Genomic DNA, 57671 nt, shown 5'->3' with positions numbered 1-57671 from the left:
ATGACCTGTTTGGCTGTCTGCGCTGCGATACGGCAAAATTCCACCGAGTCGATACGTTCTTCCACAAAATCACCTACCTGAACATCAGGATTGTCCATTTGTGCAACTTCCAACAGAACTTGCGACTCAGGAAATTCTACATCACCATCGACTTCGTCATTCGGCGCCACAACCTCCCAGCGCCGGAATGTTTCATAATCACCTGTCTGCCGATCAATTTTAACCCGAACTTTAATCTTGTTTTCATGCCGTTTGACTGTCGCCGCTTCCAGTGCTGACTCCAGCGCCTGAAAAATAATCTCTTTATCAATATCCTTTTCGTTAGCAAAAACATCTGCCACAAGTAATATTTCTTTATTTGCCACTTAAAAACTCCTTATTTAATCGAGAATTCCGGCACTAATCGGGCCTTACTCATCGCTTTTAATGGAATGGAATACTGTTGATCTCCGTCATCCACAACAATGACGCCATCATCTTCAACCTGAACAATTTGTCCGGTAATTTTTCTACGTTGATTTATCGGTGAAAATAAGGTTACCGTAATGGGTTGTCCTATAAACTGCCGAAACTGCTCTAATTTAAAAAAAGGCCGATCCGCGCCCGGTGATGAAACTTCCAGGTTATATTCAGATTTTATGGGATCTTCAACATCCAATACACCACTGACCTGATGACTGACTTTTGAACAGTCATCAACTGTGATGCCGTTTTCGCTGTCGATATAAATCCTGAGCACACTGTTTTTAGGATGTGAATTAAATTCAATCCCAACGCACTCATAGCCCAGACCTTCAATAACCGGCTCAAGTAGTTTCAAAATATGTTCAGGAGCCTGTTTCATCACTATTCACCATCTAACGCACAAAAAAAAAGAGCCTAAAGGCTCTTCCATAAACAAAACAACCGCGACACCTTTTCCTTTCATCAGAAAATAAAAAACCCCACCAGGGGGCTTAAGGCATCGACGAAAACCCTTTTCAGGTTACCGCTTCTATCCGCATATTATAATCTTTTCATAAAACCAAGGTCAAGATAAACATCTTTTTTCTTTTTAAACACTTCACCAATAAACTCATCATATTAGTCATTCGTTTTTATCGCGGGCAATACAAAAAAGAATGCTTAGGTGGCGAGTTCATGCATGGAGAGTATACTTGTAAAATCTCACCTTAATTTAGTACTTTGATAGCATGATAATACCACGAATTGCACTCACATCGGGCGAGCCGGCCGGCATAGGCCCTGACCTTTGCATTCAGCTTGCTCAACACAAGCAAAACTGTGAAATAGTCATTTTCGCCGACCCCGAAATGCTCACTCGGCGCGCCGAATATTTAGGCCTCGATATTGCCATTAAAATTTTCGACCCTGACAGACCCGCTCAACAGCACCCCGAAAAAACCTTATTAATACAACCTATAACGCTTTCCACAGCAGCCGTTCCTGGTCAATTAAACAAAGCTAACAGCTCTTATGTGCTAAAGATGATTGAGCAAGCCACCCTCGGCTGTTTACACAACCACTTTGATGCCATGGTCACGGCCCCGGTTCAAAAAAGCATCATCAATGATGCCGGAATCGCATTCAGCGGTCATACCGAATACATCGCCCAACTTACCGGCGGCCACCCCGTCATGATGCTGGCCACAGCGGGCTTGCGCGTCGCCTTGGTCACAACTCACCTGCCCTTGTCCCAAGTCAGCCAGGCAATTACCGCTGACACATTGAACCAAGTTATCAAAATTCTGGATCGTGACTTACGCCATTATTTCAATCTCGACAATCCTCATATTTTGATTTGTGGACTAAATCCCCATGCCGGCGAAAATGGTCACCTGGGCCGAGAAGAAATTGAAATTATCGAACCTGTCATTCACGCACTCCGCGCTCAACATTTGAATTTACATGGCCCATTACCGGCCGACACGCTGTTTACACCTAACAATCTGGAGCAAGCCGATGCCGTGCTAGCCATGTATCACGACCAAGGCCTGCCCGTACTTAAATTCAAGGGCTTTGGCCAAGCGGTTAATATTACACTGGGGCTACCCATTATTCGTACCTCGGTCGATCATGGCACGGCACTGGATCTAGCCGGAACAGGCAATGCATCGACCAGTAGCCTAGAATACGCCCTTGAAATCGCCCAACTTATGTCAGAAAACAACCATCGGAACCGTCATGCATAAAGCCCGTAAACGTTTTGGTCAAAATTTTTTAACCGATGATGCAATCATCAGCAACCTGCTGGGCCACTTGCAAATCAGTGAAAATCAACATTGGGTTGAAATCGGGCCGGGGCTAGGCGCACTGACCGCGCCTTTGTTGGCCGAAAACATTCAACTGGATGTTGTCGAACTAGATCGTGATTTAGTCGAATTATTACAAAAACGCTTTGGCCACAACCCCAGACTGAGCATTCACAGCGCTGACGCATTAAAATTTGATTTTGCACAGCTTGCCAAAAATGATGAAAAACTGCGTATCATCGGTAATTTACCCTACAACATTTCTACGCCACTGCTATTCCATCTGCTTGACTATGCCGCAGTTATCGAGGATATGCATTTCATGCTGCAAAAGGAAGTAGTCAATCGTATTTGTGCCACGCCGGGCAGCAAAAAATATGGTCGCCTCAGTGTGATGCTGCAATATTACTGCACAGCTGAATTTTTGTTTGACGCCCCGCCCGAATGCTTTCAACCTGCACCCAAAGTCATGTCGGCTATCGTTAAATTAACGCCGCACGAGACACTACCTGACCACGCACTGAGTCACAATCTCAATCAAATCGTGACTCAAGCCTTTTCGCAGCGACGTAAAACTTTGCGCAACGCCTTGAGTAAACTACTGACGGAACAGGAAATACGAGCAGCGGACATCGCCCCGGATTTACGCGCGGAATCGCTATCTCAGGACGACTTCATACGCTTGGCGAATGTACTGAGTACAAAAGAAAAGCAAGTCACAGAATAGGATACAAAAGAGAGTCTGCATGGATGCACTCACATCACTAGCCACAGATCACGTTCACTAATGAAAAATAATCCAAGTAAACGGCGGATACTTTTCTTCAGACAAAAAAATACCCTGCAACAACCTTAAATCAGGCAGGCAGGCAGGGTAATAATAGATGGCGTCCCCAGGGGGGTTCGAACCCATAAGCGCCAACTTAAGCCCCCAACCACTTGATTAAACACGACTTACGCCCAGCTCTCTGCATTGTCGAATCATTCCCAAAATCGGTTCAGGTAGACTCTGCAACGAACGTTTTCTCGGGCGTTCGCTAACGCTTTTCAAATAATCACGCTGAAAGCGTTCTTGCTTCGGAAAACAGGCGTTCAATCCTGATTTAATGTCCTCAGCAATCGTTTTATACAAACGCCAGGGTGTCAATGCACGCGGCCCATCCATTTTCGTCAAGGCCTTGGTAAAACACCGCTGCGCGATCTTTTCCGTAACCACCGCATACAGAAGTTTGCCCTGTAAATACAATTCGGCCAATTGACTGTCTTTACGGGCACGTAATTGATTGATCGCCAACAGGCTTTTCAGCCGTTTGATCACCAATTCCACCTGCCAGCGTACACGATAGAGCGCGGCAGCCGTTTCGGTGCTGAGCAACTCGACCGGCACGGACGTTAAAATTAAGACCCATTCACTGAGATAGAGCGTTTTTTCCTGGGCTGTACGTCCTTTGTTCTGCGCTCTGAGTTTCGCTTTACGCCGGGCTTGCGCCGCTTTTTCGGCAGGTAACGGAACCGCATGTACCGTGCAGGCGATTCGTTTAGTATCATGGCACAAATAAACCGGAATAGCCCCCGCTTGTTTCCCGAGACGTTGTAATTTCGTTTCCCAGTCAATTTTTATCAGCTTGCCGTGGTCGTCAAGCGCATATAAATTCATGCTGTGCGCGTTATAGCGCAGCACAATATCGCCACCTCGGTCAATAAAAGGCACCAACGACTTCGGTTGATTGTAGCCACGATCAATCAACACGACATCGCCCGATTCCAGCACATAATGGTCAAGGCTTTCGCCAATCTTGTCCGTACTGACTTCAACCTGGCGCAATGTCAGTGAAATCAAATCTATCGCGATATGTAGCCGATACGTGGTTTCTGTCGCACCGGGTTCCTGCACGGTCGAGCCATCAATAATAACGAAGCTTAATGAACCACTGTCAACCACCTGATGCAACCCAAATACGCCCGATAGCAAGGATTTTACCCAAGGAACGCAGGCCGCCAGTCTTTTTACCGCCGTATCACTCAGGTAGCCCTGTAAGTGAGCCACCTCGCCGGCGCAACTCCGCAAGGAGAAATCCAGACCACAGTAGAGCATCACCAACTGTAACAGTTGTAAGGGCGAACGGATCTTGCGCGCACGCGTGAAGGCTTTAAATTCATAGGCTTGTTGTTGATAATCTTCTGGAAGTTCTTGCACAAATTGTTCAAAACGAGTATCTATGTGAGGTGGCTGCTTTTTCATAGGGTTTTCACTTTTGTCGGCAAAAGACTCTATGTGGTGGCCACACCTTTATTTTTCAACACGTAATCAATGATTTAATGGCTTAAGTTGGCGCTTATGGGGTTCGAACCCCCGTTACCGCCGTGAAAGGGCGGTGTCCTAGGCCTCTAGACGATGGGGACTAAGACTTTTTAAAACAACCTTCAAACTAAAGCATTGCCGTTATTTTGCAATACTCAAAACCAAACATAAAATGGCGTCCCCAGGGGGGTTCGAACCCCCGTTACCGCCGTGAAAGGGCGGTGTCCTAGGCCTCTAGACGATGGGGACTAAGACTTTTCAACTGCAAAATGGTGGAGCCAGGCGGGATCGAACCGCCGACCTCAACACTGCCAGTGTTGCGCTCTCCCAATTGAGCTATGGCCCCTCAGTTGAGTCCGGGTATTATACTTAGTTTTTTCCTCTTGTCTAGGATTTATTTTTATCTTGAATAAATTTTATCGCTTTTTCCATTCTATTTAGGGTTTTGTCTCGACCTAACAGTGACAGCGTCACATCAATCGAAGGCGACACGGCTGTCCCGCACACGGCAACCCGCAAGGGCTGAGCGACTTTACCTAGCTTTAAATCCAACTCTTCGGCAGTATCTAGAACAATTTGATGTAATTTTTCGCCATCCCATTCAGATATAGCAGAAAATTTTGCCAGTAAATGGCGCAAAACCTCATCTGAACCGGCTTTAAAATTCTTTTTCGCCGCCTTTTCATCGTAGTTTTCAAATTCCTGGTAAAAATAGCGACTGGCCTCGGCCATCTCCACCAATGTTTTACAACGCTCCCGCTGCGCTTTCACCACTTCGGTCAACTCCGGGCCTTGTGCTGGATCTATGCCTCGCTCCCCCATATGCCAGCTTAAATGATGCGCTACATGCGCTGGATCACTATTCATGATGTACTGATGATTCAACCATAATAATTTTTCATTGTTAAAGGTTGAAGCCGAAACATTGACGTTTTCAAGCTCAAACAATGCAATCATCTCATCGACAGTAAAAATTTCCTGGTCGCCATGTGACCACCCCAGCCGCACCAGATAATTCAGCAAAGCATCCGGCAAAAAACCCTCTTCCCGGTACTGCATAACACTAACCGCCCCATGGCGCTTCGACAATCTGGCGCCATCTGCCCCCAAAATCATCGGAACATGCGCATATTTCGGCGGCTCAACACCTAATGCCCGCAGTATGTTGATTTGTCGCGGCGTATTATTGATATGGTCGTCGCCGCGAATCACCACATTGATCCCCATATCCATATCATCTACAACAACGGTCAAATTATACGTCGGCGAGCCATCCGAACGGGCGATAATCAGATCATCCAGTTCCTTGTTGGCGACAACAATCTTACCCTTGATCAAATCATCTATGATAACTTCACCTTGTGCCGGATTTTTAAACCGGATTACCGCCTCACCTTCTTTTCTGGTATGACTCGCATCGCGGCATTTGCCGTTATAACGCGGCTTTTCTTTATTAGCGACTTGTTGCTCACGCAAAGCATCCAATTCGTCCTTGCTGCAATAACAATAATAGGCATCCCCTTGATCCAACAATTGCTGAATAATCTCTTTATATCGTTCAAAGCGATGGGTTTGATAAAAAGGGCCTTCATCATATTCCAGACCCAACCAAGCCATACCTTCTAGAATGGCGTTAACCGACTCTTGGGTTGAGCGTTCAAGGTCAGTATCTTCAATCCTTAATACAAATTTTCCGCCATGCTTACGCGCATAAAGCCATGAAAACAAGGCAGTTCTGGCGCCGCCAACATGTAAATAGCCCGTTGGGCTGGGTGCAAAACGTGTTTTTATAGTCATTGATATTATTTCTTCATTAAAAATCTTTTAGCATACTCTCTGGGAATAGACCGAGCCGCATTCAAACGCATCGCTTGATAACTAAACTGTACACTCCCTTTTGCCGCCTTATTCAGTCCTAAAATAGCCTGGGAAGTCTGATGTCCATGAGCAGCGGCTTTTTTATACCATTGTGTTGCTTTATTGCGGTCAGCCATGACACCTAGCCCACGATCATACAAAGCGCCCATCAATACTTCGGCATCAACCAACCCTTGTTTAGCCGCTTTTTCAATCCATCCGGCGGCTTTTTCATTATTTTGTTCAAACCCCTGCCAACCCAATAGATACATAGCGCCTAGTTTTGCTTGAGCCATTGCATCGCCTTGTTTAGCATGCTGTTCCAGTTCAGCTATAGATACTGCAAACACATTGACCGCCCATAAGCATAGGGCCAACACGAGCAGTTTTTTTATCCATGTCATCATAAATATCTCCCATTCATTGTGTATTCAGATAAAGCCATTTATCATTTTACGTTATCTATTGCATCTACACTATTCAATTATAAATTAAACCGCTAGACTATTAAGCGTTAGAAAAACATCATAAACATGGAGATTCTTTTATGAAAAGAACAACATTATTATCGGCCCTCATAACCAGTGCCGTTTTAACAGGCTGCGCCACTCAGTCTACCAGTAGCCTCGCACCATTCCAGGCTCAAGACCTGAATACGAAAGTCAAAAGTGGTTATCTCGTCCAAAAAACAAACACTTTTTTTGTGATTAACGACTCATCGTCCTCAATGAGCAGTATTTATGAAGCGGCGCCATTTGTGGGGGAAACAAAATTTGATGTCGAAAAAGAACTATTACATCGATTAAATCAAACGATTCCTGATGTGGCCTTGGCATCTGGCCTGAGAAGCTTTGGTTTTGGTCCGTGCTTGGATTGGTCGTTTACAAAACTCAACCAACCTGTTCAAAATTATTCAAAATCAGGTTTTGAAAGTACTATTGCTACATTGACCTGTTCAAGTGGTGGCTCGCCCATGGCAAATGCTTTAAATGCCGCTAAAAATGACCTAAAAAATGCTGAAGGCAATATTGCCTTAATCATTTTCAGTGATGGCGTCGAAACGACAACATCCCCTATCCCATCAGCACAAACATTAAAAGAACAATACGGTGACAAACTTTGCATCTATACCGTTTGGGTTGGCAATAAAGCCGATGAAGCTGGTAAAGTAACATTGAATGATCTCAGTACTGTGGGTCAGTGCGGATTTTCTGTCAACGGACAAAACATTGCAACAGAAGCTGGCATGGCGAACTTTGTCGAAAATGTATTCTTCAAAGGTGGCCACCCTATTATCCGTGAAAAAGACAGTGATGGTGACGGTGTCGTTGATTCAAAAGATCAATGTCCAGATACGCCTAAAGGGGCTATCGTTGATAAACATGGCTGCTGGACGTTCCGCGGTGTTTTGTTTGACGTTGATAGCGCTAAAATCAAATCGGTTTATCACGATATGATCACTAATGCGGTTAGAGTCTTAAAACTGAACCCTGAATTAACTTTAGAAATCCAGGGACATACTGACAGCACAGGCTCAGAAGCTTACAACCTGAAACTATCCCAGCGTCGGGCTGAAGCGGTTAAAGCTGAATTAGTCCGTCATGGGATAGCACCTGAGCGTTTAACCACCGTCGGTTATGGCGAAAGCAAACCTGTTGCGCCAAATGATACGGCAGAAGGCCGCTCCTTAAACCGTCGAGTCACTTACAAAAGAACAGATCGCTAAGAATCGTTCATTTTAAATAAAAAAGGGAGCCTCGTTTGCTCCCTTTTTTATGCTTAGCTCTATGCCAAGTATTTTACCCAGCACCTTATAATGCCTCACCATTTATGGCGAGGATAAAAATGTGCAATAAAAATTTCTTACACAAAGCCTTGTTCTTCAGGACAAGGTGCTGGGTTTACAGAATACAACGCCTTGCCTTATCCTATACAAGTCTTATTTTAGGCATAGTTATATCGATGTAAACGCTAAAATCCCCCCTCACGCTATTTTTTAACCGCCTTTAGGATCGCTAACCTGCATAATGTTTAAATTTTTTACCACAATTATCGTTCTCTTTTTCAGCTTACCCAGCTTTGCGGCTGAAAAGCCCACTTTCCACTTGGGCGTTTTGGCATTTGGCACAGCCAACTGGGAATTAACGACCCTAGAAAATGCCGGATTAACCCAAAATGCGCCGTATCAATTACATATCACGCCATTGGCGACCCCCCAATCAGGCAAAATTGCCTTGCAATCCAATACCGTGGACATGATTGTCGCCGACTGGGTTTGGGTATCCAGGCTTCGTAGCCAAGGCTATGATTATACGTTTTACCCCTATTCTGAAACATCGGGCGGACTGATTGTTCCCAAACAGAGTTCTATCCAAAAAATCTCTGATTTGGCTGGCTCAAAACTCGGTATCGCTGGAGGTGAGCTAGATAAAAACTGGTTATTACTGCAAGCGTTGGCGCAAACACAATCTGTAGACCTTAATCAAACCGTACAAAAAGTCTTCGGCGCCCCCCCCATACTCAATCAACAATTAGTACAAAACCGCCTGGATGCCGTATTGACCTATTGGCATTTTGCCGCCCGCCTCCAGGCTAAAGGCTATCACCAGGTTTTAAATGGACAGCAAATCTTAGCAGAACTCGGTATAAAACAAGGCCTGCCCATGCTCGGCTATGTATTTAACCGGCAATGGGCTCACAAACATCAATCGGCACTCAAGCAATTTTTCAACGATGTTGCTAAAGCCCGCCAATTATTGTGTAAGGATGAGCGTGCGTGGCAAGCGATTCTGCCATTAATAAAAAGCGAAAACAAAGCTGAGCAAACTCTGCTTCGCAGGCGTTACTGCGCAGGCCAGGTGACGGACTGGTCACCTAAAAAACGTGCCGCTGCTGAAACGATTTACCGATTATTGAAAAAATTAAGTCATAATAAATTAACGGGCTCATCAGAACAGATTCAAGCGGATACATTTTGGTATCTGACCGATAAATGAAATCATTTTTCACTCGTGCGCGCATGCTATCGCTGATTTCGACTGGCGTGTTTTTTTTATCTTGGCAGGGTCTGGCCATGTGGCTAAACAGCCCGGTATTGCCGGATGTCATTCATGTCGCTCAAGTCCTTTGGCAAGCCATCATTTCTGGCGAATTGCCCCATCATTTGGGTATCACATTGATGCGTTTAGGCCTTAGTTTCAGTATTGCCATGCTGCTCGGCTGCGCATTTGGCATTGCCTTAGGACGCAATCAGGCTCTGAATGCTTTTTTTGACCAATGGCTGGTTATTTTTTTAAACATCCCTGCCCTGGTCACGATTATTCTTTGTTATGTCTGGTTCGGTCTAGTGGAGACAGCGGCTATTACTGCCGTAGTCATTAATAAACTACCTAATGTTATCGTTACCATCCGCGAAGGCACCCGCGCATTGGATAAAGATTTACTGGAAATGGCGCAAAGCTTCCGCTTCAGTAAATTAAAAACATTACGCCATGTCATCTGGCCACAGCTACATCCTTATGTGATGGCGGCAACCCGATCGGGTATCGCGCTGATCTGGAAAATTATCCTGGTAGTCGAATTATTGGGCCGCAGCGACGGCATGGGTTATCAACTGCATATTTTCTTTCAGCTCTTCGATGTCGCCAGCATTTTGGCCTACACCATCGCCTTTGTGGCAGTGATTCAGTTAATTGAACTGTTACTGTTAAAGCCGCTGGATAGAAAAGCACTGAGGTGGCGCCGATGAATGATTTTCTGATTCAGATTCACAACAAAACCTACCCCGATAAGCAGCACCCGGAACGCGCTCACCAAGCCATCTATAATCTAGAATTTAATGTTGCCCAACACGAATTCGTATGCCTGGTCGGGCCTTCAGGTTGCGGTAAAACCACATTATTGAATATTATCGCCGGCCTGGACACACAATTTGACGGCCAAATCGTATTACCCGGCACGAAACCTGCCAAAATCGGTTATGTCTTTCAAAACCCGCGCCTATTGCCCTGGCATACAGTACGTGAAAATATTGAACTCGCCTGTCATGAGGGAATTGACGCCAGGATATTGGATGACTTATTGGAAACTATGCAACTGACCCGGGTACAACAGAGCTACCCTGAACACCTGTCACTGGGCATGAGTCGCCGCGTCGCTATCATTCGCGCCTTCGCCATCAACCCGGATATTTTACTGATGGACGAGCCATTCGTATCACTCGATGCACCGACCGCCCGCCAGGTTCGGCAATTATTGATGCAACTTTGGCGGCAACGCCCACATACCGTTTTATTTGTCACCCACGATCTGCGCGAAGCGATCGCCCTGGCCGATCGCATCATATTTTTATCCAACCCACCGATGCATGTTGTGCGTGACATCCCAATTCCATTATCGGCCAAACAGCGTCTGCAAGAATCGCCAATCGAGCAATTTCGACAAACGCTGTTAAGCCAGTATCCCGATATCGCCCGCTTGCTTTAACCTATGCGTATCGTCAAAAAACCAGCTCAAACCGAAGAAATCATTAAAAAATCCCGTTTTATCAGCTTGCTTTTGCCGTGCGACTCAGAACAACAGGCCAAGCAGCTGCTTATCCATTACAACCAGCAATATCCCGATGCCAGCCATCTGGTTTACGCCTATCGTATTCAATCCAATAAAGGCTTGATCTGCCGATTCTACGATGCCGGTGAACCATCCGGCACGGCTGGAAAACCTATTTTTCAACACTTAGAAGGCAAACAGCTGATTAATGTATTACTCATCGTCATACGTTACTTTGGTGGCATCAAACTCGGCGCCGGCGGCCTCACTCGCGCCTATGGCAATAGTGCAAAAAAGGTTATCGAGCAAGCTGAAATTGTGGACTTTATCGTCATGAATGAAATATGCTTCACGCTGGACTACAAACAACTCCAAAACCTTGAATATCAGCTGAAAAAACTGAATGGCCAAATTATCGAGCAACAATTTGGCGAAAACATCAGCGTGCGAATCCGCCTTCCCGAAGATAACGTACCGGCACTAAAAGCGCTTTTTGGTAAAGATCCTAGGTGACAAGCTATTCGCATTGAAATCACAGTTTCAAGGTAACTCGCACGGTAATCATTTAGTGGGCGTAAGGTATTGAGTTTTTCAGGCTTGTGCAACATGGATGTATCTACGCGTCCTGAAATATCAATACCCTACGCCCGGTGTTTCTAAAGGCGTGAGTAGTTACGTTTCAAGGATACAATGACTTTACTGCCGCGTTTGAGTACGCCAGTTATTCACAATACCCTCGACATCCAGTTCCTCCGCGCCTTCGCGCCAACTAGTGTAATAATCCACATCGTTACTTTTCGGCGGCGGATCAGGACGATAAATCTGCACGCGGGTCGGTAACGGCGCCGCCTCTCCCAGCACCAGCGCCTCGCCCCGTCCTAATGACGTTAAAATATCGGTTAAGTCCCCTTCGGCTTCTGGCACCAGGCCACGTATATATTGCTGATCATCCGGGTTCGTTGTCCGTAAACAGATAAATGTACTGCATTGCGATAACATGGTTTCCGAAAGTTCGGTCGGCCGCTGACTGATCACGCCAATCGACACACCGTATTTACGCCCTTCTTTAGCAATCCGTTCCATCATGCGCTTGGTACCATCGAACTGCCCCCCTTTTTCGCGTGGAATATAAGCATGGGCTTCTTCACAAATCAGGGTAATTGGAAATTCCCGCCGCCGCGGATTCCAGTAATTAAACTCATAGGCCAAACGCCCGACCTGGGCCGAAACCGCCGGCCTGACATCGGTTGGCACTGAACTCAAATCGACCACGGTAATATTGGCCTTTTTCTGTCCTAAACCAATAAATTCACGCAGCAAATCGGCCATACTATCCGACGTATTACGCTTTTTAGGTTTAAGCAAAAAATCATAGCGCACATCGTTAAACCGGCTTTGCATTCTGACCAAAAACTCGTCAAACTGACCAAATAAGGCGCCTTTGGTCTTACCAAAGTCTTTCCGCTCTTCATTGGCATTTTTAAATTGCATATACATCTCGGCCAACGAAAAATAAATTGGCGTATCAATAGACACACCCGTTAAGCCGATTTTTTTCGCTTCCTTACGTTTAAGTTGCTGTAATATTTCGCGCATAAAGGCCATTTGCATGGATGCGCCCCGATCCTGTTTATCGATAAATAAATCGACCAGTTCGGCATAGGTCATCATCCAGTACGGCATCTCCAATTCCAATGCATCGACATAGTTGACCGTATCATCCGCAAAGGCCGATTGAATGCTTCCATCATCCCGTTTCCAGCAATATTCACCATGCAAATCCAACATAATCATATGGCATTTAGGCATCGCCTTAATCGTATGCTGAATCAAACTGGTGACGGTCCAGGATTTCCCCGATCCCGACTGCCCTATAATGGCAAAATGGCGACCAAACAAAGCCCTAGGGTCGAGACTAAGATGATAATCTTTATGCGCGGCAAGTTGACCGATATAAAACTGATAATCCCTGAATGCTGAAAAAATGGCGTTGATTTCATTTAACCCCACCGCGTAAACTTTCGCACCAGGTGTCGGGTAATGCCTAACCCCTCGGATAAACTGCTCATTCTGTAATTCACCTACTGGAATCAATGAAATAAACCGATCGGATAAGCGCTCGCCCTGCGTATTGAAGCGGTCTTTTTCCCACATTTTAAAAACTAGCGCCAATACGCCAATATCTGACTGTCGAATGACAACATAGGAGCCGATATGCCCAACCAGAATTTCTTCATCGCCGACTTGAATCACCGGCAACTCTGTTGAATAGTCCTCTGCAATTCGGGCATCCATCCCATCACCACGGACTTCTGTTAAATAAGCAATTAAAATACCATTATCGTGTTCTGTCATTTTTTCTGCCTCACTTTAAACGCATGCGCGTAAGTTTAGTCAAGAAAAATGACTTGGGTGCGCTTAAATCGGAATTTTTACACGCTTAGCACGTGTAATTTTGAACTATCAGTGATTCATTATTTACTGATGTTAGACAGCGGCACTTCAATCTTATTCCCATAATCTTCCATTCACCATTGCCGAGAAAGAAAAAGCCATCTCTGGCCTCTTTTTCTTATCGACACAAAGCGCACAGAGTTATCCCCTGGTTCCCGCTCTTGCGTGGGAATGAGGGAATCACAATTGCACCTTGATACTGACTGCTATTTATCGTACTCACGCAGGTAAAGAGGACACGATAAAAGAGATCACAGAGTTATCATTTGTATCGTTTAATGCCCTTGAGGTTTGGATTCATGACGTTATCAACGACTCTGTTGAAATATCTGTTGTTTATCCTTGCTGCACGGTTTCATTCTCTGTGTTCTCTGTGTTCTCTGTGTCTATATGGGTTCCTAAGCAGGAGTGTGGGAATGAGGGAAGAGTTACTGCGTAACATCAGTTATTTATTGAGAACAAGACGAAAAAACGTCTCTTCAGAATCAAACATCCGCGCTACTCAATCCATTCATACAGCTCGGTTAATTCCGGGTTACACTTATGGCAACTGCTACCACAGGACGAACTAACCGGAATTTGCCGTATCTTGCCTTTTTTTGCCCATTTACTCAACATTCCGCGCATAGCTTCTGCATCCACATCAAAATGCATCACTAGCTCATTCAAAGTACAACGTTTTTTATCCCGCACATAATTTCTAATTTCGGACAATATCATAGCGCCCTCCTCGTTGAAATCGGCCGTACAGCCATAATCCAGCGATCACCGATGCAAACGCCAGCAAACACGCGACTATCCAGAATAAAGCATGTTCAGGATGTCGCGTGTAGGTCATGGCCTGATAAAAAACAGTCGCCGTGATATAGGCAATACCGGTCGTCCAACAGACGACAAAAAATGCCCACCCGGCACTCGTTTCCCGGTAAATTGCCGCTGTTGCCGCCACACAGGGCGCATAAAGCAAAATAAACAATAAATAAGCAAATGCACCTATTTTGCCGTCAAAATTTGCTCGCATGGCTTGATAAGCAATATTCTCACCCTGCAGCGTCGCGCCCACTGCCGCATCTGTCTCAATATTTATCCCCAAAGGATCTAGCACTCGATCGGCAATCTCAGCTAAGTTGGTCGGAATCGTTTTAACCGCACCCAACAATGCAGCACTCAAGTCAAATATATCCTCCTCGGTATTATCGACCTGCGCCACCATTTGCGTATACAAAGCGGACAAGGTACCAACAACGGCTTCTTTCGCCATCACACCGGTAAAAATACCCACGGTCGCCGGCCAGTTTTGCGCTTGAATCCCCATCGGTTCAAACACCGGCGTCAAGCTCAGACCAATCTCACTTAATACCGATTTGGAGGTATTTTGTTTATCAAAACTGCCGTCAATACCCCAGGCATTCAAAAAATTCAAGACCAGAACCATCGGCACAATCACCGACCCTGCTTTAACGATAAAAGCATGTAACCGATCCCAGGTTTTCAGATAAATACCCTGCCAAGTGGGTAAATGATAGGTTGGCAGTTCCATGATAAATGGCGTTACATCGCCTTTAAACAGCGTGTGCCGCATAATCAAACCTGTCAAGACAGCGACAGCAATGCCAATCAGATACAATCCAAAAACAAGATTTTGCCCACCCACTGGAAAAAAAGCCGCGGCAAACAAAGCATACACGGGTAACCGCGCACCACAGGACATAAACGGATTCATCAGGTTAGTCAGAATACGGTCACGTGGATTTTCCAGTGTGCGTGTTGCCATAATAGCCGGCACATTACAACCAAACCCGACAATCATCGGTACAAAGGATTTTCCTGGAAGTCCCAGCATCCGCATAAATCGATCCATCACAAATGCGGCCCGCGCCATATAGCCGGTATCTTCTAAAAAAGATAAAAACACAAACAAAAACCCAACAATCGGAATAAACGTGGCCACTACTTGCACCCCACCGCCCGCACCGTCGGCTAGCAACACAATCAACCACTCGGGCACTGCCCACTGCTGCAATAAAACCCTGAAGCCATCCACAAACAAGGCGCCGGCTAACTGATCGAAAAAATCAACAAAGGCATTACCGACATTGATCGTGAACATGAACATCAAATACATCACAAACAAAAAGATCGGAATCCCCAGAAACCGGTTGAGCACGATACGATCAATTCTATCGGTCAAATCCTGTGAGGCCTGATGAATACGTTTGACACAATCCTGTGTCACGTCATGAACAAAGCTATAACGTGCATCCGCCGTCAATATATCGATTTCTTCATCCGTTTTTTTCTCAATCTCCGCAGTTAAGCGAGCGACTTCTTCATGCAACGCTTGCCCGGCAATTCTCAACGCCAGTGTGTCGTTTTCTAACAAACGCAACGCTAACCAGCGCAAATCATACTTTTCAGAATCGACTGTTTTTGCTAATTTTTCTTGTAACTCGCTTGCCGCTTGTTCGATCTCGTCAGGATAGCGAATCTGAATCGTGGGCACAGGCGCCGTCAAACAGGATTGATTGATCACATGCTTTAAGGTATCTAAGCCTTCACCCGAAGCCGCACTGATGGGAACAACCGGGCAACCCAACTTTTTTTCTAACTTTTTATGATCAATATCAATCCCTTTCTTTTTGATCATATCCATCATATTCAGGGCAACAATCATCGGCACCCGCATTTCAATCAATTGCGAAGTCAAATACAGATTACGCTCAATATTTGTTGCATCGACGATATTGACAACCAGGTCCGCCTGTCTTTCCGCCACAAAATCACGGGCTATTTTTTCATCCAACGAAACCGAATCATCATCAGACTCCAACGAATAGGTGCCAGGCAAATCCACGACTTCAATCAAAGCACCCTGATAAGTATATTCTCCGGTTTTTCGTTCAACGGTAACACCAGGCCAATTGCCCACCATTTGCCTTGAACCTGTCAGCGCATTAAACAAGGTGGTTTTGCCGCAATTTGGATTGCCAACAACAGCGACTGTGTATTTCATACTCATAACTTCTCCACCAATACCACCGAAGCTTCATCTTTCCGCAGTGTCAACGAAAACCCGCGCAACCGGATCTCAATCGGATCACCCATTGGCGCATAACGGACCACGGTAAACTCCGTCCCTGGCGTTAGCCCCATCGCTAATAGACGCTTACGATACGCTTTTCCGGATTTCTCAAAACCGACAACCCGCGCCCGGTCACCAATCGTCAACTGCTTTAAACTTACTGGCATTTTATGCAACCATGTTAAATAAATGTGTAATAAAAATCATTATCATTGCCAATACTATAGCATAAGATTTACCCGAAAAAACACTACCTCTTGTAAAGTAGAAGTTATGCATTGAAAAACTAAGCAATAATAACTGCTGCGTAATTTTCTAAAAGGGATAGGATAACCTGTGATGAAATCAACCTGCTGCTGGCGGCGTACGTCTGGAATAAAGCTCAATAGCTTTTAAGACAAGCATCTCTTATTTTTAAACGCCTTATTTCCGATACAAATCTAGAAATATTGGCTAAAGATGCTGCTCAGTGGAATTTTTAGGGTCGGCTACTTATTCAACCGCAAACTAATTAGGATAACCCTGCGGATTGGTCATTGCCCCCAATAACACGATTTCACTCTGACCAGCCAGTCCAAAGTCAGTACCGGCAATGTACTGGCAACAATGACAAAAGCATTCATGGTGTGCATTGTATTTTCTTCTTATCTATTCAAATTTTTGCCTGTTTTTTCCTTAAATCCGGATGCGTGTTATGCCATATTGACAGCACCTCGACATTTCGGGAACTTTGAACATCCCCAAAATTTATTACCCGTTTTTTTACCCTTTTTAACTTCTCTCAGCACCATTACACTCCCGCATTTAGGGCATTGTTTCTGATCGTTCTTGTGAGCAATAATGGTTTTGACATGCTTTACATGTTCCCAGTTCGTTTTTAACGATGGCGTTAATCGTCCCGCTTTAATTTTAACCTTGATCGTCTGAACGTCCTTCTCCGAAAGCACCGGCTGGATTTTCGATTTGATGAATCGAATATAGCCCATGCCATAGGTGACATTTTCCGGCATGGCCGTTTTGAATGTGCTGTCCCCAACAAATACAACCACTGAAAAAATCTGCTCATCACTCAATCCTAACAATCTCCCAAGAACCTTCGTGTGCTTGTAGTTTTGGTGGAGGGGATTCTGAAAACGGGTTTTATGTTTGTAAATTTGTTGCGTCCAAGTTTTTTGATTTGGACTGCCAAATATCCAGCCTTTCATGTTTTTGGTTTCCACCACAAAAACACCGTACTTGGACACGATAACATGGTCAATTTGTGTGCTACCATCATCTGTAGGCAGCGTCACATTCTTTATCAGGTGGTATGTGTCTTTATCGAGAAACCACCTGGCACCTAAATTAACAACAAACTCCCCTATCACACCTTTGAACCAAGGCGATTTCAAAAGTGCGGCCAAAATTCCGAGAGGAATCAGATACCACAGCATTCCATATATTTGATTAAGAATAGGTGTAAGGTCCATTATTTCCTCTTGGCATGGCTGCTGACGACAATATCGTTTTCTAAACGTATCTACTCACCCCCTCTAAAAAGCAGGTGTAGGTTGTTGATTTATCAGGCTTGCATAACAGGGATGTTATGCAGAACCACATGGATGTATTCACGTGTCCTGATAAATCAATGACCTACTCCGGCTAAAACACAACCGGGTGAGCAGTTACTTCTAAACGTTGATTAAAACACAAATCCCTAACAAAAACACTCATGCCCATCCCGGCTATTTAAGACTACTCGACACGATTTTCCCGGTTCTTCGCACTACTCGCTGCTTCAGCTTTATGGGTTTGAATATACTGTCTCACGACTAATCCCAAACTCCTTTGCCAACTGGGTGTAGTGGTCTAACCTGTAGGAAGTTATAGCCTATAATTTGCCAAAAACAGGAAAATGATGATGCGTGCAAATGGTAACAAAATAGCCCCCGCCTGTGAGTAGTCATAACCTTTCAAACGGATTGACCGACGGTTTTGTTTGTCATTTTTCATTTGTTACAGAACCTGAAACAAACCATCAGGGGATATTAAATAGCAGCTCAACCAGTTCCCGGTTCAGGTAATAATTTTCCCTTCCAAGTTTATGTTTTTCGAGGATGCCATAGTCGGCTAAGGCATCGAGATAACGGGTGGCTGTCGCCCTGGATACACAAATGTCGCGTTCCAGAAATTGCACTTTGGTGTACGGGTGATGAAAAATATTGTTGATTAAATCCTGGCTGTAGAATTTAAACTGGTTTCTGATGGTATGTTTTTGTTGTTGCAACAAGTCTTTTATGGCTTCAACCAGAGTGATGGTCTGACTGGCGGTGATTTCTATGCCTTTTAACATATAAATGAGCCAGCCTTGCCAACCTTTATCGTCTCTGACTCGTTGTAATCGCTGATAATATTCCGTTTTGGTTTGGTTAATGTAACGGCTTAGATAGAGGACGGGGGAATCCAGTAACCCTGTTTTGACCAGATAAAGTATATTGATAATGCGGCCTGTTCTGCCATTGCCGTCGTAAAAAGGATGGATACTTTCAAATTGGTGATGGATAAGCGCCATTTGCACTAGGAAATTTCGTTTGAGTTTGTCATATCGCGTGGCGATCGCTCTGAAATGCTTAAGTCTTGCAAACACATTTTCAACGAGATGGCGATATTTGTAGAGACACCAATCCATTTCATCATTTCCCCGAGTTGAATTCTTTTTTCTTGGGATAACAGGAACAGCCCCTTTGTCTTTAATTTGAAGACGTAATGCTTCACTGTCATAGCCTCTGTCAGCAACTATATAGTCACCTTTTGGGAGCTCTGCAACTAATTTCGGTGCTTCTTTACAGTCATGAACTTCGCCGCCTGTCACTGAGAAATGAATAGGAAGACCACAGGCATCAACGGCCATATGAATTTTACTGGTGTTCCCGGCGACAGATTTCCTATCGCTGTTTCTTGTTCACAGGCCGCACCACTACTATGCTGATGTGCTTTCACAATACTCCCATCAATAAATTCCCATTCCAGGTCTGGATCAACAACCAAGGCGTTAAAAATACCCATCAGTTTTTCTTTACTAATGGATCTTTCTGGGGCGGCTGTTGGTTGATAATTTGTTCCAGATCGGCCATCAATTCCGGAACCTGTTGGGGCTCTGGTGGGGTGTAAATAATTTTACCGGTTTGCTCATTTTTTAATACGGTACCCAGTTGTTTTCTGAAACCGGCACGGTTGTTTTCCAGGTTCTCCTGTATTTTCAGGATCGTGTTTAATGTCAGTAAACCGTGCTCTTTTACGGCCTGATAGCCCACTTGCAAAGCCCGGTTATAGTTGGCGACTTCTTTTGTCGCTAGATTGCTTAAATCTGATCTCAGTGTATGTTTATACAGCTCATCCTGGGAAGTATTGATATTTTCTATTTCTGAGCTGTCTTTGGCTTCCTGTAAAGTAAGCGTAGACAGCAGAATTTGCTGATTGGGGATACTTTTAACAACACCTTTGAGTTCCGCCAAAGGCCGATGCGCTTTAATTAAAGCCATCAGGATAGTTGGGTCGTCCGTATCAATGGTCAGCTCAGATAATTTTTGCATCGTTCGTTCCATTCAAAAAAGTTATTTTTTGAGCATTTTCTTGATAATCTTCTCACAAATGGAATTTTTTGAGAAGTTATTGCCTGAGCTGCTCAATTTCTGTCATTATTGAACGCAACTGTCGGTTTGTAGTGGTCAAGTAAATTTGTCACTTGAAGACACAGGCTTTAGCCGGTAGAGTGATATTTGATTTAACTGTGTGTTTTTGTAAGACGATTCATGAATGCCCCTTGCCGATATAAACCCAGCACCTCGACCTGAAGGGTTTACGGCGTGTAACACCTCATTTGAACCCAACTGGCGCATGATTCAAAACAGCTCTCGGCCTTTTTTACAAAATACGGTTTATTTGCAGTTCAAAAAAGACTCGCATTATATCCTTGAGTCCTGGACGGCAGGCTTTCGCTGCTGGTTACAGGATAACAAGCGCGGTACATTACGGCGTGTTTGCTTGCCTTATCCGTTGCTGACAAAAGATGGTTCGGTCAATACAAAATTATTGACGGGGCTGAGTCTGGCGAATAATCTTGAATTCCAGCCTGCCCCGACAGGAGTTTTCTTCGGTCTGACCGTTAAGGAAAGTGAGGCGCATCACGTAATACAAGCTTCACTGTTAAGCTTAATTGCCGCGATTCCGAAACCGGTTCGTGCGATTGCCGGGCAATGTCGCTCATTACAGTATTTTGCGCTGGAAGCCATGCGCCATGTGTCGGGGTTTGAGCAATTTTTGCAGCAGGAGCTTCAGCATGTGGGGCTGGCGTATGTGTGTGCAGTTTGGCAACTGGCCAGGATGGAACAGTTGCCGTATGTGATGCGGCTGATGGTGTATCAGCGCATGATGTCAGAGTCCAGACGGTCTATTCTGGAATCCTTGTTTGAGTTACCGGTGTCTAAATCCCTGCTGAAAAGCCTCTACAAACTGCCGCCGGAAGACATAACCTGCGACAGTCTCTGGCATTTATATGATTTATTCGAGCAACCTGCACAAGCCAAGGCGATTGCCCTGTGCCCGGAATTGTCACCAGCCGCTTTAGGCGAACTGGCCAAAGTGCCTGGCTGGATGGTTTCGCCGGGACTGTTTCAAGTGCTGGCCACAGTATTGAATAACGAACAGCTCTTGGTGTCGATCATTCCGCCTGCGATTTTGAATGCCCCAAGCGACATTCGCTCAAGCATCCAGACATCATTTTCCAGCATCAAAACCGTGTTGCAACTGGAAAACCGGATTTATCACTGGGCAGATAAACTTTACGATAATGTGGTGTTTCCTGAGCCGCCATTTGAGGCTACCGGCGAGTTGACACCCCTCCGCGATGGTTTAGCATTACGCCGGGAGGGTCGGAAAATGCATAATTGTGTCGCAGGCTATACCCAACAGATTGTTGAAGGCCGCTGTTATTTTTATCATTGGCACGGTGAACACCCGGCAACGGTTCAGCTGAATCAGGATCGTGAAGGACATTGGTTATTACAGGAGTATTTAGGTTATGCCAATCACACCCTGCCCGAGACCGAAAAAGTCCGGATCGTCAACGCCCTGGCCGAGGCCTTCGCACCGTATGGGCTGTTTATTATGCGGTGCAGCATTGCCGGAACCCGCTATTATCATTATCCTGAACTGGAACCTGACTTTAACAACGGCGACCGCCTGCATTTGCAGGCCGAACCCGATAATGAACATGACCCCCGGGCGGTTGAGGTGTTGACCGGAACAGGACACAAACTGGGCTATCTCCCAAGGCACCAAAATGCCCGGGTTGCCGCCTGGTTAAAACGCGGTTTGCCGGTTCAGGCAACCTTGCTCAGCGATCACCAGAATGGCTGGTTGTTGCAGGTTTATGTGGCGTCCGAAGCAGAAAATATCACAGTCCCCGCCGTGACACCAAAATGACAAGCGGAGAAATAATGATGGAAATGACAATGGCAAAAAATTTTTCTCAATCCTGGGAACAGGCCTGGAACGCTCATGATATTGACCGAATCATGCTGCACTATGCCGATGATATTGTGCTGGTGTCACCGATCGCGGCGAAATTGCTGGGTCAAGCTGAAGTCATGGGGGTGAAAGCGGTCAGACGGTATTTTATCAAAGGACTTGATGCCTACCCTGATCTGAGATTCAGGGTTTTGGAGGTGTTTGCGGGTGAACAAAGCCTGGTGCTGTATTATACTCTCCGCACATGAAAATAGAGCAAACCATCATGCACCGATAATTTGAAAATTCTCAGTTAAAAGTGAGCGCAAATTGTCGACATGCTTTTCTGGCTCAGAAAAGAATGTCTCGCAGGCTATTTTGAATTCTTTGAATGTTTCATAATACTGGTCATATAAGATTTCTTTCTTGAAATATCGCCAGTACCGTTCAATCAAATTAAGATTCGGCGCATACGGCGGTAAAAACACTAATTCAATTCGCGACATTTCAAGAAATTGTCTGACAGCCTTTGATCGGTAGTAGCGTGCATTATCGCAAATGATGTAAATAGTCCCAGCCTTCGGGTAACGTTCTTCAATCGCCTTACAAAGATCAATCGTTGCCTCGCCATTGATGGTGTCATAGAAGCGGCAGACAGTATCCAGAGAATCGATATTGACTGCACCGTTGACATTGAGACGTTGACGCCCGGTATTACTCTGAATCGTGAATTCCACACCACGCTTAATCCAACCACAAGCCATTACAGGATTATGTTGTGGATGAACACCATCCATGAACAATATCAAGTCTTCGGGCTGCTTGTCTTCCTTTAGTTGTTGATATTTCTCAAGGAACTCCAGTTGGGCTTTTGCATTAGCTTTGCCGGGTATCAGCTTGGGCTTTTTATAGACATAACCCAAGCGATGCAGCAAGGCTGTCACACCGCGTTCACTATAGCGAACCTGCCAACGCTCTTTAATGTAAGCTGCAACCGATTTAGCGGTTAAGTGAAGATTTTTCTGCAGATATTCATCCAACTCGGTCGCTTCTGAAACCGATAAGAAACTGGCACTTCCAACATGCTGAGTTTGTAGGAGTTTAGCAAGACCACCTTTCTTATATTTTCGATAGTAGGTACGGATTGTATTGCGGTCAATGAGAAGTGCTTCGGCAACGTTTGTTGCTGACCAGCCTGAACCTAAAAGAATGATGGCTTTAACTCGGTCTGCATCACGTTTTTCTCGAAGCTCACCATGGGCTTCGCGCAAATCGGCTAATTCAGTCTCTGGAAGGGTGTAATTCGACATGGCCTTATTTTATATATTTCACTCCATTACGTCATCTTTTTATGCTAAATTCTCATTTGCGAAGAGTATATATGAATCAAAACGGGATGAAAGCCGGTGAATTTATGCAATTTGATGCCACCGGAAAAGTTGAAAAGATGGTCGCTCATTACAGCGAACCTTAAAGGTAGCCGCTTATAGCCAAAGCAAGATTATGTGGCATAATATACTCTCATGACATACCCTCTTAAATTTCGACAAAAAGTCTTTGCGGTCAAAGAAAAATATGGCCTGACCTTTGAACAGACCAGCGAACGTTTTGATGTGCCGATACGCACCTTATAGTGGTTTTGAGCAAAGTATGCCGAGAACGCATGCTTATTCACCGGTAGGCGAGTGGTGCTATGGTGTCCATGATTGGCATGCGAAAGGGCGAATTAATGCGATTGGCGCTATGATGGGGTCCGCTTTGGTAACAGTCAGCTTATTTGAAGGCAGTATTAATGCGGACACTTTTTATGCTTGGTTAACCCAGGATTTGTTACCCAAACTGCCGGAACAGGCTGTCATTGTTATGGACAATGCGGCTTTCCATAAACGTACGGATATTTTAGATGCCATCAAGCAAACAACATGCACTCTTGAGTTTCTTCCGCCCTATAGTCCAGATATAGTCCAGACCTTAATCCTATTGAACGTAAATAGGCACAAGCTAAAGCGCTTCGACGGCAGCATCGTTGTGATGTCAATACACTGTTTAACAAACACTTAGGTTATGCCAATTTATAATGTGAGGTCGAAGTGAGGCTGGAATTTATTGTATTATGTAGGATTTTTGCCGCTGGAAAGCGACAAAAATCCAGAATATGGAGCTGGTGATGGGACTCGAACCCGCGACCGGCTGATTACAAATCAGCTGCTCTACCAACTGAGCTACACCAGCTGAAGAAGTTGCATATTATACGGATTTTTTTTCATTTGAAAATATTTTTTTAAAATTTTTTTATTTTCACACCATCTGATTCATTTTTTTCATCACCTAAAAGCTTAACCTATATGGGGGTAAGCTTTACAAGCCAGCCCTTCCTCAATATTCTGGCCTTTTTCTGTATCTACTCACCCCCTCTAAAAAGCAGGTGTAGGTTGTTGATTTATCAGGCTTGCATAACAGGGATGTTATGCAGAACTACATGGATGTATTCACGTGTCCTGATAAATCAATGACCTACTCCGGCTAAAACACAACCGGGTGAGCAGTTACCTTTTTCTTTCTATATCCGATAACCACAATGTTTATTCATCGCAACTGGCGCCACGCAAGCTTTTTGCCGTTAAAATACCCTTTGTTTCAAACAGAGTCTGTTTTAACGCGCAGGTATTAGCAATTAAATATGGATCAACAACAATCAATTCAACGCTCATCTCCGAATCCGGCTGTCTTCTCCGTCGCCCCGATGCTGGATTGGACCGATCGACATTGCCGTTATTTTCATCGGTTGATCTCGGAAAAAGCGCTGCTGTACACGGAAATGGTCACGACCGGGGCGATCATACATGGTGATAAGGCACGATTTTTAACCTTTAATGCCGAAGAGCAACCTGTTGCCTTTCAATTAGGTGGCAGTGATCCGAAGGCATTGGCCATTTGCGCCCAGCTGATTGAACAGCATGGTTATGCCCAGATCAACTTGAATGTAGGCTGCCCCAGCGATCGAGTACAAAACGGCATGTTTGGCGCATGTCTGATGGCCAAGCCGGATTTGGTGGCTGAATGCGTCGTGGCAATGCAACAGGCTTGCACCATTCCGGTCACAGTTAAAACCCGTATCGGCATTAATGAGATGGAAAGCTACGATGAATTTAAATATTTTATCGATATCGTTGCCGAAAGTGGCTGCAATACATTTATTGTCCATGCGCGAAAAGCCTGGCTGCAGGGTTTATCACCTAAAGAAAACCGGGATATTCCACCACTTCGCTATGAGTTTGTTTATCGTCTAAAACAAGAACGACCCGAACTTGATATCATTCTCAATGGCGGACTGAACGATCTTACTACCGCCAAAGCCCAGTTAAATCATGTCGATGGCGTGATGCTCGGGCGAGCGGTGTATCACCAACCTTTTTTATTAGCCGAGGTTGATCGTCTGTTTTATGGTGTTGAACGGCCAGCAAAAAGCCGTCATGAGATTGTTGAGGCATTGCTCCCTTATATTCAACAACAGTTAGCTAAAGGCTTGCGCCTAAATCATATTTCACGTCATATTCTTGGCTTATTTCATGGTGAAAAAGGCGCCAAACTTTGGCGTCGGCATATCAGCGAAAATGCGCATAAACCCGATGCCGACGAACGGGTAATTCAGGGCAATCGGGTTTAAATTACACCAAGAATCTTGAGTAAATAATCATTATCCCACCCTGCCATCATTCGCTTGGTTTTTACACCGACTTTGGCCGTTTCCTCGGCTTTTATTAAATTTAAGGCCATGTGTCGAATGACAGCTAAGTTTGAAGCACTATATCCTTTGCGGGTTCGGTTGCTATCCTCATCAAAAGCAAGATCAAGAACCCAATGCAAGTTATTTTCAATCGCCCAATGAGCGCGAACAGCATGCTCTAACTTGTTTGGATCGTTTGCGCTTAAACTGCTTATAAAATAGCGTGTTTCCTCGGTTATTTTTTCATCCACTTCTCTTGTGGCTGTGACGGCAATAATACTTTTTAATCCTGACCAGGAATGCTCCTTTTTAACCATTCAATCTCATCCGTGACACGAACAGAACGCGTTTCAATTCGCCCATGCTCACCATTGACGGTTTTGTGGCAATTTCTGGCGATAAAGCGGATGTAAAATAGGCCTTTACATCCTCATGTAAGGTGCCATGATTTCCTTTTAAACTCAAAACATAGTCACCGCCTTGGTCGATAATCTGTTTGGCTATTTTCTTTTGGCACCCCATTGCATCAATTGTAATCAAAGCGCCTGCAATATCCAAACGCGACAGAAGTTTGGGTATGGCCGTAATTTCATTGGATTTATCATCCACTTTCGCCTGACCTAAAACCAAACTGTTTTTCCGCGACCAGGCGCTCACCATATAGATGGCTGACTTATTTGAGGCTTTATCAATACTGCGCCTTAAGCATTTGCCATCCATTGCAATAATATCTTCTTCAACCAAGTCCGCTAGATCGGCCACCCAGTTTGAGAAGCATTGACTAAATTGTTCCGTATCTATGGCGGCAAAAACAGCACCCAACGTATCATGTGAAGGGATTCCATTTTCTAAACCAAGCTGTTCAGTGAACCAGCTTTCTTTAGCCTTTCCAAATTTTTCAATGGCCACCCAGTTATCGGCTCCACAAATAGTCGCACACAAGGTGATGAAAAATATATCAGTGAGTTGATGCTTCTTTCGCCGATCTACTCTTGGATCAGCAATCGTTGAAAAATGGTGGATAATTGAGGCCGTTGGGGTAACTGTCATTTATAATCAAAATGATAAAACCAATACCTTATCTAAATTATAATTTCAACCCTTTTTTAAACCCGATTGCCCTGACGGGTAATTCTTGAGGCGTTAGAATTCACCCGGTGATGCGCTATAATGGGCCGTTATTTTTTTCTCAGGAACAGGTGATGGAAGAGTATTTTCGTAAAATTATTGAAGCCGTAGGTGAAGACATCAATCGCGAAGGTTTAGTCGATACCCCGGCGCGTGCAGCTAAAGCCTTTAAGTTTTTAAACCGGGGCTATGAGTTGAAGCTGGAAGATGTCTTGAATGATGCCATTTTTGAGGCCGATACGGAAGATATGGTCATCGTCAAAGACATTGAACTGTATTCTTTATGCGAACATCATCTGTTACCCTTTGTCGGTAAGTGTCATATTGGCTATATTCCACAAGGTAAGGTGCTGGGACTGTCTAAATTAGCCCGAATTGTTGATATGTATGGTCGCCGTTTACAGATTCAGGAAAAATTGACCAAACAAATTGCCGATACGGTCGAATCTGCAATTGGTGCAAAAGGTGTTGCCGTTGTCATTGAGGCTAAACATTTATGCATGATGATGCGTGGCGTGGAAAAACAAAACTCTGTAATGACAACATCCGTAATGACCGGTATTTTCCGCAAAGAAATCAGCACCCGTTCTGAATTTCTGAATTTGATTAACCGGCAATAAAGCATGTCCGGGGATAAACATAAAACCGGGGTCATCTTGGTTAACTTAGGTTCGCCCGATGCCCCGACCCGGCGTGCGGTTCGCCGCTATTTGAAACAGTTTTTAAGTGATCCCCGTGTGGTTAATTTACCGCGTTTTCTATGGTGGCTTATACTGCATTTCATTGTGCTGCCGCTGCGCCCCGGTAAGGCAACAAAAGCCTATCGAAAAATCTGGACACCTAATGGTTCCCCCTTAATCCATATAACCCGACAATTAAGCGATAAATTAGCCCGGCATATTGCACCGCGAAGCATCAAACTTGATTTTGCCATGCGTTACGGCAAACCATCAATGGCCCGCAAGTTATCGGAACTTCACCATTCAGGCATTGAAAAACTGATCGTTTTGCCGTTATATCCGCAGTATTCATCCACTACAACCGCTTCGGTGTATGATGAAATGGCGCGTATTACGCAAGGTTGGCGCCATATTCCATCCATTTCATTCATCAGCGATTATCATCAGCACCCGGCCTATATTCAGGCTGTCGCCCAATCCATTCAACAACATTGGCAGAAAAACGGACAAAATCAACTGCTGATTTTATCCTTTCATGGCCTCCCTGCTAAATTAACCGAATTAGGGGACCCTTATTATCATCAATGCCAAACCAGTGCGACATTGATTGCTCAAGCGTTAGGCCTTGAAGATCATCAGTGGCAACTGGTTTTTCAATCCCGCTTCGGTAAAGCAGAGTGGCTAAAGCCCTATTGTGTTGAGATTTTGAGGACCCTCCCCCAACAGGGGGTTACATCGGTTGACGTGGTGTGCCCAGGCTTTGCTGTCGATTGCTTGGAAACGCTGGAAGAAATCGCCATGGAAAATAAAACTGTTTTTATGCAGGCTGGCGGCCAATCTTATCGCTATATTCCAGCATTAAATGATGGTAGTTTACATATTCAATGTTTAACGGATATCCTGGAGGGTGAAAATGCGAGGCTATGACAGAAACTGTCCTATCTGCCGGTTTATGCGGGCATTGGCGTTCAGCGGTGTCGGCATGGCATTGGGCGGCGGTGTGGCCTGGTTGCTGGGTGCATCGAAACAAAATATCATGATGTCGGGAATTGTCGTCGCGGCAATTATTGTTTTTGGGCTACAGAATAATAAGAGAAAACGATGAAACAGACTGTGCTGGAAAGTTGGGCCGGCCAATGGCCTCAAGCTAAAACGACACAACCTTTGGCGACCGGCGAAGGCGTATTAGACGTATCTTCCTTTAACACCATTGAAGTGGACGAATTGTTTGACACGCTTAATTATGCCCAAACGATTTCTGGGCAGACCGTGTTATATCGTTCCTTATGCCAACCTTCCGCCGATTATGCTGAAATCTGTGCCAAACAGGATGCCATTAAAGAAATCCAACAACAACCTGGCGTCCGGGAAAACCTTGAACGCATTATCAGCCGCTCTGCTGCGACCGAAAACAACTTATTCCTTCTATTATATGGCGAATTTTTAGGCGGTTTTGGCACTGCCCGCGAAGACCATCAAATTGAAGGCTACGGCTATAAACAATACAAGCGCGGCGTACGCTTTGTACTGAACCTGGTTGATTCCATACAGGCTTCAAACGAGCCTGAAAGTGACTATTTAAAGTCAATTTTCAATAAAATCATTAAGTTTTCCAGCTCCAGAACCTACTCGTTGATGGCAGGCCCGGTTTACAATACGGAAAAAGGTTTTCAGTGCAAAGAAGAGCGCAAAGGCAGTTTTGTTCCTGCGACGATTTTCAAGCCAACTATTTTCAAACCCATGTTAATTGCCTCTATTTTTGCGGCATTATGGGCTATTACTTCATTTTTCCCGACCGATATATTCAGCATTAGCCGAGAAACCATTCCAATGGCTTCCATCTTCTTCATCCCGTTGCTCCTGGCTTATTTCCCCATTATTGGGTCCTATGACCGAGACAATTGCATCATTCCGCTCAGGGACGAATTTAAACAATCGCACGAACTCGGCGAAGCACTGGATGCACTGGGACAGTTAGATGAATTATTGGCTTTCGTAAAATATGCCGAAGACTATGGCAGCGATACGGTATTACCGGAAATGCAGAATGCTGACAAGCATACGATGACACTGATTCAGGCTAAAAACCCGATTTTAGGCCACAAAAACCCGGATTATGTTGGCAATGATTTTGCCGTCCATGATGAGCGTCTAGTGTTTGTCACCGGCCCTAACAGCGGCGGCAAAACCGCTTTTTGCAAAACCATTACCCAAATTCAACTGCTGGCGCAAATCGGTTGCCTGGTACCAGCTAAGCGCGCGGTTTTAGTTGTCGCCGACCATATCTTCTATCAAGCACCAGACATCAGCCACCTAGATGATGGCGAAGGCCGCTTCGGCACCGAACTCAAGCGTACCCGTGATATTTTTCTGGCTACGACGGCGAAAAGCTTGGTCGTTCTGGATGAATTATCTGAAGGTACAACCTTTGAAGAGAAAATGGAAGCCTCGGCCAATGTGCTAGATGGTTTCTATCGCAAAGGCTGCACCACCATTCTGATCACCCATAATCATCAATTGGTTGATCTTTTCATCAATAAACATATTGGAATTGCCAAGCAGGTCGAATTTGCAGGCGATCATCCGACCTATAAATTGATTGATGGCATATCGCGTGTCAGCCATGCCGACCGAGTGGCGCAGAAAATCGGCTTTTCCAAGCAGGATATTGAAAATTACTTACAAGGTAAACAATGATGATTGGCACACCCTTATCAAACACCGCCACCAAGGCCTTATTATTAGGCAGTGGTGAATTAGGCAAGGAAATTGCCATTTCATTGCAGCGCTATGGGGTTGAAGTGATCGCCGTTGACCGTTACGCCAATGCACCGGCGCAGCAGGTGGCCCATCACAGTTTTGTGATCGACATGACCGATGCTGATGCGGTCAAAGCCTTGATTGCTAAAATCAGGCCCGACTACATTATTCCGGAAATTGAAAATATCGCCACCGCCGCACTGACCGACATTGAAGCGGGCAGTTCAGCCACGATTGTGCCCAATGCCCGAGCAGTACAATTAACCATGAATCGAGAGGGCATTCGAACCCTGGCCGCCGAAACCGTCGGTCTGCCGACTTCGCGCTATGCCTTTGCCGACAGTTTTGAACAATTACAAGGTGCTGCCGAAAGTATCGGTTATCCTTGCTTTATCAAGCCGACCATGTCATCTTCAGGGAAAGGCCAATCTCGTATTGATTCAGTTGATGAACTCGAAAAAGCCTGGCAATATGCCAAAACAGGTGGCCGTACTGACACGGGTAAAGTGATTATTGAGGGGCGGGTCGATTTTGATTTTGAAATCACCCTGTTGACGGTCAGAGCGAAAAATGAAGAAGGCCAGATTGAAACCCATTTTTGTGAGGCTATCGGACACCGGCAAGAAGATGGCGATTACCGTGAAAGCTGGCAGCCTCAACCGATGAGTGATATGGCCTGGCAAACGGCGAAATCCATCGCTAAAAAAATCACCGATGCCATCGGCGGCTTAGGGCTTTTTGGCGTGGAATTATTTATCAAGGGCGATCAGGTCTGGTTCAGCGAAGTCAGCCCCAGACCACATGACACCGGCATGGTGACCTTGATGAGTCAGCGACAGAGCGAATTTGATTTGCATGTCAGAGCCATTTTAGGCCTACCGGTATCGACTCGACTGGAAACCCCGGCGGCAAGTGCGGTAATATTAAGTGCGATTGAATCAGATTGCTTTGTTTTCGACGGGCTGGAAAAAGCATTATCAATTACCGACACCGAAGTGCGCCTGTTCGGAAAACCACACGCCTTGATTAATCGGCGAATGGGTGTCACCCTGGCTGCGGCTAAAAATGTGAAACAGGCCCGAGAAAATGCAGTAAATTCAGCTAACCTCATCACAATAAGGTCTAAAGCAAATTAAACATGATGAAAAAAATCGGAATCTGTCTACTTTTTTTGACGATGACATCGGCATCGCTGGCTGATGTTTATAAATACGTTGCCCCAGACGGCAGCGTTTATTATACCGATGAACCCAAAAAAGGGCTGCCCTATAAACGCATTATCAAAACAACCATTAGAAAATATAAATCAAAACGAGTGCGGACATCCTTGGCAGCCAAAAAGAAAAAATACAGTGCCATCATTGCCAAAGCGGCATCTAAATATCAGCTCGATGAAAAGCTGCTCCATGCTGTCATCCAGACTGAATCAGCCTATAACCCTGCGGCTGTTTCGCCAAAAGGCGCTGTCGGCCTGATGCAATTAATGCCCGAGACGGCAAAACGCTATGGCGTTAAAAACCGTAAAGATGCATGGCAAAATATTGAAGGTGGCGCACGTTATCTAAAAGACTTGCTGACGATGTTCAATTCCAATTTAAAACTGGCAGTCGCCAGTTATAATGCCGGCGAAGGTGCTGTTATGAAATATAACAACAAGATTCCACCTTATCCAGAAACACAAAACTATGTTAAACAAGTGTTGGCACTCTACCGACAATAAGGCATGTCTAAACTTGATGTCCATGACCTGATTGACGAAGGCTTAGATCTCCCCTCCTTACCTGATATTTATTTTCAGGTATCCCGGATGATCAACGACCCCCGATTCAGCCTTGAAAACATCAGTCAGGTCATTTTAAAAGACCCAGCGTTGAGTGCTCGTTTATTGAAACTGGTCAACAGCTCCTTCTATGGTTTTCAGTCGCGCATCGACACCATTTCCCGGGCTATTGTCGTCGTAGGCGTTGACGAACTGAAAAACCTGATTTTGGTCACATCGGTGATCGATTCATTTCAGAATATCCCAACCGATCTGGTCGATATGACCGATTTCTGGATGCGTAGCATTCGCTGTGCCCTTCTCGCCCGCTGTCTGGCTAAGAAAAGCTTTTTCCTGCACAGCGAACGCTTGTTTGTAGCCGGTTTACTGCATGATATTGGCTCGTTAGTCCTATATCTTAAATTTCCTCAGCAATCAGCTTTAGTGTTAGAACAGGCGGCCAATGAACGGCAGATACTTCCCGCCTTACAGCAAGATATTATTGGCGTAGATTATACTCAGACAGGCAGTGCATTGATACAAAGCTGGCAATTACCCGAGTCACTTGTAACCGCAGTGGCCTGCCAACTTCAACCCGAACACGCACTGGCACATAAATTAGAGGCGACATTATTGGCTGTCACCGTCAGCTTAATCAATGGGCTGGAACAAGGCCAACCTATAACCGAATTAGTCAATGCTCTTATGATTGATTGGCTGGTACTGCTCAAGATTGATCCAGACGGCATAATAAATGCGTTAGAACAGGCTGATTCAGAGTTTGAACAGATTTTTGAACTGGTTGCCAATAACAAAAAGATCTACTAACCCCAGCTTTTTTCGATTTAATAGTCTAGGGGCTGTTGCCATTTCACATAGGTAACCATAAAAAGGCGCAAGCCAGAGCGATAGAGCCTTCAAAATTTCGTTTGAGTTTGTCATATCGCGTGGCGATCGCTCTGAAATGCTTAAGTCTTGCAAACACATTTTCAACGAGATGGCGATATTTGTAGAGACACCAATCCATTTCATCATTTCCCCGAGTTGAATTCTTTTTTTCTTGGGATAACAGGAACAGCCCCTTTGTCTTTAATTTGAAGACGTAATGCTTCACTGTCATAGCCTCTGTCAGCAACTATATAGTCACCTTTTGGGAGCTCTGCAACTAATTTCGGTGCTTCTTTACAGTCATGAACTTCGCCGCCTGTCACTGAGAAATGAATAGGAAGACCACAGGCATCAACGGCCATATGAATTTTACTGGTGTTCCCGGCGACAGATTTCCCTATCGCTGTTTCTTGTTCACAGGCCGCACCACTACTATGCTGATGTGCTTTCACAATACTCCCATCAATAAATTCCCATTCCAGGTCTGGATCAACAACCAAGGCGTTAAAATACCCATCAGTTTTTCTTTACGAGACCAGTCATTGAATCGTTTATATACCGCATTCCAATTACCAAAAGCCGTGGGTAAATCTCTCCAGGGACAACCTACTCGCAAGCGATAAAAAATACCTTCGACTGTTTTTCGAAGACAAGGTTTGTCATAAATTCCCATTTTCAACATAATTATCTTCAGTTTCTCCCAAAGTTCATCCGTAAGCAGTTGTCGCGGCATAGTTTGCTTGTTTTTGAGTCAAAATAAACAATCTATGTGGCGGAGTTATTGAATTTCAAGGGGGATTTTCAAAACGGCAACAGCCCCTAGTAATAATATCGTTATCCGACAGCTTAACAGATTTTTCGCCGACCGGTTGATTGGATACTTCCAGTTTGTCAGGGTTTTCCAAGGCAGAGACGTAAAAGCCATCTTTGCGACGTGAAATAACAGCAATGCCTGCCGTTGAATTACCAATGCGTGTTATGGCTTTTTTTAAACCTATGATACGGCCGATATGAGGCCCGTTCAAAATCTGTAAACTGGCTTCAGGTAATTGTGCATTTTCACTTAATTGCTTGTCTAGGCTGTTTTCGGCTTTATCTGATTTAGGTATAAAGCCGTTTGATATCGTTTCGATCGTGTTATAAATGATGTAATGTTTGCCAAGTTCGATGCGGTCATTATTGGCGAGAATATATTCCTCGGTTTGCTCGCCATTAATAATTAATGGGTGTTCGGAACTCAATTGCTTGATTATACTGCCGCTTTCCTTGATTACGACAACAGCATGGACAGGTGCAATAGAAAGACTATCGACAGTTATTTCATTCGTTTCGTCACGACCGATATGGACGATGCCAGCGTCAAAAATGCCAGAATTCAAAGCCTTGTCTTTAAAGTAAACAGTAAATTTTGCCATCGTATTTTAAAGGTAACCGGTCAGTAAAAATCATGGGTATTCAGGGGAGGTAAAGGCATCATGTCACAACTTTACACAACCTTATTTTCATAACACAGGATTCAGAAAATTCAGCGCTGAAACCTTGAATTGAAAGTATAGCCAGGATTTAAAAAAATACTGAACAAATTACAGAATAAAATAAAAAATATGGGACGGATGTCCGCAGATATCGTGGTTGTGTTTAAAACGGCAAACAGCCAGGCTTATTTTTTAGGATGAAATTTGACTAATTTTATCGTGTTTTTTTCGCGTTTAAGAATTTCCAGTGGATAGCCATGAAGCTTGATACTGGTGCCAGCATCTGGAATCGTTTCCATATATTCAATAATTAAGCCATTCAGGGTTTTAGGGCCTTCGGTGGGTAAATCAATATTCATGATCCGGTTCAATTCACGCACAGTGATGCTGCCATCGACTAGAAAGCTGCCATCGCTTTGCATTTTGACATTGGGTTCTTCGATAATCAGTTCGCCGATAATTTCCTGTAACAAATCATCGAGTGTTATCAATCCCTGCACATCGCCATATTCATCAACCACCAGGCCGATGCGTAGCTTTTCTGTTTTGAAACACTGAATTTGTTTATGCAAAGGTGTGTTTTCAGGAATAAAAAATGGCTTTTGCATGTTTTTTATAATGCATTCCTTATCAAAATCATCACGGCAGATAACGCTTAGAATTTTACGCAAATGCAGAAAACCGATGACTCGGTCAATGCTTTGTTTATAGACTGGCAGGCGCGTATGATCACTGTGTTGCAATTGTTCGATAATGTCTTCTAGCGGGTCTTCAATATTGATGCCGACAATTTCGTTACGCGGCGTCATAATGTCCTCGACCGATGCCGATTCCATGTCGAGAATGCCCAACAGCATATTGCGGTAGCGGCTGGGCATAATATTATCGGCTTCGGCGACAATGCTTTTTAATTCGTCCTTGTTCAGTGTTTCAACGGTATCTTTTTTGACCCGTACCCCAAAAATCCGTAACAGCATGTTGGCAATCAGATTGACCAGCCAGACGATGGGGTAAAGCAGTTTTAATAAGGGCGTATAAATCCAGGCTGCGGGGAAGGCGAGAACCTCAGGTTTGATTGCTGCCAATGTTTTAGGGGTAACCTCTGAAAAAATCAGCACAACCAGCGTTAAAATACCTGCCGCCGCCGCAATAGCTTGCTCGCCGCCGATGCGAATGGCGATGATAGTCGCTAAAGAGGATGCCAGAATGTTGACAAAGTTATTCCCAAGCAGAATCAGGCCGATGAGCCGGTCAGGTCGCTTGAGTAATCGATAGGCTTTAATGGCGCCACGGTGGCCTTTTTTTACCAGGTGTTGTAACCGATAACGGTTCAACGTCATTAATGCGGTTTCAGAGCCTGAAAAAAAAGCGGAGAGAAACAATAAAAACGCCAGGATACTGAATAAGACAGTAAGCGAAAGATCGTCCAATGCGATGTCGTAGAGTAGTTGAAAACAATGCCTAGTTTCTATGCTGAGAAATTTTTGTCAAGTATTGCTTGAAAACAGAGCTATAATTCATATGAATTTGTTTTAATAATCGATTGATTTGTAAAATCTTATATTGATTTATGTTTTTGAAGGCTTGGGTACATGGGTAGGACATGGATTTTACTGGTCGCAGCTCCAGGTTCAGGTAATAAAATGCCCTTAGTGCTTGCTAAAATCAGGATTTTCGCTATTTTTAACAAAGACATTTTTTCAGTAACCCTCCTAAACGGTATTTATGGCAACGCCGAATTTTATATTGATAAATGATAATCAAGACCTTACGCCTCAGGTACAGGCGATTATGGATTTTATGTCACTGAATTATCATGAGTTATTACTCGAGCAGATTACTGAAACGACATTTTCAAAGCAGGATGCGAGTGCGATTTTTTTACTCAGCTCGCAGAGAGGAATGGATAATGCTCTCGACAAGTTAAGAAAGTGCAATGGACAAATACCGTTGATTTTGGTGGTCGAAAAGCGAGAGGAAGAAAGCATTCCTGTGGCGGATGAGCAAAAAGTATTTGAGGTTTTAACTTGGCCTACACGCTATTCAGTTTTCAATCGACTTTTGCAGCGCTTGCCAAAATCTAAGTCGGAACCCGTTTTTATGGGTAGGAAAGACCGACGGGACAACAAAGGACTGGCTGGCAACAGTCCCGCGATTCAATTGACCCGATCGTTGATTGAACAGGTCGCGCCATCGGATGCGACGGTTTTAATTCTGGGCGAATCGGGTACCGGGAAGGAGGTAGTGGCACAAGCCGTGCATAAAGCGTCATCACGCCGGAATAAACCGTTTGTACCGGTTAATTGTGGGGCAATACCCGGTGAGCTTTTGGAAAGTGAGCTGTTCGGGCACGAAAAAGGGGCGTTTACCGGCGCCTTGACGGCCAGGCAAGGCCGCTTTGAACTGGCCGAAGGCGGTACGTTGTTTTTAGACGAGATTGGCGATATGCCTATGCCTATGCAGGTGAAGTTGTTGCGGGTGCTGCAGGAGCGAACATTTGAGCGGGTCGGTAGTAATAAAACCATTCATTGTAATGTGCGGATTATTGCTGCTACGCATCGTAACCTGGAAAATGAAATTAGCGAAAAACGCTTTCGTGAAGACCTTTTTTATCGCTTGAATGTTTTTCCTATTGAAGTACCGGCATTACGGGAACGTGCGGAAGATATTCCATGGTTGGTGAATGATCTGATTGCCCGCATGCAACAACACCAGAAAGGTAATTTGCGCCTGACAACCGATGCTGTAGCCTTGTTGATGCAGCATGATTGGCCTGGGAATGTCAGGGAATTAGCTAACTTGTTGGAAAGGTTAGCCATTATTTTTCCAGGCAAAGTGGTTTCAGCCGACGATTTACCGGAAAAATTTCAAGCCTACAGCATTCCTGATGATCTGGATATCAATGTGGATTTTGCAACTGAAGCGACTGTGTCGGAAGTCCAGGAAGATGAAAGATCGTTAATTGGCGAATCAATCAAACCGGTGTCACAACTTCCAGATAGCGGCATGGATTTGAAAGAATACCTGAATAGCCTGGAAAGCGATCTTATCAAACAGGCACTGGAGGAATGCAATGGTGTGGTCGCACATGCTGCTAAGTTATTGAATATTCGACGAACAACATTGGTCGAGAAATTAAGGAAATATGACTTATCTTCCTGAGGCGACAGGAAAGATGTCTATCACCGAGCACAAGATTTATATTGTTTTGGGAATTAAATTGCAATCGTGAGCACAAAAATCAGATATTTTTTTAGTGACCAAATCTGGTGGGTTACTGACTATAAGTTGAGTCCGGTTCAGGCCTTTTGTTTAAGAAGTTTGCGCATTGTTTTGCTTGCGTTGCAAGGATTTATGTGCCTTAAGAGCATCGGCTCTGACCTTGTATTCATTGCTCTCAATTGTACCCGTTATCGCCTTGTTGTTTGGTATCGCTAAAGGCTTTGGTTTTGAGAAACTGTTAAAGCAACGCTTGCTTGAGCAAAGCGCAGAACAAAATGAAATGATGCTGCAGGTCATTGGCTTTGCAGAAAATATGCTTAAAAACACGCAAGGTGGCCTGGTAGCAGGTATCGGTGTGGTTATTTTGTTCTGGACGGTCATCAAAGTCATCGGCAATATTGAGGAATCATTCAACCATATCTGGAAGATTCCTAAAAACCGGACTTTGACGCGAAAACTCAGTGATTATCTATCTATGATGCTGTTAGCCCCGGTTTTACTGGTCATGTCAGGGAGTTTAACAGTTTTTATCAAAACCCAGGTCACTTGGCTGATTGGCGTTATTCATCTGCCTGAGCTAGGCGCGCAAATCGTATTGTATTTGCTGGGTTTTTTGCCGTGGCTGATCATGATGGTGCTGTTTAGCTTTATTTTGATTTTTATGCCCAACCGGAAAATAAGTTTTCAGGCCGGAATTATTGCCGGGGTGATCACCGGTATTCTTTTTCAATGGATGCAGTGGCTTTATATCAGCTTGCAATTCGCCTTATCCAGTTACAATGCGATTTATGGTAGTTTTGCCGCGTTGCCATTGTTTTTGATCTGGCTGCAATTGGCCTGGTCAATTGTGTTGTTTGGCTGCGAATTGGCTTTTTATATCCAAAATTATGCCAGCTATTGTCATAATCAGCGTTTCGCTGAATTAAGTTCATTTATGCAAAAAGCCGTGGCCTTATCGATCATGCATGAAGTGGTTCGGCGTTTTTGCAATGCAGAGCCAGCCTTAGATGAGGAACGGTTGTCTATTCAATTACAACTTCCGTTATTAGTCATACAGCAAAGCATAAGTCAGTTGAAGCAAAGTGGTTTATTGGTTAGCGTCATGCCCGAGAATGATAATGGCCTTCCCGTTTATCAACCGGCTGTTGATGTTCATAAATTGTCCATCGCGCATGTGATTGCAGCATTAGAGCAGTTAGGTGTGAATGAATTACCGGATAATTCTAATCTGAAACCGTTTATTGGCGTTTTACAGCAATGGCAGACGGAGCTAGAGAAAAGTGATGCCAATAAATTGCTTGTAGCGTTTAATTGATTTTGGAAAAAATGATTGGATGACCATAGATTATGTTCAACAAATTCAGAATAAAAAACGATGATTAAAGCTTAACTTTGGAATTAACATGAATGAGCCTAATAAACGACGTCATCCACGGATAAAACATGCTGCACGCATTCGGGTTTTAACCCCACCGGGCGTGCCCGTTATTGTTAGGGGCTGTTGCCGTTTTGAAAATCCCCCTTGAAATTCAATAACTCCGCCACATAGATTGTTTATTTTGACTCAAAAACAAGCAAACTATGCCGCGACAAAAAAACAGTCGAAGGTATTTTTTATCGCTTGCGAGTAGGTTGTCCCTGGAGAGATTTACCCACGGCTTTTGGTAATTGGAATGCGGTATATAAACGATTCAATGACTGGTCTCGTAAAGAAAAACTGATGGGTATTTTTAACGCCCTGGTTGTTGACCCAGACCTGGAATGGGAATTTATTGATGGGAGTATTGTGAAAGCACATCAGCATAGTAGTGGTGCGGCCTGTGAACAAGAAACAGCGATAGGGAAATCTGTCGCCGGGAACACCAGTAAAATTCATATGGCCGTTGATGCCTGTGGTCTTCCTATTCATTTCTCAGTGACAGGCGGCGAAGTTCATGACTGTAAAGAAGCACCGAAATTAGTTGCAGAGCTCCCAAAAGGTGACTATATAGTTGCTGACAGAGGCTATGACAGTGAAGCATTACGTCTTCAAATTAAAGACAAAGGGGCTGTTCCTGTTATCCCAAGAAAAAGAATTCAACTCGGGGAAATGATGAAATGGATTGGTGTCTCTACAAATATCGCCATCTCGTTGAAAATGTGTTTGCAAGACTTAAGCATTTCAGAGCGATCGCCACGCGATATGACAAACTCAAACGAAATTTTGAAGGCTCTATCGCTCTGGCTTGCGCCTTTTTATGGTTACCTATGTGAAATGGCAACAGCCCCTATTAACGATATCTCAATGCAGTTTTTTAGCCACACATCAAGCCATGGATAAAACCGAAGATAAACGTCATTTTCATCGCGTTCTCTATGCCACGGAGGCTAATCTCGATGGACCCGGAGTCAACACCCCATGCCAAGTGGTTGATATCTCATTAAAAGGCTGTCTGTTACATTTTGATGCGCCTTGGTCTGCATCAACCGAAGACAGCTTATATACACTGACACTCACGCTTTCCGACAATATTCATATTCGAATGGTCTTAAGTGTCAGTCATGTTATCGACCGGGAAGTTGGCTTCAAATGCGAACATATTGATATCGATAGCATTTCCGAATTACGACGCTTGGTTGAACTAAACTTAGGTGACAGTATGCTATTAGAACGTGACCTGCTAGCACTTTCCGGCTTAAATAGAGCTTAAATTACAATCCATTCAACACATCTAGCGCTTCTTGAATATGGCTGACTGGAAATAAATCCAGCGCATGACCACCTTGCTTCGGTTTATTCGCTGCCGGAATCACAGCACGCTTAAAGCCATGTTTAGCCGCCTCATTCAAACGCGGCAAGCCATTGGCAACAGGCCGAATCTCACCATTCAACCCAATCTCACCAAAGAAAATGACATCATATGGAATAACAACATTTTTCAGACTGGACACCACCCCAACCGCAACGGCCAAGTCTGAACTGGTTTCGCTTACCTTAATCCCCCCCACCACATTGGTGTAAATCTCGTCATTGCTGGTCATGACGCCGCCATGTCGAGACAAAACCGCCAATAACATCGCTAACCGGTTTTGATCTAACCCCACGGCCAAACGTCGTGGGTTACCGTATTGGCTTTCGGTCACTAAAGCCTGAATTTCGACCAACAACGGCCGAGTTCCTTCCCACAACACGGTTACAACACTACCCGGGGCGGGTTTTTCTGCCCGGCTTAAAAACATGGCAGACGGATTTTTCACTTCAACCAGCCCACGACTCTCCATGGCAAAAAAGCCTAATTCACCAACGCTGCCGAAACGGTTTTTATCCGAGCGCAACACCCGAAAGCGACTGTCATTGGTTGAAGTCAGAATAACTTGCGCATCGACGATATGACTGAGCGTCATAGGACCTGCCAATGATTGATCTTTAGTGACATGGCCAACCATGAAAATACTGACTTGATGGCGTTTGGCGTATTGCGTCAAATAGCTGGCCGATTCCCGTACCTGTGACACTGAGCCGGGTGCAGAATCACAATCATTCGAATACATCACCTGAATTGAATCAATAATGACAACCGCAGGCTTCTCCTGCTCCAACACCTGACAAATCTGTTGTACCGAGGTTTCGGCTAGCATTTTAATGCGCTCGGTTCTTACCTTCAGCCGCTGTGCGCGCGCCGCAATCTGCTGCAACGACTCCTCGCCAGAAACATAAAGCACCGAAATTCCAGCTAATGCCATATTTGCAATCGCTTGTAGCAAAATGGTACTTTTACCCGCACCGGGCGCACCACCAATTAACGCTACACTACCTTTAACGATGCCGCCGCCCAAAACACGATCGAATTCGTCCAGTCCCGTAGAAATACGTTGAGCCTGCTCAAGATCGACATCGGACAATAATTGAACATCGCTAGTTGCACCGGCATACCCCGCATTCTGCCGCGCTCGTTTATCACTTCCCAAACGCAGTTCTTTAATCGTATTCCACTCGCCACATGCCGTGCACTGTCCCGCCCAACGCGGAAAATCAGCACCGCACTCAGTGCAGACAAAAGCGGTTTTTTGTTTTTTAGCCATTATCGCTCAATGATCTCGACGCGGGGAGTAATCCCGCATAACACAGTATAAGGAATCGTCTCTGCATACTGGGCAATAGTTTCCACCGGCAACCCCTCCCCCCACAAGGTCGCTGTATCACCAATTTTCGCCTCAGGCAAGGTACTCAAATCTACCGCCAACATATCCATCGACACCCGCCCGATTAAAGGAACGACCTTACCGTTTATCAAAACTGGCGTCCCATTCCGGGCATAACGGGGATAACCATCGCCATAGCCGATGGATACAATACCTACGCGCGTGGCTTGCTGACAGCGCCAGCTGCCACCATACCCCACAGTTTCACCCTGCGGCACTGTCTTCACCGAAATCAGGCGTGATTTCAACGTCATAACCGGTTTCAACCCTAAATCCGCCGCACTTTTATCTGGAAAAGGTGAAACCCCATACAACATCAACCCAGGCCTGATCCAATCGGTCACAGCCGCAGGACAAGCCAAAATAGCCGCCGAGTTCGCGATACTTTTAGCACCGATATGTTGACAGGTCAAAGTATCAAAACGCTGTAACTGCTGCCTACTTTGATGACAATCCACCTCATCGGCACTGGCAAGATGCGTCATCACGCCAAAAGGCTGCTGTACCTGCGTGCTGTTTTGCAAAAGCGTACAGACTGCATTCCATTCCGTCGGCAAAAAACCCAACCGACTCATGCCACTATCCATCTTCAGCCAAACCGCTATTTTTTCTGGCGAGGAACCGGCTAATAACTGCCGGATTTGTTCATGTTGATGCACAACAGCCGTCAATTGATATTTGGCATAGCACATCAGCTCATCACGCCCCATAAAACCTTGTAGCACCGTAATCGGGGTCGTAACCCCCTGCTCTCGCAAAGCAATTGCTTCATCGGTTCTCGCCACAGCCAGACTATCGACAGCCACCGCCAATATCCGCGCCATACGCAACATACCATGCCCATACGCATTTGCCTTAATCACCGCCATGATGTTGGCATCAGGCGCATGCCGCCTGACAATGACAAGATTATGCTGCAACGCAGCTTGATCGATCAGCGCATAAGCTGCCGACATTATTCATAATCCTCATGGCCATACGCATCGCCCACAAAATTTTCAAAGCGAGTATATTGCCCCAAAAATGTCAGACGAACCGTCCCAAGCGGCCCATTCCGTTGCTTACCGATAATGACTTCGGCGATACCTTTATCCGGGCTATCTTCGTTATATACCTCATCCCGATAAACAAACACGATTAAATCGGCATCCTGCTCGATCGCACCCGATTCACGCAAATCCGACATCACCGGTCGTTTATTCGGCCGCTGTTCAAGATTCCGATTGAGCTGCGACAAGGCGATGACTGGTACATTCAACTCCTTGGCCAGTGCTTTCAAGCCACGTGAAATATCCGAAATCTGCTGCACCCGATTATCGCCACTGCCCGGTGATTGCATCAATTGCAAATAATCCAGCACAATTAAACCTAGTTGCCCATGCTCACGCATCAAGCGACGCGCACGCGAACGCACTTCAGTCGGCGTCAGCGCCGGTGTATCATCAATAAACAATTTGGTTTCAGCCAATAAGTTAATAGCCGACGTCAACCTGGGCCATTCATCTTCTTCCAGTTTACCGGTTCTAACTTTATGTTGATCAATCCGTCCTAATGATGACATCATCCGCATGGCTAATGATTCACCCGGCATTTCCATACTAAAGACCGCAACCGGCTTGTTTTCCTGAATAGCGACATTTTCAGCGATATTCATCGCAATCGTCGTTTTACCCATAGAAGGACGCCCAGCCACAATAATCAAATCAGCCGGTTGTAAGCCTGAGGTCATTTCATCAAAATCGGTAAAGCCGGTGCTAGCGCCGGTAATATTGCCGTCCATTTCGAACAGGGTTTCAATCTTATCCACAGCTTCAGCCAGCAAGCCTTTAATCGGCTTAAAACCACCTTGCCCACGTTGACGCTGTTCGGCAATTTTAAACACAGCGCGTTCAGCATTCTCAAGAATTTCCGAGGTTTCCCGACCTTCCGGATTGAACGCCGAATCGGATATTTCTGTACCAATATGAATCAACTGCCTAAGAATTGAACGATCTCGAACAATATCCGCATACGCGACAATATTAGCGGCACTTGGCGTATCTTTAGCCAGCGTTCCCAAATAAGCAAGACCACCGACCTGCTCTAATTCACCGTTTCGCTCTAACGTCTCAGATAAAGTGACAACATCAAAGGGCTCCTGCTTCTCGGCCAACTCAGCGATGGCATGAAAAATAAGCCGATGATCTTTGCGATAAAAATCTTCTTCCATGATACGATCGGCCACCTGATCCCAGGTTTGATTATCCAACATCAAGCCACCTAATACAGATTGTTCAGCCTGAATTGAATGGGGCGGCACTTTTAATGCCGAAACGGCATAATCTTCCTCTTGGAAGGAAAAATCTTCGTCCATAACACCTTTATGATTACTGTCTAAAAGTGCTTATTATACGATGCCTGGAGATTTTTGACTGGAAAGCTAAAAGCCCTGTAAGACAAGCGATAACACAACTACAAACGAGCAAATCAGTATGACTACACCTATATTTGCCCACCCACACCTTTAAACTTTTCAACAAATGCAGATATTTTTTGGAAAACACTTTGTTTTTTGGTTAAGTATTGCGGGTTCAGCGGACTCATTTTGGGAAGTATCTCATTCAGCTCTGTCCCATTTTCACTGGCATATTCCCGTTTTAACGATGCCGCGATATAACGCCTGGCCGCTTCTTCATTCAGGGATTCAGTACGAATTAACGCCTCTGCCTCATGCTGCTGCTGTGCTTGTGCAAAGGTGAAAAAGGCATCAATCACACTGGCCTTATCAGCAATCTGATCAAGGTCGGTTTGATTAATAAAATCAACCAGCAAGCTCTCTTTAGCGCGGTTGCCAAGGCTGGCACGAATCACCCGACGCACTTCATCAACCAGATCGGCTTTGCTTTTGGTTTTTTTATTGTGCTCGAAAATCAGCTCCAGAATATAATCCAGATTAATCTCCTGGGATTTGAGCAAATCGACTTCAAAGACCACATCATCCCAGTCAAGGCTTGACGCACCCTTGCCTTCTGCCGCCTTTTGCCGGCGCAGCCAGTCGCGAATATCGTTGTAGGTGGAGCGGTAGTCCTGAATGGTGCGTTCTGCTGGTACTTTAATGGTTTGCAGGGCGGCCAGGTCTTCATCTGTCAAATAATGTTCCGCCTTGAACGCCTCGACAGCTGCAGGGTCGTTCATATCCACCTTCTGCAAGGCTTTCAGGCTGGCAAATTCATCATAGTTTTGCAGCACATTTTCCACGCGTAAATATTCGCCAAACAGCCTGGCAAAGGCTTTTTTATCCGCTTCCTTTTCAATCGCCGAAGGGTCGGGAAAGCGCTGCTCCAGCTCCGACACCACTTCCATAAACCCACGCCTTGCCTCACCAGTAACAATATCGATAAAACCTTCCATGTACTCCTTATAGCTTTTCTCCAGCACCACGTTTTGGGTATTGACGTCCCCAAACAGGGTAATGGCATCGATAGTGGCTTGTTCCAAATCACGAAAAGTGACGATATTGCCAAAGGTTTTAGTGGCGTCATAAATGCGGTTTGTGCGTGAATAGGCCTGAATCAAACCGTGATAGCGCAGATTTTTATCCACGAACAAAGTATTGAGCGTGGGTGCGTCGAATCCAGTGAGGAACATGCCGACGACAATCAGCAAATCAATCTCCCGAGACTTTACCCGTTTCGCCAAATCGCGGTAGTAGTTTTGAAACCCCTGGCTGTCCACGCTGAAGCTGGTTTTGAAAAAAGCGTTGTAGTCGTCGATTGCCGCGCTCAAAAATTCCTTGGCGCTGCTGTTCATCGCTGACACTTCAAAGCTTTCATCCGCAATATCACCGATTGCGTCTTGCGCTTCGTTGGCGGCAAAGGAAAAGATGGTGGCGATTTTCAACGGCTGGCCGCCACCTGCCTGCAATTCATTCAGTGCTTCATAATAACACTTGGCCGCATCCACGCTGCTCACCGCGAACAGGGCGTTAAAGCCTGTGTTGCCTCCTTGCAGGCGATGGGTTTTTTGACGAAAGTTATTCAGAATGTAGCGGGATATTTCCCGGATACGCTCGGGGTGCAACAGGGCTTGTTTGTTTTCTGCCGCACTGAGTTTTTTCGCGTCCTGCTCGGTTTCGATTTCCTTGAACCGTGGGCGCACATCATTGTAATCCACCTTGAATTTCAAGACCTTTTCATCGCGAATGGCATCGGTAATCACATAAGAATGCAGCTCGCGGCCAAACACGCTGGCGGTGGTCTCCGCTCCCAAGGCGTTTTCTGGAAAAATCGGCGTGCCGGTAAAGCCAAACCCCCCTATGTCAACATACCTGTCGCCTAGGAAATTTTAAATCAGGAGACAAAAATGAGCGTATTTAGCCAAGAATTTAAAGTACAATCAGTAGAAAAAGCATTATCCAGAAGACCAGAACAATCGCTAAAGCAAATTGCAGTTACTTTAGGTGTGGGTTACTCCACACTTCAAAAATGGATTCGGTTAGCTAAGAAAAATCAACTCGAAAAAACAGAGTCAAACATGTCAAAAGAAAAAAGCCCTCAAGATTGGAATACAGTAGAACGTTTTGAAGCCATTGTTCATTGTCATCATCTCACCGATGATCAGGCTAGCGCCTATTGTCGTGAACAAGGCATCTACTTACATCATCTAAATACCTGGAAAGCGGAATTTTTGTCAGAATCTAAATCAACAGAATCCGTATATAAACAGGCGCAAACAAAACTCAAACAAGAAAACAAGCGTTTGCATAAGGAGCTAAACCGCAAAGAGAAAGCGTTATCAGAAACAGCGGCTTTACTGGTGTTATCAAAAAAGTGCCAAGCGATCTGGGGGAAAAGGCGGCCGATTAATCGCCTACTCAGATCGCCAACACTACAGCGCACTCATTGATGAAGCCGTTGACAATGGAGCGCGGCAGAAATTAGCCTGTGAACTGGTGGGTATATCAGCTCGAACCTATCAGCGTTGGAACCGGGGAGAAGGACTCTCAGAAGACCTACGACTGCACAATACAGCGCCTGTGCACAATCAATTATCCGAGGCCATCAAGCAAGAAATCATCACCGTGATTAATAAACCGGAATACAGCGCTTTAACGCCGCATCAAATCGTTCCGAGGTTATTGGATTTGGGCTGCTATCTCGCATCAGAATCAACCTTTTATCGTGTCATGAAAGCCCACAACCAGCTTAAGCACAGAGCTAAAGGAGCCGCAGGTCAGCATAATAAACCGCAGTCACTCAAAGCCACACAGGCCAATCAAATCTACTCGTGGGATATTACGTATTTATTAAGCCCCGTCAAAGGGGCAGTATTTTTACCTCTACATGGTGATGGACATCTATAGTCGGAAAATCGTAGGCTGGCAAGTTCATGATGCCGAATCAAGCGCACACGCTGCTGATTTGATCGAAGATATCGCTCGCCGGGAAAACATCGACAAAAAAGCAATTGGTGATACATTCTGACAACGGCAGTCCGATGAAAGGCGCAACATTAAGGGCCAAATTGGTCGATTTAGACATTGCCACGTCGTTCAGCAGACCTCGTGTCAGTAATGATAATCCTTATTCAGAATCGTTATTTAAAACAGTCAAATATCATCATACCTTTCCAGAAAACCCTTTTTAAAACATTAAGCGAAGCCAGGAACTGGGTTGAAGCTTTCGTTTGTTGGTTCAACAATGAACATCAACACAGTGCGCTCAAGTTTGTAACACCCAACCAACGCCATAACGGCTTAGACAGCGCCGTACTCGAAAAAAGAAAACGAGTCATCGAGCAAGCAAAAAGAGACAATCCAGAGCGATGGAATGGACGACAAACACGAAATTTAACGCCCATTGGCCATGTTTATCTTAATCCGGATAAGGAAAATTTCAACACAACAGAATGTCAAGCAGCTTAATAAAATTCATTTCGTAAATTATTGCAAAAAATGCGACAGGTTGGTTGACATTTAGCGAAACTGATAATAGCGTTTGAATTTCTTCTTAAGATTCTTCTGCGCCTCACCAAACTGGCTGCGGTGGCATTCATCAAAAATAAACACCACCTGTTGGCTGTAAACCGGCAAATCGCGCTCGCTTTTCATCAGGTTGTTGAGCTTCTGAATGGTGGTGACGATGATTTTGTTGTCGTCCTTGCTTAAATTTCGCTTCAAGCCTGCGGTGCTGTCCGAACCATTGACACTATCGGGAGAAAAGCGCTGATACTCCTTCATGGTTTGATAGTCGAGGTCTTTTCTGTCCACTACAAAAAACACCTTATCGATAAAATCCAGCTCTGTCGCCAAGCGTGCCGCCTTGAAGCTGGTCAAGGTCTTACCGGAACCTGTGGTATGCCAGATATAGCCGCCGCTTTCCGGCTTGCTCCAGTTTTTGGCCTCAAACGCGCTTTTGATTTTCCACAACATGCGCTCAGTGGCGGCAATCTGATAAGGGCGCATCACCAGCAGGGTGTTGCCAACATCAAACACCGAATAATGCAACAGCACATTGAGCAGGGTGTTTTTCTGAAAAAAGGTCGCGGTAAAATCCTTCAAATCCTTGATCAGGCTGTTATCAGCTCTCGCCCAGTTCATGGTGAAATCAAAGCTGTTTTTGTCGCGTTTGGTGGTGTTGGCAAAATAGCGGGTATCGGTGCCATTGGAAATGACGAAAATTTGCAGATATTTATACAGAGAGTTCTCGCTGTTGAAGCTCTCTTTGCTGTAGCGGTGAATCTGGTTGAACGCCTCACGAATGGCCACCCCGCGTTTTTTCAGCTCAACCTGCACCAGCGGCAAGCCGTTCACCAAAATGGTCACATCATAGCGGTTGGCATGGCTGCCAGCCTGCTCAAACTGCCGAATCACCTGCACCTTGTTGCGGGCGATATTCTTTTTGTCCACCAGGTAGATATTTTGGATGCGGCCATCGTCAAACACAAAGTCATGGATATAATCATCGTGAATCTTGCGGGTTTTATCCACAATGCCATCGTTGGGCCTGTCCAGATATTCTTCAACAAAACGCCGCCATTCACCATCAGAAAACTGCACCTTATTCAATGTTTGCAACTGCTCGCGCACATTGGCCAGCATCAATTCCGGCTTGGTCAGATCTGGCAGATATTCATAACCCTGATTCTGCAAGTCCTCAACCAGCTCCCGCTCCAGGTCATATTCGCTCTGGTAGCTCTCCGCGACCTGTAATTCCCGGGTATATTTGTCGAGAACGATAAAGTGATTGGATTCTGCGATGGTTTTGGTGTAATCAACCATTGTTTCGTTCTTCCAGGAGCCAGCCTTTTTCAATCAACACAGTATAAGCCAGTTCAATTTGCCGAGGGCTAAACTGTTTTTTTCGCACATTCCATTGATGCACTTTTTCAATCACTTGATCTTTTGAACTTGCTCCCTCTTTTGCGGCAACCCAATGAACCGTGGCAAGAAGCTCCATGCCGAAAGGTGATTCAAAGCCCTCCACCAATTCAGATACTTTCTCAAAGTGTTGCCTTGTCTGCGGATGCTGTCGCATAAATTCAGTTGCGTCTTCATAAGCACCGGGAACCAGTCTCAGCTCCTTATCGGGTCTATCTCCCCCGTCGGCATACCCTGAAAGCATGTGGCCTTCCACCGCATTCAAAACATGACGCAGATTTTCCGCATAAGGGCCATAGATGTTTTTCTGATACTTCAAGCGGAGAGGTTCGCCACTTTCCTGTAGAAAATACATTAGTTTATGCACTTCAAGCAGTGAAACAAATGGGTCTAACAACCCCGACAGGTAGCGGTGTATGAGTTCAATCAATGCCGCACGCCCTGGTGTCATCTTAGGCACTTTGCGGTTTTTCACCATCTTTTTGGCTTCTGGTGCGCCTTTGGGCTCAAAAACAATAATTTCCACATCAGATAGATTTGAGAGCATGTTTTCAATACGAGCACGAACATCATTCCAATCCAGCCCGCCCAAGCCCGCGCCAAGCGGTGGAAGCGCAATGGATTTGATGTTGAGTTTGGTGATTACTTCCGCCAGATCTTCAAGACCCGCTTCAATATCTTCCATGCGGCTCGCCCCGCGCCAATGTCGTTTGGTCGGAAAATTGATGATATATTTGGGATAAATCAATGAGCCTGTTTCATAGACAAACATTTTGCCCGGGACAACTTTGTTTTGTTTGCAGGCTGTTTCATAGGCTTTGAAGTTTTCCGGAAATCGCTTTTTAAACTGCAGCGCAATGCCGCGCCCCATCACCCCGACGCAATTTACCGTGTTGACAATGGCTTCCACCTCTTCTGTAAAAATATCACCTGTTTTGTAAACAATCATATTACCCCTCCTCAGTAATACCAGTTGCGCTCAACGCTCAATCGCGGCTGGTGGCTTGCTGTGCTTAAAGCGGTGCTTACCTGCTGAACCTGCGCTTGTGAATAGACGCCGATTGCTTCAACCAATGTCCACGAAAATTGCTCTTCCAACAAAAATTCAGCTTGTTTGCCTTCTTTACATTGTGACCAGCTATGGGCATTAACCGCATTCCAATCTATCTTATCCAAGTCTGTTATAGCACAATAGTCATTAAAATAGGATGATCCAGCATTGGAATCAGTAAAAGCCCATCGCTTATCGTTCTGTTGTGCCCAATCAATCACCCTGTGCAGGTCGGCTTGCAGATGAATAATGGGCTGTTGACCGCCTTGATAGACTATATCCTCGTGGGTTTGCCTGGAGAGAATAAACAGCATAATAGAACGAGGGCAGAAATAAAACGGCACGCATTGCCCGACCGTTAAACCCTGATGACTTGTCAAAGGGTTGCTCAACCGCCTCTGCTTAATATGTGGCATACCAATCATGGTTCCGCCCAGTCCTTTTTGCTGAACTGCTGCGTCACTCCATAAGCAACCTTCACTGATAATCGATGCGAGCCTGTCCATATGCACAATGTGATAAATTTTCGGATGCTGCGGAACCTTGTTACTCATACGAAAAAAACCTTACATAATCAACCACAGATAAACACGGATGGACACAGATGTTTCTCTCTCTTTTCAATCTGTGTTTATCTGCGTTCATCTGTGGTTTCTCCTTCAGGAAAGCTTAGCAGTAGATCGCGGTAATATTCATATTGCTTTTGCCGCAGCTCAATCTCACGGGGCAAGCCTTCGCTGATGGAGGTAGTAAGCGTGTCGAATTTGTCGAGAATGGCGACGATGCGGGCTTGTTCGGCGCGGGGTGGGGTAGGAATTTTAATGCTATTGAGGTTTTTCTTATTTAGTTTCGGCTGAGCAGATCCTGAAATATATGGAGTTAGATTAATACTATACTCTCCGCACATGAAAATAGAGCAAACCATCATGCACCGATAATTTGAAAATTCTCAGTTAAAAGTGAGCGCAAATTGTCGACATGCTTTTCTGGCTCAGAAAAGAATGTCTCGCAGGCTATTTTGAATTCTTTGAATGTTTCATAATACTGGTCATATAAGATTTCTTTCTTGAAATATCGCCAGTACCGTTCAATCAAATTAAGATTCGGCGCATACGGCGGTAAAAACACTAATTCAATTCGCGACATTTCAAGAAATTGTCTGACAGCCTTTGATCGGTAGTAGCGTGCATTATCGCAAATGATGTAAATAGTCCCAGCCTTCGGGTAACGTTCTTCAATCGCCTTACAAAGATCAATCGTTGCCTCGCCATTGATGGTGTCATAGAAGCGGCAGACAGTATCCAGAGAATCGATATTGACTGCACCGTTGACATTGAGACGTTGACGCCCGGTATTACTCTGAATCGTGAATTCCACACCACGCTTAATCCAACCACAAGCCATTACAGGATTATGTTGTGGATGAACACCATCCATGAACAATATCAAGTCTTCGGGCTGCTTGTCTTCCTTTAGTTGTTGATATTTCTCAAGGAACTCCAGTTGGGCTTTTGCATTAGCTTTGCCGGGTATCAGCTTGGGCTTTTATAGACATAACCCAAGCGATGCAGCAAGGCTGTCACACCGCGTTCACTATAGCGAACCTGCCAACGCTCTTTAATGTAAGCTGCAACCGATTTAGCGGTTAAGTGAAGATTTTTCTGCAGATATTCATCCAACTCGGTCGCTTCTGAAACCGATAAGAAACTGGCACTTCCAACATGCTGAGTTTGTAGGAGTTTAGCAAGACCACCTTTCTTATATTTTCGATAGTAGGTACGGATTGTATTGCGGTCAATGAGAAGTGCTTCGGCAACGTTTGTTGCTGACCAGCCTGAACCTAAAAGAATGATGGCTTTAACTCGGTCTGCATCACGTTTTTCTCGAAGCTCACCATGGGCTTCGCGCAAATCGGCTAATTCAGTCTCTGGAAGGGTGTAATTCGACATGGCCTTATTTTATATATTTCACTCCATTACGTCATCTTTTTATGCTAAATTCTCATTTGCGAAGAGTATATTTAGATAGTACTCGACATATCTTCTCTCAGCGTATGTCTCGAACTTTAAAACATGGGCGTGATTATTTACCCAATTTTTTCCGCTGATACTGAAAGCGATTGGTGTGCTTCTAGCTAACAAGTTTGCCCCATCCTCTGACACAAGCAAAAAATCCCCGTCAAAAATATAGTCTTTGACATAGTCAACTATGCCTGATGCTCCATAGTACGGAATCTCACCGGGCTCTCTAAGATTGCTTGTTATCGGTTTGCGCTGTGAATCAAGATTCTCGGCCACCTCCCCCAAAGTCTTCCATTCCACTTCCCCCTCTTCAAAGGTAAGCAACTTATCGCGATAATAGTTGTATTGCTTTTTGCGGGCGGTCAGCTCGGTGGTCAGCTCGGTGGTCAGCTCGGTGAAGGTGTCGAGAATGCGCACAATCTCCCCCTGTATCGCCAGCGACTTTTCCGGATTATCAGGGCATGGGATGGGGATTGGAATTTTTGCCACCTGATTACTCATAAGCTTGGGGTTCCCCATGCCCGAATAAACATGCTTTTGGGCTTCAGTTGAAAGCCAATAAAATAGAAATTTTAGGCTAAGAGGCAGTGTTCCGTTACCTTTAATCACGCCACAAACATTAGTAATTGAAAATTTCCCCAAACGATAAAAAACCGTGCCAGCATTAGCACCATCTGTTGTCCAACTAACAAACTCGCCATCAAAATCGAAAGTCCCAATTTTTCCGATCATTCCGTTATTTGCTGTTTGAGAGCTATACACAGGATATTCACCAGCGTTTTCAGCCAAATAGCCTTTCGACATAACTCGACCTCGTCGTAATACTGCAACCTCCCCCAACGGCAACCACGCCACCTCAGCCCCATCCAGCAACTTCTCCAAAAATCTGTGTTTATCCGCGTTCATCTGTGGTTCCTATCCCTCAATCTCTGCATCTTTAACCACAGATAAACACAGATGGACACGGATATTTTTATCTCTTTTTAATCTGTGTTGATCTGCGTTCATCCGTGGTTGCTTGCTCATAATTCACCTCCCTGCAACTCCCGTTCAATCTGCTCAATACTGGGCAGGTTGGTTTCCAGGTGTTCAGGCAAGGACTCTTGCAGTTTGTATTCAGCAATGCCCATGGGCTGGGTTTTGTCGCCTAGCGCATATTCCGCCACCACCTTGTTTTTACTCTTGCACAGCAACAGGCCGATGGTGGGATGGTCTTCAGCCGCTTTGACCTGACGATCCACGGCGGTGAGATAAAAGCCCAGTTGCCCGAGGTGTTCGGGCTTGAAATCACCGGCTTTTAATTCAATCACCACATAGCAACGCAGCTTCAAGTGATAAAACAGCAGGTCGATATAGAAATCGTCTCCCCCGACCTCCAGGTGAACCTGTTTGCCGACAAAGGCGAAACCAGCGCCCAATTCCAGCAAAAATTCTGTGACATGGCGTAGCAATGCCTGCTCAATGTCTCGCTCCTGAGCCTCAGCAGCCAGCCCCAGAAAATCAAAACGGTAAGGGTCTTTAAGTGATTCTCGGGCGAGGTCAGATTGTGGCTTGGGCAAGCACTGTTCAAAATTGGTGACGGCAGCACCTTCGCGTTCAAGTAGTCTGGTTTCGATCTGTGTGACCAACACATTGCGCGACCAGCCATGTTCAAGCGCTTTTTGGGCATAGGCAAGGCGTTCTTCTCGTTGTTTCAACTTAGTCAGCAGCACTAGGTTATGCCCCCATGGCAATTGTGCAACAGCCTGTTGCACAAATTCGACATCGCTCCAGGCTTCGGCAAATGCACGCATATATTTTAGGTTTCGTGATGAAAACCCTTTCATATCGGGAAAGGCAGTGCTCAGATCATGTGCCAGCCGTTCTATGACCTTTGAACCCCATCCTTGTGCGTTTTGCCGTATAAGAATATCATTCCCGATCTGCCAATAGAGCATAATCAATTCGCGGTTTACTGCCAGTGTTGCACGCTGCTGGGCAGTGTGAATCCTGTTTTTTAATTCAGCCAGCCAGTCGCCATAGCCTTCGGGCGGCTCCGTCAGTGAAACGGATTTATTTTCCAGCATATCTACTTGCTCCTGATTTTAACCACAGATAAACACAGATGGACACGGATATTTTTCTCTCTTTTTAATCTGTGTTTATCCGTGTTCATCTGTGGTCTTTTTACTCTGTGTTGATCAGCGTTCATCTGTGGTTCCTTTACCATTAACCATTCTTTTGATTTGTACTTTAGGGAAGTGCTGATTTATTGGCGTCCTGCCAAAAATCAGCTCAAGAAAGGAAAAGCGTGGTTTTCCTTTCTCTTACAAATCAAACGCTTACGCTATTGATTTGGCAGCCCGTCCATGGGCTGCACGGAAGCACTGAATAGATCAGCGCTTCCTTAGGGGTGCCAAAATTTATAAGAATCCCTAAATGCAAGCCTGTTGCTTTTAGATAATTAAGTAGTTGTGCCTGATGTCTTTCATTGAGCGATTGCACTGCCTTAATCTCGATAATGACTTGTTGATTAACCAATAGATCAGCAAAGTATTCGCCAATCACTTTCCCCTTGTAGCTAATGGTAATGGATTTTTCTTTCTCTACCTGAAAGCCTGCATCCAACAACTCAAGATGCAATGCATTTTGATAAACCTTTTCTAAAAATCCAGCCCCAAGCGTGTTTGATACATTAAATGCATATCCAATAATTTTTTCAGAAATCGAATTCAATCTGTGTTTACCTGCGTGCATCTGTGGTTCCTTGCTCCTGCGTTTTGCTGTAGTCCCTATCCCTCAATCTCCGCCACAATGGCATCAATCTCCGCCCGCAGGCGGTCAATTTTGGCAACCGTGGTTTTGAGTTCGGCATTGAGCTGGGTAATGTCGATCACCTCGCGGGTGTCTTTTGGCTCTACATAGGCGCTGACGGAGAGGTTGTAGTCGTTTTCCCTGATTTTCTCGAAGGGCACGGTTTCAGCGATATGGTCAATTTTTTCCTTGCTGTCGAAGATGCCCATTATCCGCTCGATATGGGCGTCGGTGAGCACATTGTTGTTGGTCTCTTTTTTGAAGAAATCCTCACCACTGGCGTCAATAAACTGGGTGGTGGTGTCCGTTTTGTGTTTGGATAGCACCAGAATGTTCACGGCGATGGATGTGCCGTAAAACAGGTTGGGCGCAAGCGCAATCACACTTTCCACATAGTTGTTGTCGATCAGATACTGGCGGATTTTCTTTTCCGCTCCGCCACGGTAAAAAATACCGGGAAAGCAAACGATGGCGGCGCGGCCTTTGCTGGAGAGATAATTCAAGGCATGCAGCACAAAGGCAAAGTCGGCTTTGGATTTGGGGGCGAGCACACCGGCAGGGGCAAAGCGTTCATCATTGATTAGGGTGGGGTCATCTGAACCTATCCACTTCACCGAATAGGGCGGGTTGGAGACGATGGCATCAAAGGGTTTGTCATTGCCAAAATGCGGGTCGGTCAGTGTATTGCCTAGCTGAATATTGAATTTGTCGTAGTTGATGTTATGCAGAAACATATTCATACGGGCAAGGTTGTAGGTGGTGTGGTTGATCTCCTGCCCCCAGAAGCCATCTTCGATGATGTGCGCGTCAAAGTGTTTTTTGGCTTGCAGCAACAGCGAGCCGGAACCACAGGCGGGGTCGTAGATTTTGTTAACGCTGGTTTGCTTGTGCATGGCAAGCTTGGCAATCAGTTTGGAGACATGCTGCGGGGTGAAAAACTCGCCACCGGATTTGCCCGCATTGGCGGCGTAGTTGCCAATCAGGAACTCGTAGGCGTCGCCGAACAGGTCGATGTGGTTGTCTTCAAAATCACCAAAATCCAGCCCGGCCACGCCTTTTAACACAGCGGCCAGGCGGCTGTTTTTGTCTTTGACGGTATTACCGAGTCGGATACTGGTGGTGTCAAAGTCGGCAAACAGGCCATTCATGTTGGGCTCGGAAGCGTAACCGCTGGCGGAGGCTTCTATTTCGGTTAAAATTTTGGCCAGATGCGTGTTCAGACTTTCATTGGTGTTGGCGTCGGCAGCGACATTGGAAAACAACTGGCTGGGGTAGATAAAATAGCCTTTAGTTTTAATGGCATCGTCTTTGATTTCCGGGGTGATCACCTCATCGTCCAGTTCTGCATAGTTGATACTGTCGTCACCACCTTCAATGTAATTGACAAAATTTTCACTTATAAAGCGATAGAATAGTGTGCCGAGTACATATTGTTTAAAATCCCAGCCGCTAACTGAGCCACGAACCTCGTTAGCAATTTGCCAAATTTGGCGTTGCAGCACTGCGCGTTGTTGGGTACTAGTCATGGTGCTCCTGTTTTAATTTGTGTTAAAAGGTACCTACTCGCACGGTAATCATTTAGTGGGCGTAGGGTATTGAGTTTTTCAGGCTTGTGCAACATCCATGTTGCACAGAGCTACATGGATGTATACTCTCCGCACATGAAAATAGAGCAAACCATCATGCACCGATAATTTGAAAGTCGACATGCTTTTCTGGCTCAGAAAAGAATGTCTCGCAGGCTATTTTGAATTCTTTGAATGTTTCATAATACTGGTCATATAAGATTTCTTTCTTGAAATATCGCCAGTACCGTTCAATCAAATTAAGATTCGGCGCATACGGCGGTAAAAACACTAATTCAATTCGCGACATTTCAAGAAATTGTCTGACAGCCTTTGATCGGTAGTAGCGTGCATTATCGCAAATGATGTAAATAGTCCCAGCCTTCGGGTAACGTTCTTCAATCGCCTTACAAAGATCAATCGTTGCCTCGCCATTGATGGTGTCATAGAAGCGGCAGACAGTATCCAGAGAATCGATATTGACTGCACCGTTGACATTGAGACGTTGACGCCCGGTATTACTCTGAATCGTGAATTCCACACCACGCTTAATCCAACCACAAGCCATTACAGGATTATGTTGTGGATGAACACCATCCATGAACAATATCAAGTCTTCGGGCTGCTTGTCTTCCTTTAGTTGTTGATATTTCTCAAGGAACTCCAGTTGGGCTTTGCATTAGCTTTGCCGGGTATCAGCTTGGGCTTTTTATAGACATAACCCAAGCGATGCAGCAAGGCTGTCACACCGCGTTCACTATAGCGAACCTGCCAACGCTCTTTAATGTAAGCTGCAACCGATTTAGCGGTTAAGTGAAGATTTTTCTGCAGATATTCATCCAACTCGGTCGCTTCTGAAACCGATAAGAAACTGGCACTTCCAACATGCTGAGTTTGTAGGAGTTTAGCAAGACCACCTTTCTTATATTTTCGATAGTAGGTACGGATTGTATTGCGGTCAATGAGAAGTGCTTCGGCAACGTTTGTTGCTGACCAGCCTGAACCTAAAAGAATGATGGCTTTAACTCGGTCTGCATCACGTTTTTCTCGAAGCTCACCATGGGCTTCGCGCAAATCGGCT

At 45.1% G+C, this 57671-nt stretch carries 50 protein-coding genes, 4 tRNA genes and 8 pseudogenes (2 of these 62 running past the window's edge); 24 read left to right on the top strand and 38 right to left on the bottom strand.

The genetic code is table 11. The annotated features are described in order from the left end of the window. Together nusA and rimP are read right to left on the bottom strand one after the other, a co-directional pair. On the bottom strand, positions 1 to 365 hold the 5' portion of the coding sequence (gene nusA, locus JEU20_RS12010; protein ID WP_198246376.1) for a transcription termination factor NusA. 1171 nt of this gene lie to the left of the window's left edge; 365 of the gene's 1536 nt are visible here — the first part of the coding sequence; its start codon is at positions 363 to 365; its stop codon lies beyond the left edge, outside the window. Positions 366 to 376: 11 nt separating this feature from the next. Beyond that, positions 377 to 844, bottom strand: coding sequence for a ribosome maturation factor RimP (gene rimP, locus JEU20_RS12005; RefSeq protein ID WP_198246718.1), 468 nt, complete (start codon positions 842 to 844; stop codon positions 377 to 379). Between the two features lie 349 nt (positions 845 to 1193). On the opposite strand from rimP, the gene pdxA reads away from it, so the two are divergent. Both pdxA and rsmA read left to right on the top strand, forming a co-directional pair. Further along, positions 1194 to 2192, top strand: coding sequence for a 4-hydroxythreonine-4-phosphate dehydrogenase PdxA (pdxA, locus tag JEU20_RS12000; RefSeq protein ID WP_198246374.1), 999 nt, complete (start codon positions 1194 to 1196; stop codon positions 2190 to 2192). After that, positions 2185 to 2979: a 16S rRNA (adenine(1518)-N(6)/adenine(1519)-N(6))-dimethyltransferase RsmA gene (gene rsmA / locus JEU20_RS11995; protein WP_198246372.1), complete on the top strand. Its 795-nt coding sequence runs from the start codon at positions 2185 to 2187 to the stop codon at positions 2977 to 2979. The genes pdxA and rsmA overlap by 8 nt, the downstream gene beginning before the upstream one ends. Before the next feature lie 216 nt (positions 2980 to 3195). Here rsmA and JEU20_RS11990 read toward each other — a convergent pair whose 3' ends face one another. From JEU20_RS11990 to JEU20_RS11965, 6 genes are all read right to left on the bottom strand, one after another. Then, positions 3196 to 4494: a transposase gene (locus tag JEU20_RS11990; protein WP_198246370.1), complete on the bottom strand. Its 1299-nt coding sequence runs from the start codon at positions 4492 to 4494 to the stop codon at positions 3196 to 3198. 88 nt (positions 4495 to 4582) lie between these two features. Next, positions 4583 to 4647, bottom strand: a tRNA-Glu gene (locus tag JEU20_RS11985). 80 nt (positions 4648 to 4727) lie between these two features. Further along, a tRNA-Glu gene (locus JEU20_RS11980) sits at positions 4728 to 4803 on the bottom strand. A gap of 21 nt (positions 4804 to 4824) precedes the next feature. After that, positions 4825 to 4900 (bottom strand) — tRNA-Ala (locus tag JEU20_RS11975). Between the two features lie 41 nt (positions 4901 to 4941). Continuing rightward, complete coding sequence (gene gltX / locus JEU20_RS11970; RefSeq protein WP_198246368.1) at positions 4942 to 6351, bottom strand: glutamate--tRNA ligase; 1410 nt, start codon at positions 6349 to 6351, stop codon at positions 4942 to 4944. A gap of 5 nt (positions 6352 to 6356) precedes the next feature. Next, the gene (locus tag JEU20_RS11965; RefSeq protein WP_245395246.1) at positions 6357 to 6818 is read right to left on the bottom strand and encodes a tetratricopeptide repeat protein; all 462 of its coding nucleotides are present in this window, start codon (positions 6816 to 6818) and stop codon (positions 6357 to 6359) included. Between the two features lie 140 nt (positions 6819 to 6958). Here JEU20_RS11965 and JEU20_RS11960 point away from each other — a divergent pair, with 140 nt between their 5' ends. The 5 genes from JEU20_RS11960 (at position 6959) to JEU20_RS11940 (ending at position 11472) form a co-directional block, all read left to right on the top strand. Then, positions 6959 to 8137, top strand: coding sequence for an OmpA family protein (locus JEU20_RS11960; RefSeq protein WP_198246366.1), 1179 nt, complete (start codon positions 6959 to 6961; stop codon positions 8135 to 8137). Positions 8138 to 8438: 301 nt separating this feature from the next. Further along, entirely contained in the window at positions 8439 to 9407 is a 969-nt protein-coding gene (locus JEU20_RS11955; RefSeq protein WP_198246364.1) for an ABC transporter substrate-binding protein, read from the top strand. Beyond that, positions 9404 to 10159 (top strand): ABC transporter permease, encoded by a 756-nt coding sequence (locus JEU20_RS11950; RefSeq protein WP_425356715.1) that lies wholly within the window; start codon positions 9404 to 9406, stop codon positions 10157 to 10159. Before JEU20_RS11955 ends, JEU20_RS11950 begins: the two co-directional genes overlap by 4 nt. Then, positions 10156 to 10896 (top strand): ABC transporter ATP-binding protein, encoded by a 741-nt coding sequence (locus tag JEU20_RS11945; protein WP_198246362.1) that lies wholly within the window; start codon positions 10156 to 10158, stop codon positions 10894 to 10896. The genes JEU20_RS11950 and JEU20_RS11945 overlap by 4 nt, the downstream gene beginning before the upstream one ends. Positions 10897 to 10899: 3 nt before the next feature. Further along, the gene (locus JEU20_RS11940) at positions 10900 to 11472 is read left to right on the top strand and encodes a YigZ family protein (RefSeq protein WP_198246360.1); all 573 of its coding nucleotides are present in this window, start codon (positions 10900 to 10902) and stop codon (positions 11470 to 11472) included. 183 nt (positions 11473 to 11655) lie between these two features. Here JEU20_RS11940 and JEU20_RS11935 read toward each other — a convergent pair whose 3' ends face one another. The 8 genes and pseudogenes from JEU20_RS11935 to JEU20_RS11900 all read right to left on the bottom strand — a co-directional run bounded on the left by JEU20_RS11935 (position 11656) and on the right by JEU20_RS11900 (position 20016). Then, positions 11656 to 13314 (bottom strand): ATP-binding protein, encoded by a 1659-nt coding sequence (locus JEU20_RS11935; RefSeq protein ID WP_198246358.1) that lies wholly within the window; start codon positions 13312 to 13314, stop codon positions 11656 to 11658. Between the two features lie 597 nt (positions 13315 to 13911). Further along, the gene (locus JEU20_RS11930; protein ID WP_198246356.1) at positions 13912 to 14133 is read right to left on the bottom strand and encodes a FeoC-like transcriptional regulator; all 222 of its coding nucleotides are present in this window, start codon (positions 14131 to 14133) and stop codon (positions 13912 to 13914) included. Further along, positions 14114 to 16432, bottom strand: a complete 2319-nt coding sequence (gene feoB, locus JEU20_RS11925) for a Fe(2+) transporter permease subunit FeoB (RefSeq protein ID WP_198246354.1) — start codon at positions 16430 to 16432, stop codon at positions 14114 to 14116. Before feoB ends, JEU20_RS11930 begins: the two co-directional genes overlap by 20 nt. Beyond that, entirely contained in the window at positions 16429 to 16662 is a 234-nt protein-coding gene (locus JEU20_RS11920) for a FeoA family protein (RefSeq protein ID WP_198246352.1), read from the bottom strand. The genes feoB and JEU20_RS11920 overlap by 4 nt, the downstream gene beginning before the upstream one ends. Positions 16663 to 17187: 525 nt before the next feature. Further along, entirely contained in the window at positions 17188 to 17964 is a 777-nt protein-coding gene (locus JEU20_RS11915) for a nuclease-related domain-containing protein (protein WP_198246350.1), read from the bottom strand. Positions 17965 to 18512: 548 nt separating this feature from the next. Further along, complete coding sequence (locus tag JEU20_RS15650) at positions 18513 to 18908, bottom strand: Fic family protein (protein WP_342590523.1); 396 nt, start codon at positions 18906 to 18908, stop codon at positions 18513 to 18515. 108 nt (positions 18909 to 19016) lie between these two features. Beyond that, positions 19017 to 19546 (bottom strand): annotated as a pseudogene (locus JEU20_RS15645) (IS5 family transposase); the annotation flags it as partial. Further along, positions 19540 to 20016, bottom strand: a complete 477-nt coding sequence (locus tag JEU20_RS11900; RefSeq protein ID WP_425356719.1) for a Fic family protein — start codon at positions 20014 to 20016, stop codon at positions 19540 to 19542. The pseudogene JEU20_RS15645 and the gene JEU20_RS11900, both read right to left, overlap by 7 nt. A gap of 355 nt (positions 20017 to 20371) precedes the next feature. Between JEU20_RS11900 and JEU20_RS11895 the strand changes: the two genes are divergently transcribed. Together JEU20_RS11895 and JEU20_RS11890 are read left to right on the top strand one after the other, a co-directional pair. Continuing rightward, positions 20372 to 21958 carry an HIRAN domain-containing protein gene (locus JEU20_RS11895; RefSeq protein WP_198246346.1) on the top strand — a complete coding sequence of 529 codons (1587 nt, stop codon included), beginning with the start codon at positions 20372 to 20374 and terminating at the stop codon, positions 21956 to 21958. A 14-nt stretch (positions 21959 to 21972) separates the two neighbouring features. Next, positions 21973 to 22251 carry a nuclear transport factor 2 family protein gene (locus tag JEU20_RS11890; RefSeq protein WP_198246344.1) on the top strand — a complete coding sequence of 93 codons (279 nt, stop codon included), beginning with the start codon at positions 21973 to 21975 and terminating at the stop codon, positions 22249 to 22251. Positions 22252 to 22266: 15 nt separating this feature from the next. Here the strand turns inward: JEU20_RS11890 and JEU20_RS11885 are convergent, their stop codons facing one another. After that, entirely contained in the window at positions 22267 to 23292 is a 1026-nt protein-coding gene (locus JEU20_RS11885) for an IS630 family transposase (RefSeq protein WP_198243546.1), read from the bottom strand. 340 nt (positions 23293 to 23632) lie between these two features. Here JEU20_RS11885 and JEU20_RS11880 point away from each other — a divergent pair, with 340 nt between their 5' ends. After that, positions 23633 to 24043, top strand: coding sequence for a transposase (locus JEU20_RS11880; RefSeq protein ID WP_245395245.1), 411 nt, complete (start codon positions 23633 to 23635; stop codon positions 24041 to 24043). A gap of 95 nt (positions 24044 to 24138) precedes the next feature. On the opposite strand, the gene JEU20_RS11875 is transcribed toward JEU20_RS11880, so the two are convergent. Then, positions 24139 to 24214, bottom strand: a tRNA-Thr gene (locus JEU20_RS11875). A gap of 448 nt (positions 24215 to 24662) precedes the next feature. On the opposite strand from JEU20_RS11875, the gene dusA reads away from it, so the two are divergent. Then, positions 24663 to 25649, top strand: a complete 987-nt coding sequence (gene dusA / locus JEU20_RS11870; protein WP_198246342.1) for a tRNA dihydrouridine(20/20a) synthase DusA — start codon at positions 24663 to 24665, stop codon at positions 25647 to 25649. Here the strand turns inward: dusA and JEU20_RS11865 are convergent. Continuing rightward, positions 25646 to 26759: pseudogene (locus JEU20_RS11865) on the bottom strand (ISAs1 family transposase). The gene dusA and the pseudogene JEU20_RS11865 overlap by 4 nt on opposite strands. Positions 26760 to 26911: 152 nt before the next feature. On the opposite strand from JEU20_RS11865, the gene folE reads away from it, so the two are divergent. Genes folE through JEU20_RS11830 form a run of 7 tightly spaced genes read left to right on the top strand, consistent with a single transcriptional unit; the run spans position 26912 to position 32864 of the window. After that, positions 26912 to 27457 carry a GTP cyclohydrolase I FolE gene (folE, locus tag JEU20_RS11860; RefSeq protein ID WP_198246715.1) on the top strand — a complete coding sequence of 182 codons (546 nt, stop codon included), beginning with the start codon at positions 26912 to 26914 and terminating at the stop codon, positions 27455 to 27457. Positions 27458 to 27460: 3 nt separating this feature from the next. Continuing rightward, entirely contained in the window at positions 27461 to 28444 is a 984-nt protein-coding gene (hemH, locus tag JEU20_RS11855; RefSeq protein ID WP_198246340.1) for a ferrochelatase, read from the top strand. Next, complete coding sequence (locus JEU20_RS11850) at positions 28431 to 28622, top strand: hypothetical protein (protein ID WP_198246338.1); 192 nt, start codon at positions 28431 to 28433, stop codon at positions 28620 to 28622. The genes hemH and JEU20_RS11850 overlap by 14 nt, the downstream gene beginning before the upstream one ends. Then, positions 28619 to 30214 (top strand): MutS-related protein, encoded by a 1596-nt coding sequence (locus JEU20_RS11845; RefSeq protein ID WP_198246336.1) that lies wholly within the window; start codon positions 28619 to 28621, stop codon positions 30212 to 30214. Before JEU20_RS11850 ends, JEU20_RS11845 begins: the two co-directional genes overlap by 4 nt. Continuing rightward, the gene (gene purT / locus JEU20_RS11840; protein WP_198246334.1) at positions 30211 to 31413 is read left to right on the top strand and encodes a formate-dependent phosphoribosylglycinamide formyltransferase; all 1203 of its coding nucleotides are present in this window, start codon (positions 30211 to 30213) and stop codon (positions 31411 to 31413) included. The genes JEU20_RS11845 and purT overlap by 4 nt, the downstream gene beginning before the upstream one ends. A gap of 2 nt (positions 31414 to 31415) precedes the next feature. Next, positions 31416 to 31997, top strand: coding sequence for a transglycosylase SLT domain-containing protein (locus tag JEU20_RS11835; protein WP_342590512.1), 582 nt, complete (start codon positions 31416 to 31418; stop codon positions 31995 to 31997). Between the two features lie 3 nt (positions 31998 to 32000). After that, the gene (locus JEU20_RS11830) at positions 32001 to 32864 is read left to right on the top strand and encodes an HDOD domain-containing protein (protein ID WP_198246332.1); all 864 of its coding nucleotides are present in this window, start codon (positions 32001 to 32003) and stop codon (positions 32862 to 32864) included. 43 nt (positions 32865 to 32907) lie between these two features. On the opposite strand, the pseudogene JEU20_RS11825 reads toward JEU20_RS11830, so the two are convergent. The 3 genes and pseudogenes from JEU20_RS11825 to JEU20_RS11815 all read right to left on the bottom strand — a co-directional run bounded on the left by JEU20_RS11825 (position 32908) and on the right by JEU20_RS11815 (position 35829). Continuing rightward, a pseudogene (locus JEU20_RS11825) lies at positions 32908 to 33657 on the bottom strand (IS5 family transposase). 55 nt (positions 33658 to 33712) lie between these two features. After that, positions 33713 to 34339 (bottom strand): FHA domain-containing protein, encoded by a 627-nt coding sequence (locus tag JEU20_RS11820; protein ID WP_198246330.1) that lies wholly within the window; start codon positions 34337 to 34339, stop codon positions 33713 to 33715. 245 nt (positions 34340 to 34584) lie between these two features. Beyond that, a complete protein-coding gene (locus JEU20_RS11815; RefSeq protein ID WP_198246328.1) occupies positions 34585 to 35829 on the bottom strand; it encodes an HlyC/CorC family transporter in 1245 nt (414 codons plus the stop codon). A 295-nt stretch (positions 35830 to 36124) separates the two neighbouring features. Here JEU20_RS11815 and JEU20_RS11810 point away from each other — a divergent pair, with 295 nt between their 5' ends. The 5 genes and pseudogenes from JEU20_RS11810 (at position 36125) to JEU20_RS11795 (ending at position 40311) form a co-directional block, all read left to right on the top strand. Then, the gene (locus JEU20_RS11810; protein WP_198246326.1) at positions 36125 to 37561 is read left to right on the top strand and encodes a sigma-54 interaction domain-containing protein; all 1437 of its coding nucleotides are present in this window, start codon (positions 36125 to 36127) and stop codon (positions 37559 to 37561) included. Positions 37562 to 37736: 175 nt separating this feature from the next. Continuing rightward, entirely contained in the window at positions 37737 to 38936 is a 1200-nt protein-coding gene (locus JEU20_RS11805) for a YihY/virulence factor BrkB family protein (protein WP_245395244.1), read from the top strand. A gap of 88 nt (positions 38937 to 39024) precedes the next feature. After that, on the top strand, positions 39025 to 39147 hold the full coding sequence (locus tag JEU20_RS15520; protein ID WP_281066847.1) for a hypothetical protein: 123 nt from the start codon (positions 39025 to 39027) through the stop codon (positions 39145 to 39147). Between the two features lie 65 nt (positions 39148 to 39212). After that, positions 39213 to 39874, top strand: a pseudogene (locus JEU20_RS11800) (IS5 family transposase); the annotation flags it as partial. A 59-nt stretch (positions 39875 to 39933) separates the two neighbouring features. Beyond that, positions 39934 to 40311, top strand: coding sequence for a PilZ domain-containing protein (locus JEU20_RS11795; protein ID WP_198246713.1), 378 nt, complete (start codon positions 39934 to 39936; stop codon positions 40309 to 40311). A 1-nt stretch (position 40312) separates the two neighbouring features. Here the strand turns inward: JEU20_RS11795 and radA are convergent, their stop codons facing one another. The 4 genes and pseudogenes from radA to JEU20_RS11775 all read right to left on the bottom strand — a co-directional run. Beyond that, positions 40313 to 41683 (bottom strand): DNA repair protein RadA, encoded by a 1371-nt coding sequence (gene radA, locus JEU20_RS11790; RefSeq protein WP_198246324.1) that lies wholly within the window; start codon positions 41681 to 41683, stop codon positions 40313 to 40315. Next, the gene (gene alr / locus JEU20_RS11785) at positions 41683 to 42762 is read right to left on the bottom strand and encodes an alanine racemase (protein ID WP_198246712.1); all 1080 of its coding nucleotides are present in this window, start codon (positions 42760 to 42762) and stop codon (positions 41683 to 41685) included. The genes radA and alr overlap by 1 nt, the downstream gene beginning before the upstream one ends. Further along, complete coding sequence (gene dnaB, locus JEU20_RS11780) at positions 42759 to 44156, bottom strand: replicative DNA helicase (protein WP_198246322.1); 1398 nt, start codon at positions 44154 to 44156, stop codon at positions 42759 to 42761. The genes alr and dnaB overlap by 4 nt, the downstream gene beginning before the upstream one ends. A gap of 128 nt (positions 44157 to 44284) precedes the next feature. After that, positions 44285 to 46090: pseudogene (locus tag JEU20_RS11775) on the bottom strand (type I restriction endonuclease subunit R, EcoR124 family); the annotation flags it as partial. A gap of 54 nt (positions 46091 to 46144) precedes the next feature. Here JEU20_RS11775 and JEU20_RS11770 point away from each other — a divergent pair. After that, positions 46145 to 47705: pseudogene (locus tag JEU20_RS11770) on the top strand (IS3 family transposase). 57 nt (positions 47706 to 47762) lie between these two features. Here the strand turns inward: JEU20_RS11770 and JEU20_RS11765 are convergent. The 12 genes and pseudogenes from JEU20_RS11765 to JEU20_RS15335 form a co-directional block, all read right to left on the bottom strand. Beyond that, a pseudogene (locus JEU20_RS11765) lies at positions 47763 to 49061 on the bottom strand (HsdR family type I site-specific deoxyribonuclease); the annotation flags it as partial. After that, the gene (darG, locus tag JEU20_RS11760; protein WP_198246320.1) at positions 49054 to 50109 is read right to left on the bottom strand and encodes a type II toxin-antitoxin system antitoxin DNA ADP-ribosyl glycohydrolase DarG; all 1056 of its coding nucleotides are present in this window, start codon (positions 50107 to 50109) and stop codon (positions 49054 to 49056) included. The pseudogene JEU20_RS11765 and the gene darG, both read right to left, overlap by 8 nt. Positions 50110 to 50120: 11 nt before the next feature. Further along, positions 50121 to 50765 carry a type II toxin-antitoxin system toxin DNA ADP-ribosyl transferase DarT gene (gene darT / locus JEU20_RS11755; protein ID WP_198246318.1) on the bottom strand — a complete coding sequence of 215 codons (645 nt, stop codon included), beginning with the start codon at positions 50763 to 50765 and terminating at the stop codon, positions 50121 to 50123. Between the two features lie 77 nt (positions 50766 to 50842). After that, positions 50843 to 51103: pseudogene (locus tag JEU20_RS11750) on the bottom strand (restriction endonuclease subunit S); the annotation flags it as partial. Positions 51104 to 51135: 32 nt separating this feature from the next. Next, positions 51136 to 51714: an IS630 family transposase gene (locus tag JEU20_RS15350; RefSeq protein ID WP_245395192.1), complete on the bottom strand. Its 579-nt coding sequence runs from the start codon at positions 51712 to 51714 to the stop codon at positions 51136 to 51138. Between the two features lie 29 nt (positions 51715 to 51743). Next, complete coding sequence (locus JEU20_RS15345; protein ID WP_198245250.1) at positions 51744 to 52160, bottom strand: helix-turn-helix domain-containing protein; 417 nt, start codon at positions 52158 to 52160, stop codon at positions 51744 to 51746. A gap of 39 nt (positions 52161 to 52199) precedes the next feature. Beyond that, positions 52200 to 53138 (bottom strand): restriction endonuclease subunit S, encoded by a 939-nt coding sequence (locus tag JEU20_RS11740; RefSeq protein WP_198246316.1) that lies wholly within the window; start codon positions 53136 to 53138, stop codon positions 52200 to 52202. A gap of 116 nt (positions 53139 to 53254) precedes the next feature. Next, the gene (locus JEU20_RS11735) at positions 53255 to 54298 is read right to left on the bottom strand and encodes a PDDEXK nuclease domain-containing protein (protein WP_425356714.1); all 1044 of its coding nucleotides are present in this window, start codon (positions 54296 to 54298) and stop codon (positions 53255 to 53257) included. Positions 54299 to 54545: 247 nt separating this feature from the next. Further along, positions 54546 to 54968 carry a GxxExxY protein gene (locus tag JEU20_RS11730; RefSeq protein WP_198246314.1) on the bottom strand — a complete coding sequence of 141 codons (423 nt, stop codon included), beginning with the start codon at positions 54966 to 54968 and terminating at the stop codon, positions 54546 to 54548. 35 nt (positions 54969 to 55003) lie between these two features. After that, complete coding sequence (locus JEU20_RS11725) at positions 55004 to 56551, bottom strand: type I restriction-modification system subunit M (RefSeq protein ID WP_198246312.1); 1548 nt, start codon at positions 56549 to 56551, stop codon at positions 55004 to 55006. Positions 56552 to 56705: 154 nt separating this feature from the next. After that, on the bottom strand, positions 56706 to 57197 hold the full coding sequence (locus JEU20_RS15340) for an IS630 family transposase (protein ID WP_245395270.1): 492 nt from the start codon (positions 57195 to 57197) through the stop codon (positions 56706 to 56708). Positions 57198 to 57226: 29 nt separating this feature from the next. After that, positions 57227 to 57671, bottom strand: partial view of a helix-turn-helix domain-containing protein gene (locus tag JEU20_RS15335; RefSeq protein WP_245395243.1) — the 3' portion only. It continues 32 nt past the right edge of the window; only the last 445 of its 477 coding nucleotides appear in the window; its start codon lies off the right edge, out of view — the gene reads right to left on this strand; it ends in the stop codon at positions 57227 to 57229.

The organism is methane-oxidizing endosymbiont of Gigantopelta aegis, from assembly GCF_016097405.1.
Classification (GTDB): Bacteria; Pseudomonadota; Gammaproteobacteria; order Methylococcales; family Methylomonadaceae; genus Methylomarinum.
Note: the sequence above shows the minus strand (reverse complement) of the source record. Positions and strands in the feature narration are given on the sequence as shown.

Bases quoted from the DNA above. Each gene is read 5' to 3' on its own strand.
- rimP (WP_198246718.1), bottom strand. From the start codon at position 844: ATGAAACAGGCTCCTGAACATATTTTGAAACTACTTGAGCCGGTTATT.
- pdxA (WP_198246374.1), top strand. From the start codon at position 1,194: ATGATAATACCACGAATTGCACTCACATCGGGCGAGCCGGCCGGCATA.
- rsmA (WP_198246372.1), top strand. From the start codon at position 2,185: ATGCATAAAGCCCGTAAACGTTTTGGTCAAAATTTTTTAACCGATGAT.
- JEU20_RS11990 (WP_198246370.1), bottom strand. From the start codon at position 4,494: ATGAAAAAGCAGCCACCTCACATAGATACTCGTTTTGAACAATTTGTG.
- gltX (WP_198246368.1), bottom strand. From the start codon at position 6,351: ATGACTATAAAAACACGTTTTGCACCCAGCCCAACGGGCTATTTACAT.
- JEU20_RS11965 (WP_245395246.1), bottom strand. From the start codon at position 6,818: ATGATGACATGGATAAAAAAACTGCTCGTGTTGGCCCTATGCTTATGG.
- JEU20_RS11960 (WP_198246366.1), top strand. From the start codon at position 6,959: ATGAAAAGAACAACATTATTATCGGCCCTCATAACCAGTGCCGTTTTA.
- JEU20_RS11955 (WP_198246364.1), top strand. From the start codon at position 8,439: ATGTTTAAATTTTTTACCACAATTATCGTTCTCTTTTTCAGCTTACCC.
- JEU20_RS11950 (WP_425356715.1), top strand. From the start codon at position 9,404: ATGAAATCATTTTTCACTCGTGCGCGCATGCTATCGCTGATTTCGACT.
- JEU20_RS11945 (WP_198246362.1), top strand. From the start codon at position 10,156: ATGAATGATTTTCTGATTCAGATTCACAACAAAACCTACCCCGATAAG.
- JEU20_RS11940 (WP_198246360.1), top strand. From the start codon at position 10,900: ATGCGTATCGTCAAAAAACCAGCTCAAACCGAAGAAATCATTAAAAAA.
- JEU20_RS11935 (WP_198246358.1), bottom strand. From the start codon at position 13,314: ATGACAGAACACGATAATGGTATTTTAATTGCTTATTTAACAGAAGTC.
- JEU20_RS11930 (WP_198246356.1), bottom strand. From the start codon at position 14,133: ATGATATTGTCCGAAATTAGAAATTATGTGCGGGATAAAAAACGTTGT.
- feoB (WP_198246354.1), bottom strand. From the start codon at position 16,432: ATGAGTATGAAATACACAGTCGCTGTTGTTGGCAATCCAAATTGCGGC.
- JEU20_RS11920 (WP_198246352.1), bottom strand. From the start codon at position 16,662: ATGCCAGTAAGTTTAAAGCAGTTGACGATTGGTGACCGGGCGCGGGTT.
- JEU20_RS11915 (WP_198246350.1), bottom strand. From the start codon at position 17,964: ATGGACCTTACACCTATTCTTAATCAAATATATGGAATGCTGTGGTAT.
- JEU20_RS11900 (WP_425356719.1), bottom strand. From the start codon at position 20,016: ATGGCTTTAATTAAAGCGCATCGGCCTTTGGCGGAACTCAAAGGTGTT.
- JEU20_RS11895 (WP_198246346.1), top strand. From the start codon at position 20,372: ATGATTCAAAACAGCTCTCGGCCTTTTTTACAAAATACGGTTTATTTG.
- JEU20_RS11890 (WP_198246344.1), top strand. From the start codon at position 21,973: ATGATGGAAATGACAATGGCAAAAAATTTTTCTCAATCCTGGGAACAG.
- JEU20_RS11885 (WP_198243546.1), bottom strand. From the start codon at position 23,292: ATGTCGAATTACACCCTTCCAGAGACTGAATTAGCCGATTTGCGCGAA.
- JEU20_RS11880 (WP_245395245.1), top strand. From the start codon at position 23,633: ATGCCGAGAACGCATGCTTATTCACCGGTAGGCGAGTGGTGCTATGGT.
- dusA (WP_198246342.1), top strand. From the start codon at position 24,663: ATGGATCAACAACAATCAATTCAACGCTCATCTCCGAATCCGGCTGTC.
- folE (WP_198246715.1), top strand. From the start codon at position 26,912: ATGGAAGAGTATTTTCGTAAAATTATTGAAGCCGTAGGTGAAGACATC.
- hemH (WP_198246340.1), top strand. From the start codon at position 27,461: ATGTCCGGGGATAAACATAAAACCGGGGTCATCTTGGTTAACTTAGGT.
- JEU20_RS11850 (WP_198246338.1), top strand. From the start codon at position 28,431: ATGCGAGGCTATGACAGAAACTGTCCTATCTGCCGGTTTATGCGGGCA.
- JEU20_RS11845 (WP_198246336.1), top strand. From the start codon at position 28,619: ATGAAACAGACTGTGCTGGAAAGTTGGGCCGGCCAATGGCCTCAAGCT.
- purT (WP_198246334.1), top strand. From the start codon at position 30,211: ATGATGATTGGCACACCCTTATCAAACACCGCCACCAAGGCCTTATTA.
- JEU20_RS11835 (WP_342590512.1), top strand. From the start codon at position 31,416: ATGATGAAAAAAATCGGAATCTGTCTACTTTTTTTGACGATGACATCG.
- JEU20_RS11830 (WP_198246332.1), top strand. From the start codon at position 32,001: ATGTCTAAACTTGATGTCCATGACCTGATTGACGAAGGCTTAGATCTC.
- JEU20_RS11820 (WP_198246330.1), bottom strand. From the start codon at position 34,339: ATGGCAAAATTTACTGTTTACTTTAAAGACAAGGCTTTGAATTCTGGC.
- JEU20_RS11810 (WP_198246326.1), top strand. From the start codon at position 36,125: ATGGCAACGCCGAATTTTATATTGATAAATGATAATCAAGACCTTACG.
- JEU20_RS15520 (WP_281066847.1), top strand. From the start codon at position 39,025: ATGAATGAGCCTAATAAACGACGTCATCCACGGATAAAACATGCTGCA.
- JEU20_RS11795 (WP_198246713.1), top strand. From the start codon at position 39,934: ATGGATAAAACCGAAGATAAACGTCATTTTCATCGCGTTCTCTATGCC.
- radA (WP_198246324.1), bottom strand. From the start codon at position 41,683: ATGGCTAAAAAACAAAAAACCGCTTTTGTCTGCACTGAGTGCGGTGCT.
- dnaB (WP_198246322.1), bottom strand. From the start codon at position 44,156: ATGGACGAAGATTTTTCCTTCCAAGAGGAAGATTATGCCGTTTCGGCA.
- darG (WP_198246320.1), bottom strand. From the start codon at position 50,109: ATGATTGTTTACAAAACAGGTGATATTTTTACAGAAGAGGTGGAAGCC.
- darT (WP_198246318.1), bottom strand. From the start codon at position 50,765: ATGAGTAACAAGGTTCCGCAGCATCCGAAAATTTATCACATTGTGCAT.
- JEU20_RS15345 (WP_198245250.1), bottom strand. From the start codon at position 52,160: ATGTCGAATTACACCCTTCCAGAGACTGAATTAGCCGATTTGCGCGAA.
- JEU20_RS11740 (WP_198246316.1), bottom strand. From the start codon at position 53,138: ATGAACGCGGATAAACACAGATTTTTGGAGAAGTTGCTGGATGGGGCT.
- JEU20_RS11735 (WP_425356714.1), bottom strand. From the start codon at position 54,298: ATGCTGGAAAATAAATCCGTTTCACTGACGGAGCCGCCCGAAGGCTAT.
- JEU20_RS11730 (WP_198246314.1), bottom strand. From the start codon at position 54,968: ATGCACGCAGGTAAACACAGATTGAATTCGATTTCTGAAAAAATTATT.
- JEU20_RS11725 (WP_198246312.1), bottom strand. From the start codon at position 56,551: ATGACTAGTACCCAACAACGCGCAGTGCTGCAACGCCAAATTTGGCAA.